Source organism: Microvirga sp. jy35, from assembly GCF_056148915.1.
This window is the reverse complement of sequence record NZ_JBWBEW010000034.1, coordinates 1-53,072: the sequence shown is the minus strand read 5'-3', so window position 1 is coordinate 53,072 and position 53,072 is coordinate 1. Positions and strand designations below refer to the sequence as shown.

General features: G+C 62.6%; 60 protein-coding genes, 1 tRNA gene and 1 pseudogene (1 of these 62 running past the window's edge). 27 read left to right on the top strand and 35 right to left on the bottom strand.

Annotated elements, in window-relative coordinates:
• From AC0QTX_RS20655 to AC0QTX_RS20630, 6 genes are all read left to right on the top strand, one after another.
• Positions 1-1,612, top strand: partial view of a penicillin-binding protein 1A gene (locus tag AC0QTX_RS20655; protein ID WP_474605698.1) — the 3' portion only. Its footprint begins 1,286 nt before the window's first position; only the last 1,612 of its 2,898 coding nucleotides appear in the window; its start codon lies beyond the left edge, outside the window; its stop codon occupies positions 1,610-1,612.
• Complete coding sequence (locus tag AC0QTX_RS20650) at positions 1,612-2,652, top strand: hypothetical protein (protein WP_474605697.1); 1,041 nt, start codon at positions 1,612-1,614, stop codon at positions 2,650-2,652. The genes AC0QTX_RS20655 and AC0QTX_RS20650 overlap by 1 nt, the downstream gene beginning before the upstream one ends.
• 483 nt (positions 2,653-3,135) lie before the next feature.
• Positions 3,136-3,531, top strand: a complete 396-nt coding sequence (locus tag AC0QTX_RS20645) for a VOC family protein (protein ID WP_474605696.1) — start codon at positions 3,136-3,138, stop codon at positions 3,529-3,531.
• A gap of 42 nt (positions 3,532-3,573) precedes the next feature.
• The gene (locus AC0QTX_RS20640) at positions 3,574-4,077 is read left to right on the top strand and encodes a peptide deformylase (RefSeq protein ID WP_474605695.1); all 504 of its coding nucleotides are present in this window, start codon (positions 3,574-3,576) and stop codon (positions 4,075-4,077) included.
• Between the two features lie 35 nt (positions 4,078-4,112).
• On the top strand, positions 4,113-4,337 hold the full coding sequence (locus tag AC0QTX_RS20635; protein WP_210277771.1) for a hypothetical protein: 225 nt from the start codon (positions 4,113-4,115) through the stop codon (positions 4,335-4,337).
• A 146-nt stretch (positions 4,338-4,483) separates the two neighbouring features.
• A tRNA-Asp gene (locus AC0QTX_RS20630) sits at positions 4,484-4,560 on the top strand.
• A 142-nt stretch (positions 4,561-4,702) separates the two neighbouring features.
• Here AC0QTX_RS20630 and AC0QTX_RS20625 read toward each other — a convergent pair.
• Positions 4,703-6,673, bottom strand: a complete 1,971-nt coding sequence (locus AC0QTX_RS20625; protein ID WP_474605694.1) for a PhoX family protein — start codon at positions 6,671-6,673, stop codon at positions 4,703-4,705.
• A gap of 125 nt (positions 6,674-6,798) precedes the next feature.
• On the opposite strand from AC0QTX_RS20625, the gene AC0QTX_RS20620 reads away from it, so the two are divergent.
• Both AC0QTX_RS20620 and AC0QTX_RS20615 read left to right on the top strand, forming a co-directional pair.
• A complete protein-coding gene (locus AC0QTX_RS20620; RefSeq protein WP_474605693.1) occupies positions 6,799-7,056 on the top strand; it encodes a hypothetical protein in 258 nt (85 codons plus the stop codon).
• 160 nt (positions 7,057-7,216) lie between these two features.
• Positions 7,217-7,645 carry an RNA polymerase sigma factor region1.1 domain-containing protein gene (locus AC0QTX_RS20615; protein WP_474605692.1) on the top strand — a complete coding sequence of 143 codons (429 nt, stop codon included), beginning with the start codon at positions 7,217-7,219 and terminating at the stop codon, positions 7,643-7,645.
• A gap of 21 nt (positions 7,646-7,666) precedes the next feature.
• Here AC0QTX_RS20615 and AC0QTX_RS20610 read toward each other — a convergent pair whose 3' ends face one another.
• Together AC0QTX_RS20610 and AC0QTX_RS20605 are read right to left on the bottom strand one after the other, a co-directional pair.
• Positions 7,667-8,884 carry a peptidoglycan L,D-endopeptidase MepK gene (locus tag AC0QTX_RS20610; protein WP_474605691.1) on the bottom strand — a complete coding sequence of 406 codons (1,218 nt, stop codon included), beginning with the start codon at positions 8,882-8,884 and terminating at the stop codon, positions 7,667-7,669.
• Positions 8,885-8,969: 85 nt separating this feature from the next.
• Complete coding sequence (locus AC0QTX_RS20605) at positions 8,970-9,677, bottom strand: L,D-transpeptidase (RefSeq protein ID WP_474605690.1); 708 nt, start codon at positions 9,675-9,677, stop codon at positions 8,970-8,972.
• Positions 9,678-9,821: 144 nt separating this feature from the next.
• Between AC0QTX_RS20605 and AC0QTX_RS20600 the strand changes: the two genes are divergently transcribed.
• Positions 9,822-10,286, top strand: a complete 465-nt coding sequence (locus AC0QTX_RS20600; RefSeq protein ID WP_474605689.1) for a DUF2726 domain-containing protein — start codon at positions 9,822-9,824, stop codon at positions 10,284-10,286.
• Positions 10,287-10,288: 2 nt separating this feature from the next.
• Here AC0QTX_RS20600 and AC0QTX_RS20595 read toward each other — a convergent pair whose 3' ends face one another.
• The 6 genes from AC0QTX_RS20595 to AC0QTX_RS20570 form a co-directional block, all read right to left on the bottom strand.
• Positions 10,289-11,299: a ribonuclease Z gene (locus AC0QTX_RS20595; RefSeq protein WP_474605688.1), complete on the bottom strand. Its 1,011-nt coding sequence runs from the start codon at positions 11,297-11,299 to the stop codon at positions 10,289-10,291.
• Positions 11,300-11,339: 40 nt separating this feature from the next.
• Positions 11,340-11,828 carry a DUF411 domain-containing protein gene (locus tag AC0QTX_RS20590; protein WP_474605687.1) on the bottom strand — a complete coding sequence of 163 codons (489 nt, stop codon included), beginning with the start codon at positions 11,826-11,828 and terminating at the stop codon, positions 11,340-11,342.
• 91 nt (positions 11,829-11,919) lie between these two features.
• Positions 11,920-12,219, bottom strand: a complete 300-nt coding sequence (locus AC0QTX_RS20585; protein WP_203274518.1) for a hypothetical protein — start codon at positions 12,217-12,219, stop codon at positions 11,920-11,922.
• 133 nt (positions 12,220-12,352) lie between these two features.
• Complete coding sequence (copM, locus tag AC0QTX_RS20580) at positions 12,353-12,736, bottom strand: CopM family metallochaperone (RefSeq protein ID WP_474605686.1); 384 nt, start codon at positions 12,734-12,736, stop codon at positions 12,353-12,355.
• Between the two features lie 36 nt (positions 12,737-12,772).
• Positions 12,773-13,270, bottom strand: a complete 498-nt coding sequence (locus tag AC0QTX_RS20575; protein ID WP_474605685.1) for a DUF4396 domain-containing protein — start codon at positions 13,268-13,270, stop codon at positions 12,773-12,775.
• 10 nt (positions 13,271-13,280) lie between these two features.
• A complete protein-coding gene (locus AC0QTX_RS20570) occupies positions 13,281-13,499 on the bottom strand; it encodes a heavy-metal-associated domain-containing protein (protein WP_474605684.1) in 219 nt (72 codons plus the stop codon).
• A 207-nt stretch (positions 13,500-13,706) separates the two neighbouring features.
• Between AC0QTX_RS20570 and AC0QTX_RS20565 the strand changes: the two genes are divergently transcribed.
• Together AC0QTX_RS20565 and AC0QTX_RS20560 are read left to right on the top strand one after the other, a co-directional pair.
• Positions 13,707-14,597, top strand: a complete 891-nt coding sequence (locus tag AC0QTX_RS20565; RefSeq protein WP_474605683.1) for an MYG1 family protein — start codon at positions 13,707-13,709, stop codon at positions 14,595-14,597.
• Positions 14,598-14,625: 28 nt separating this feature from the next.
• Positions 14,626-15,540, top strand: coding sequence for a histone deacetylase family protein (locus tag AC0QTX_RS20560; RefSeq protein WP_474605682.1), 915 nt, complete (start codon positions 14,626-14,628; stop codon positions 15,538-15,540).
• A gap of 3 nt (positions 15,541-15,543) precedes the next feature.
• Here AC0QTX_RS20560 and AC0QTX_RS20555 read toward each other — a convergent pair whose 3' ends face one another.
• Complete coding sequence (locus AC0QTX_RS20555; RefSeq protein WP_474605681.1) at positions 15,544-16,476, bottom strand: pseudouridine-5'-phosphate glycosidase; 933 nt, start codon at positions 16,474-16,476, stop codon at positions 15,544-15,546.
• Complete coding sequence (locus AC0QTX_RS20550) at positions 16,473-17,423, bottom strand: carbohydrate kinase family protein (RefSeq protein WP_474605680.1); 951 nt, start codon at positions 17,421-17,423, stop codon at positions 16,473-16,475. The genes AC0QTX_RS20555 and AC0QTX_RS20550 overlap by 4 nt, the downstream gene beginning before the upstream one ends.
• Positions 17,424-17,584: 161 nt before the next feature.
• Here AC0QTX_RS20550 and AC0QTX_RS20545 point away from each other — a divergent pair, with 161 nt between their 5' ends.
• Positions 17,585-17,962, top strand: coding sequence for a DUF6455 family protein (locus AC0QTX_RS20545; protein ID WP_474605679.1), 378 nt, complete (start codon positions 17,585-17,587; stop codon positions 17,960-17,962).
• Positions 17,963-17,975: 13 nt separating this feature from the next.
• On the opposite strand, the gene AC0QTX_RS20540 is transcribed toward AC0QTX_RS20545, so the two are convergent.
• Both AC0QTX_RS20540 and AC0QTX_RS20535 read right to left on the bottom strand, forming a co-directional pair.
• Positions 17,976-19,007: an alginate lyase family protein gene (locus AC0QTX_RS20540; RefSeq protein ID WP_474605678.1), complete on the bottom strand. Its 1,032-nt coding sequence runs from the start codon at positions 19,005-19,007 to the stop codon at positions 17,976-17,978.
• A 162-nt stretch (positions 19,008-19,169) separates the two neighbouring features.
• Positions 19,170-20,285, bottom strand: coding sequence for a DUF2778 domain-containing protein (locus tag AC0QTX_RS20535; protein ID WP_474605677.1), 1,116 nt, complete (start codon positions 20,283-20,285; stop codon positions 19,170-19,172).
• A gap of 354 nt (positions 20,286-20,639) precedes the next feature.
• Here AC0QTX_RS20535 and AC0QTX_RS20530 point away from each other — a divergent pair, with 354 nt between their 5' ends.
• On the top strand, positions 20,640-21,551 hold the full coding sequence (locus tag AC0QTX_RS20530) for an MBL fold metallo-hydrolase (protein ID WP_474605676.1): 912 nt from the start codon (positions 20,640-20,642) through the stop codon (positions 21,549-21,551).
• A gap of 328 nt (positions 21,552-21,879) precedes the next feature.
• Here AC0QTX_RS20530 and AC0QTX_RS20525 read toward each other — a convergent pair whose 3' ends face one another.
• Both AC0QTX_RS20525 and AC0QTX_RS20520 read right to left on the bottom strand, forming a co-directional pair.
• Positions 21,880-22,356 (bottom strand): cupin domain-containing protein, encoded by a 477-nt coding sequence (locus tag AC0QTX_RS20525; RefSeq protein ID WP_474605675.1) that lies wholly within the window; start codon positions 22,354-22,356, stop codon positions 21,880-21,882.
• A gap of 118 nt (positions 22,357-22,474) precedes the next feature.
• Positions 22,475-23,359 carry a LysR substrate-binding domain-containing protein gene (locus tag AC0QTX_RS20520; RefSeq protein WP_474605674.1) on the bottom strand — a complete coding sequence of 295 codons (885 nt, stop codon included), beginning with the start codon at positions 23,357-23,359 and terminating at the stop codon, positions 22,475-22,477.
• A gap of 296 nt (positions 23,360-23,655) precedes the next feature.
• Here AC0QTX_RS20520 and AC0QTX_RS20515 point away from each other — a divergent pair, with 296 nt between their 5' ends.
• Positions 23,656-24,402, top strand: coding sequence for a hypothetical protein (locus AC0QTX_RS20515; RefSeq protein ID WP_474605673.1), 747 nt, complete (start codon positions 23,656-23,658; stop codon positions 24,400-24,402).
• A 910-nt stretch (positions 24,403-25,312) separates the two neighbouring features.
• Positions 25,313-25,555 carry a helix-turn-helix transcriptional regulator gene (locus AC0QTX_RS20510; RefSeq protein ID WP_474605672.1) on the top strand — a complete coding sequence of 81 codons (243 nt, stop codon included), beginning with the start codon at positions 25,313-25,315 and terminating at the stop codon, positions 25,553-25,555.
• A 72-nt stretch (positions 25,556-25,627) separates the two neighbouring features.
• Here the strand turns inward: AC0QTX_RS20510 and mnhG are convergent, their stop codons facing one another.
• Genes mnhG through AC0QTX_RS20480 form a run of 6 tightly spaced genes read right to left on the bottom strand, consistent with a single transcriptional unit; the run spans position 25,628 to position 31,664 of the window.
• Positions 25,628-26,005, bottom strand: a complete 378-nt coding sequence (gene mnhG, locus AC0QTX_RS20505; protein WP_474605671.1) for a monovalent cation/H(+) antiporter subunit G — start codon at positions 26,003-26,005, stop codon at positions 25,628-25,630.
• Entirely contained in the window at positions 26,002-26,283 is a 282-nt protein-coding gene (locus AC0QTX_RS20500) for a K+/H+ antiporter subunit F (RefSeq protein ID WP_474605670.1), read from the bottom strand. Before AC0QTX_RS20500 ends, mnhG begins: the two co-directional genes overlap by 4 nt.
• Positions 26,280-26,768, bottom strand: a complete 489-nt coding sequence (locus tag AC0QTX_RS20495; RefSeq protein WP_474605669.1) for a Na+/H+ antiporter subunit E — start codon at positions 26,766-26,768, stop codon at positions 26,280-26,282. Before AC0QTX_RS20495 ends, AC0QTX_RS20500 begins: the two co-directional genes overlap by 4 nt.
• Positions 26,765-28,387: a monovalent cation/H+ antiporter subunit D gene (locus AC0QTX_RS20490; RefSeq protein ID WP_474605668.1), complete on the bottom strand. Its 1,623-nt coding sequence runs from the start codon at positions 28,385-28,387 to the stop codon at positions 26,765-26,767. The genes AC0QTX_RS20495 and AC0QTX_RS20490 overlap by 4 nt, the downstream gene beginning before the upstream one ends.
• Positions 28,384-28,728: a Na+/H+ antiporter subunit C gene (locus tag AC0QTX_RS20485; protein WP_474605702.1), complete on the bottom strand. Its 345-nt coding sequence runs from the start codon at positions 28,726-28,728 to the stop codon at positions 28,384-28,386. Before AC0QTX_RS20485 ends, AC0QTX_RS20490 begins: the two co-directional genes overlap by 4 nt.
• On the bottom strand, positions 28,728-31,664 hold the full coding sequence (locus tag AC0QTX_RS20480) for a monovalent cation/H+ antiporter subunit A (protein ID WP_474605667.1): 2,937 nt from the start codon (positions 31,662-31,664) through the stop codon (positions 28,728-28,730). Before AC0QTX_RS20480 ends, AC0QTX_RS20485 begins: the two co-directional genes overlap by 1 nt.
• A 246-nt stretch (positions 31,665-31,910) precedes the next feature.
• Here AC0QTX_RS20480 and AC0QTX_RS20475 point away from each other — a divergent pair, with 246 nt between their 5' ends.
• A complete protein-coding gene (locus tag AC0QTX_RS20475) occupies positions 31,911-32,054 on the top strand; it encodes a hypothetical protein (RefSeq protein ID WP_474605666.1) in 144 nt (47 codons plus the stop codon).
• A 93-nt stretch (positions 32,055-32,147) separates the two neighbouring features.
• Here AC0QTX_RS20475 and AC0QTX_RS20470 read toward each other — a convergent pair whose 3' ends face one another.
• Positions 32,148-33,275, bottom strand: a complete 1,128-nt coding sequence (locus tag AC0QTX_RS20470; RefSeq protein ID WP_474605665.1) for an AI-2E family transporter — start codon at positions 33,273-33,275, stop codon at positions 32,148-32,150.
• 379 nt (positions 33,276-33,654) lie between these two features.
• Here AC0QTX_RS20470 and cls point away from each other — a divergent pair, with 379 nt between their 5' ends.
• Positions 33,655-35,136, top strand: coding sequence for a cardiolipin synthase (cls, locus tag AC0QTX_RS20465; RefSeq protein WP_474605664.1), 1,482 nt, complete (start codon positions 33,655-33,657; stop codon positions 35,134-35,136).
• Positions 35,137-35,360: 224 nt separating this feature from the next.
• Here the strand turns inward: cls and AC0QTX_RS20460 are convergent, their stop codons facing one another.
• A complete protein-coding gene (locus tag AC0QTX_RS20460; RefSeq protein ID WP_474605663.1) occupies positions 35,361-36,008 on the bottom strand; it encodes a trimeric intracellular cation channel family protein in 648 nt (215 codons plus the stop codon).
• Between the two features lie 562 nt (positions 36,009-36,570).
• On the opposite strand from AC0QTX_RS20460, the gene AC0QTX_RS20455 reads away from it, so the two are divergent.
• On the top strand, positions 36,571-37,449 hold the full coding sequence (locus tag AC0QTX_RS20455; protein ID WP_474605662.1) for a hypothetical protein: 879 nt from the start codon (positions 36,571-36,573) through the stop codon (positions 37,447-37,449).
• 134 nt (positions 37,450-37,583) lie between these two features.
• Here the strand turns inward: AC0QTX_RS20455 and AC0QTX_RS20450 are convergent, their stop codons facing one another.
• Complete coding sequence (locus AC0QTX_RS20450; protein WP_474605661.1) at positions 37,584-38,966, bottom strand: HTH domain-containing protein; 1,383 nt, start codon at positions 38,964-38,966, stop codon at positions 37,584-37,586.
• Positions 38,967-39,128: 162 nt separating this feature from the next.
• Here AC0QTX_RS20450 and AC0QTX_RS20445 point away from each other — a divergent pair.
• A pseudogene (locus AC0QTX_RS20445) lies at positions 39,129-39,257 on the top strand (fasciclin domain-containing protein); the annotation flags it as partial.
• Between the two features lie 122 nt (positions 39,258-39,379).
• Positions 39,380-39,808: a response regulator gene (locus AC0QTX_RS20440; RefSeq protein WP_474605660.1), complete on the top strand. Its 429-nt coding sequence runs from the start codon at positions 39,380-39,382 to the stop codon at positions 39,806-39,808.
• A 280-nt stretch (positions 39,809-40,088) separates the two neighbouring features.
• Here AC0QTX_RS20440 and AC0QTX_RS20435 read toward each other — a convergent pair whose 3' ends face one another.
• The gene (locus AC0QTX_RS20435; RefSeq protein WP_474605659.1) at positions 40,089-40,274 is read right to left on the bottom strand and encodes a hypothetical protein; all 186 of its coding nucleotides are present in this window, start codon (positions 40,272-40,274) and stop codon (positions 40,089-40,091) included.
• Positions 40,275-40,484: 210 nt separating this feature from the next.
• On the opposite strand from AC0QTX_RS20435, the gene AC0QTX_RS20430 reads away from it, so the two are divergent.
• Positions 40,485-40,730 carry a CsbD family protein gene (locus tag AC0QTX_RS20430; protein ID WP_474605658.1) on the top strand — a complete coding sequence of 82 codons (246 nt, stop codon included), beginning with the start codon at positions 40,485-40,487 and terminating at the stop codon, positions 40,728-40,730.
• A 159-nt stretch (positions 40,731-40,889) separates the two neighbouring features.
• On the opposite strand, the gene AC0QTX_RS20425 is transcribed toward AC0QTX_RS20430, so the two are convergent.
• The 4 genes from AC0QTX_RS20425 to AC0QTX_RS20410 form a co-directional block, all read right to left on the bottom strand.
• A complete protein-coding gene (locus AC0QTX_RS20425; protein ID WP_474605657.1) occupies positions 40,890-41,132 on the bottom strand; it encodes a DUF6894 family protein in 243 nt (80 codons plus the stop codon).
• Between the two features lie 39 nt (positions 41,133-41,171).
• Complete coding sequence (locus tag AC0QTX_RS20420; RefSeq protein ID WP_474605656.1) at positions 41,172-41,498, bottom strand: response regulator; 327 nt, start codon at positions 41,496-41,498, stop codon at positions 41,172-41,174.
• A gap of 40 nt (positions 41,499-41,538) precedes the next feature.
• Positions 41,539-43,128: a sensor histidine kinase gene (locus tag AC0QTX_RS20415; protein ID WP_474605655.1), complete on the bottom strand. Its 1,590-nt coding sequence runs from the start codon at positions 43,126-43,128 to the stop codon at positions 41,539-41,541.
• A 192-nt stretch (positions 43,129-43,320) separates the two neighbouring features.
• Positions 43,321-43,707 (bottom strand): response regulator, encoded by a 387-nt coding sequence (locus AC0QTX_RS20410; protein ID WP_474605654.1) that lies wholly within the window; start codon positions 43,705-43,707, stop codon positions 43,321-43,323.
• A 199-nt stretch (positions 43,708-43,906) separates the two neighbouring features.
• On the opposite strand from AC0QTX_RS20410, the gene AC0QTX_RS20405 reads away from it, so the two are divergent.
• On the top strand, positions 43,907-44,122 hold the full coding sequence (locus tag AC0QTX_RS20405; protein ID WP_474605653.1) for a hypothetical protein: 216 nt from the start codon (positions 43,907-43,909) through the stop codon (positions 44,120-44,122).
• A gap of 185 nt (positions 44,123-44,307) precedes the next feature.
• Positions 44,308-44,646, top strand: coding sequence for a hypothetical protein (locus AC0QTX_RS20400; protein ID WP_474605652.1), 339 nt, complete (start codon positions 44,308-44,310; stop codon positions 44,644-44,646).
• 115 nt (positions 44,647-44,761) lie between these two features.
• On the opposite strand, the gene AC0QTX_RS20395 is transcribed toward AC0QTX_RS20400, so the two are convergent.
• From AC0QTX_RS20395 to AC0QTX_RS20380, 4 genes are all read right to left on the bottom strand, one after another.
• Positions 44,762-45,004 (bottom strand): hypothetical protein, encoded by a 243-nt coding sequence (locus AC0QTX_RS20395; RefSeq protein WP_474605701.1) that lies wholly within the window; start codon positions 45,002-45,004, stop codon positions 44,762-44,764.
• 523 nt (positions 45,005-45,527) lie between these two features.
• Entirely contained in the window at positions 45,528-47,210 is a 1,683-nt protein-coding gene (locus AC0QTX_RS20390; protein ID WP_474605651.1) for a sensor histidine kinase, read from the bottom strand.
• Between the two features lie 274 nt (positions 47,211-47,484).
• Positions 47,485-47,721: a hypothetical protein gene (locus AC0QTX_RS20385; protein ID WP_474605650.1), complete on the bottom strand. Its 237-nt coding sequence runs from the start codon at positions 47,719-47,721 to the stop codon at positions 47,485-47,487.
• Positions 47,722-47,824: 103 nt separating this feature from the next.
• Positions 47,825-48,175: a response regulator gene (locus AC0QTX_RS20380; RefSeq protein ID WP_474605700.1), complete on the bottom strand. Its 351-nt coding sequence runs from the start codon at positions 48,173-48,175 to the stop codon at positions 47,825-47,827.
• Positions 48,176-48,280: 105 nt separating this feature from the next.
• Here AC0QTX_RS20380 and AC0QTX_RS20375 point away from each other — a divergent pair, with 105 nt between their 5' ends.
• The 4 genes from AC0QTX_RS20375 (at position 48,281) to AC0QTX_RS20360 (ending at position 50,515) form a co-directional block, all read left to right on the top strand.
• Positions 48,281-48,586, top strand: coding sequence for a hypothetical protein (locus tag AC0QTX_RS20375; protein ID WP_474605704.1), 306 nt, complete (start codon positions 48,281-48,283; stop codon positions 48,584-48,586).
• 317 nt (positions 48,587-48,903) lie between these two features.
• Positions 48,904-49,104: a NepR family anti-sigma factor gene (locus AC0QTX_RS20370; RefSeq protein WP_474605649.1), complete on the top strand. Its 201-nt coding sequence runs from the start codon at positions 48,904-48,906 to the stop codon at positions 49,102-49,104.
• 186 nt (positions 49,105-49,290) lie between these two features.
• On the top strand, positions 49,291-49,605 hold the full coding sequence (locus AC0QTX_RS20365; RefSeq protein WP_474605648.1) for a hypothetical protein: 315 nt from the start codon (positions 49,291-49,293) through the stop codon (positions 49,603-49,605).
• 502 nt (positions 49,606-50,107) lie between these two features.
• Positions 50,108-50,515 carry a DUF1236 domain-containing protein gene (locus tag AC0QTX_RS20360; protein WP_474605647.1) on the top strand — a complete coding sequence of 136 codons (408 nt, stop codon included), beginning with the start codon at positions 50,108-50,110 and terminating at the stop codon, positions 50,513-50,515.
• Positions 50,516-50,824: 309 nt separating this feature from the next.
• Here the strand turns inward: AC0QTX_RS20360 and AC0QTX_RS20355 are convergent, their stop codons facing one another.
• Complete coding sequence (locus AC0QTX_RS20355; protein WP_474605646.1) at positions 50,825-51,901, bottom strand: hypothetical protein; 1,077 nt, start codon at positions 51,899-51,901, stop codon at positions 50,825-50,827.
• 529 nt (positions 51,902-52,430) lie between these two features.
• On the bottom strand, positions 52,431-53,072 hold a 642-nt coding region (locus AC0QTX_RS20350), incomplete at its 5' end, for an alpha/beta hydrolase family protein (protein WP_474605645.1).

Sequence of the window (53,072 nt, the reverse complement as noted above, 5' to 3'; positions counted from 1 at the left end):
GAAGGATCCGGCAGCCGCGGCTCCGGCGTGGAGACGCGCCCTGGAGGCGGTGCGACTGCCGCTCTACGACCTACGCTGGCCCGCAGCCGTGGTGATCGAAAAAGGGCGGGATCGGAAAACGGGCGCAAGCGTCCTGAAGGTGGGGCTCGCGGATGGAAGCGTTCTGCACCTAAACGCCTGGGAGGCGGCTCGCCGGGAGCTCAAGCTCTATGATGTCGTGCGGGTGCGCGTGATCGAGCAGAAGAGCAAGGGTGCGGCTCGCGCTGATCTGAGGACGCCGCCGTCCGTGCAGGGCAGTGCGGTCGTTCTCGAGAACAGGACCGGCCGCATCCTCGCCATGACGGGCGGCTTCTCGTATCCCTTGAGCCAGCTAAATCGGGCGACGCAGGCTCACCGCCAGCCGGGCTCCGCCTTCAAGCCTCTCACCTATCTCGCAGCCCTGTCGAAGGGGCTTCAGCCCAACACGCTGATCTGGGATGCGCCCTTGACGCTGCCCCCTGTGGGTGCCGCCGGTGCCCGATCCGGAGATCACTGGAGCCCGAAGAACTTCGACGGCGGGCGCTCAGGAATCATGACCCTCCGCAGGGCGCTGGAGAGCTCGAAGAATCTGGTTACGGCGCGCCTCCTCGATGGCGCCATCGAAACCCGGCCCGAGGAGAGCCTCAGGCGAGTCTGCGAACTCGCTGTCGAGGCGCAGCTCTATCTGGAATGCACGCCGCACTATCCGTTCGTGCTCGGTGCGCAGCCCGTGCGGATGCTCGACCTGGCGGCCTTCTTTGCGGCGATTGCCAACGAGGGCGCCATGCCGGTGCCCCATGCCATCGAGGCGGTGGAGGAGGGCGGACGGGCGGTCTACAGCCGCAAAGCGCGCCAACTGACGCGTCTGGGCTCTGCCGATGCCGCCGCCTTCTATCAGCTGAAATCCATGCTGCAGGGCGTTCTCGAACGCGGCACGGCCCGTTCCCTCAAGGCGCTTGCGCCATACGCCGCCGGCAAGACGGGCACCTCCGACAACGAGAACGATGCGTGGTTCGTGGGCTTCACCAACGACGTCACGGTTGCCGTGTGGGTCGGACACGACAACGCCGACGGAAAGCGCCGCACGCTCGGGCGTGGACAGACGGGCGGCAAGGTGGCAGCTCCCATCTTCCAGTCCATCGTCCAGGCGGCCTGGGAGCACCATGCGCCGAAGGCTCCGCTCAGCCCACCCTCGCCGCAGGCAGCCAAGCAGCTCATCGCGATGCCGATCGATCTGAACACCGGCGACCGGCTGACGGATGGAAGGAAAGGTTTCATGGAGCACTTCCGCCTGAACTGGTTCGGGCGGCTCGCCGAGACGCAGTTCCGGCTCGTGCCGCAGTCGGAAGTCTATGCCTTCCGCAACCCGGATCCCTGGAGCGACGGGGAGGAGCGGGGAGGGCCGGATTATTATGAGGATGGCCCATACGCCCAGGGCCCCGGCTGGCTCGACAGCCTGCGCCAGAACGCTCCTCCCTCACGCCGCCAGGTCGAGCCGGACCGTGGCTTCCGCTGGTGGTGGGAGGACGAGGCGCCCCGCAGGCCCAGGCGCGTCGATCCGGATTATCTCTGGCGCAACGGACAGGTTTACTGATGGCATTGCAGGTTTTCGTCAGGCGCTCGCTGATCGCCGCTGCGGCTCTTTTCGCCTCGGTCGCAGGATCGGCCGCGGAGGAGTTCCGGATCGAGGAGGTGCCGTCCGTCACGGCCGTAGTCCCGGCAAAGCTCAAGCCCAGAACCATCGTGTTCAGCGATCATCGGAACGACAAGCTGACCGATGCTGGAACTGGCCTGATCCGCTTCGAGGACTGGGGGCGCGAGCGGCCCGTGCAGAAGCAGTTCCTGAGCCTTTTTCCGACCTATGCCGAGCCGACCATCAAGGTCTCGGTCCATGGCATTCCGAAATCCTACACCGAGAAGCTCCACATGTACGTGGTGGAGGCGCGGTTCCTGATCGGCAAGGCGCCGGGTTCCGTCGATCTCGCCCGTTTCGCGCGCCTCGAAACGCTGGAAAAGATCGACCCGTCGATCAAGCATCGCCGCATCTCGGCCGAGCAGGCGGCGCCGCAGATCGATCCGCAGAGCGCCCATAACCGCCACCCGAACCGCCGCTGGTGCGAGGCTGAACGCAGCCTCTGCATCGAGTCCCGTTATCCGCTCGAGGGCAAGCTGCCGGTCGGCATTCGGCTGGCCAACAAGCTGGAGGAGGGCGGCAAGAAAATATCGGAGTTCATGGAATTCCAGACCGAGATCCGCGTGCTGGCGCCGGAGGAGATCGACCGTGCCGGTCTCACCAAGCTGACGGCTCTGGAAGCTCCCGTGGCCGGGGTGCTCGAGCAGGCTATTTACAGCGTGAACCAGGTGATGCAGTTCGGAAAGCTGCTCGCGGTGCTTCAGGAGCATCCTGCCGATCCGAACAGAAGTGTCGCGACGGTCTTCATGGCATTGGCAGTCGAGACCGATGTGCTGGAGCGCAAGAAGGAGTTCGAGAATGTTCCCGTTCTGCGCAATCTCATTCCGGCGCAGGTACTGATGGGCAAAAGCTCTTTCAATTCCGGCGACTCCATCAGTGCCGGCCTTCCTGATTACGTCCGCAACCGCATTCGCTCCATCGCGGACCTGATCGAGCGGTAAACCGGAGAATCAGGCCCCGAACAGAAAAAGCCCCGTTCGAACCAGGCTGAACGGGGCTGCAAGTCTGCGGAGGCGACAAGGGGTTGCGGGGAATGGTGCCTCCGTACCAAGCCAAGCGTTCATCTTGTTCATTGTTCCTTGCCGTTCCCCATTTTCGAACCTTGGCGGGCATCAATTTTCCTTGATTGCGCCACGATTGAGGCTCTGACTGGGTTTGCTGGTCCCCAGGGGCAGGTGTGGTGGAACGCCGCACAGGCGTAACAACCCCGCTTCGTGGATGTTTGAGCCCGGCAGTCTGCGTTTCTTCCTCCCGAACTTGCCTTTCTCGGTCCGAACCGGGGAAGGCTTTTTGCTGGCACGTGGACGGGATCGCCCCGCTGTTCTTTCGTTTCAGCCTACCCGCTGCTATCTCACCTCCTACCAGTCAGATCAGGATCGTCTCTGCCGAGGCCGGCAGAGCGACCGGAAGAGAAAAGGTGTCCCGTGGGGAAGGCCATACACTCCATGCTCCGCGTGCTCGACGAGCGGTGCTCCCTCGCTTTCTACGAGAAGGCCTTTGGCCTCACGGTGGCGGAGCGCCTTGGGTTCGAAGGCTTTACGCTGATCTACCTCAGCAATCCTGAAAGCGAGCTCGAACTCGAATTGACGATCAACCACGGCCGCACGGAACCTTATGTTCTGGGCGACGGCTACGGGCATCTCGCATTCTCCGTAGACGATCTCGAGGCCGAGCATGCCCGGTTCGATTCGCTTGGCCTCGGCCCGACATCGATGAAGGAGCTGAAGATCGACGGCAGGCCTCCAGCGCGGTTCTTCTTCGTGCAGGATCCGGACGGCTACAAGATCGAGGTGCTTCAGCGCGGCGGTCGTTACAAGTAGCTCAGCATTGATCTTCACCTGTCGCACTGCAAGAGATACTGCTTGGCCACCCGTCCGATCATCCGCTTCCCCGATCCCCGCCTGCGCCAGAAGGCCGAACCCATCGTCGATGTCGACGAAGAGGTCAGGGCACTGGCAAAGGATCTGACAGACACGATGCATGCCGCGCCCGGCATCGGCATCACGGCTCCGCATGTAGGCGTGCCGCAGCGGCTCGTCGTGATCCAGCTGCAGGGCCATGCCGAGCCTCACATTTCCGTCAATCCGGAGATCGTCTGGTGCTCCCCGGAGATGATCCGGCACATGGAGGGGAGCGTCTCCATGCCTGGCGTCAACGACGAGGTTGAGCGTCATGCCCGCGTGCGGGTGAGATTCAGAGGACTGGACGACATGGAGTACGAAGAGGAGGCAGAAGGACTGATGGCAGTCTGCTTCCAGCACGAGATCGATCAACTCGACGGCATCTTCTGGATCGACCGCCTCTCGAGGTTGAAACGCGACCGCCTGATCAAGCGGTTCGACAAGCTGCAGCGCAACAGGCCTTGATGGTGGAGGCACGCTGACAATGGAGTTGTGGGAACGTGGTTGAAGTGTATCGCATCGAATCCGTGGCCTCCGAAGAGGCGGGCGGCGGAATCATCCGCCGGATCCTGGTTCGCACCGACTCCGTCGAAAAGGCAAAGGAGCGGGCGTTGAAGGTTTTCTCCCTCGCGCGGCGGCCTCAATCCCGTGACCCCGAGATCGAATCCGTCCGTGTGCTCAATGGGGCCGGCTACGAGGTCTTCTCGATCAGCACCAGGGACTGACGGTCAACGCGGAGGAACAGGTTCTGAGGGCGGCGCGCCTCCTGGGGATAAACCAAACACTATTTGACAGCGTACTCAATCACCGGTACGAGCGCGCCTCCATCGCGAGAAACGCCCGTCTCGGGCACGTGATGCGAGAGAGATGCGCGGGCGTAGCTCAGTCGGTTAGAGTGCCGGCCTGTCACGCCGGAGGTCGCGGGTTCGAGCCCCGTCGCCCGCGCCACTCTCCCTCGGGCTGCCGCGTGGGCAGCACTCTTCGAACACCCGGCAACACCCCTTCAGCTTCCATCCGGCATTCATCTGCCTGAACGAGCAAAGGAGCCGCTGGGGCTCCCTTGCCGATGCATCGAGGATGCCGAGCGCGATCAGGCGATCTTGCCGCCGCCCTGCTTGGTGATGACCAGCACGGAGGGACGGGTGGGCATGCCATCCTTGAAATCCGGCCAGCGGGTGATCGGATTCTCGAAGGTGGACGTGGTCCCTTCTTCTGCTTCTCCAGGATGCTGCACGGCCAGGAACAGCGACTCGTCGTTAGGCGTGAAGAACGGCCCGCACAGTTCTCCCCCGACCGGCACCCGGAAGAAGTGCTTGGACGTGCCACGCCTTTCGCCCTCCGTTTCGAGTGCCCAGAGGCCGTCTGCCCGGCCCGTCGCCTTGGCGTTGTTGCCGTCGGTGGAGATCCAGAGGCGGCCCTGGCTGTCGATGGCGCAGTTGTCCGGCATGCCGAACCAGCCGTTCCTGGTGGTCTCCGACGAGAAGGTTGCGCCGACCGAGGCGACCGAGGGATCGCCGCACTTCACCAGAACCTCCCAGGTGAAGGCCGTCGCGGCATGGTTGCCACCGTCCGGCATCATCTCGACGATGTGGCCGAACGCATTGTTGGCCCGCGGGTTGGCAGCATCCACCTGATCTTCCTTGCGCCGCGTGTTGTTCGTCAGCATGACGTACACGCGGTTGGTCTGCGGATTCGCCTCGATGTCCTCGGGGCGGTCCATCTTGGTGGCGCCGAGAAGGTCCGCCGCCCGGCGGGTCTCGATCAGCACGTCGGCCTGGGTCCTGAAGCCATTGGCTTCGGTGAGCGGGCCCTGGCCGTGCACCATCGGCAGCCAGGTGCCGGTGCCGTCGGGGTTGTACTTCGCCACGTAGAGAATGCCCTCGTCGAGCAGTCCGAAATTGGCGGCGCGGTTCTGCGGATCGACCTTTCCGGCGGTGACGAATTTGTAGACGTAGTCGAAACGCTCGTCGTCGCCGAGATAGACCACATAGCGGCCGTCGCTGTTGGTGATGCCTGCGGCTCCCTCGTGCTTGGTGCGGCCCAGCGCCGTTCGCTTCTTAGGAGTGAAGTTCGGGTCGAAGGGATCGATCTCGACCACCCAGCCGAAGCGGTTCGCCTCGTTGGGCTCCTTGGCGAGGTCGAAGCGGTCGTGGAACTTGCCCCAGGCATAGGCCGGCGTGCCGATGCCGTAGCGCTTGTAGTTCCTGGCCTCGGGATGGTCCTCGGCGAGCTTGCCCCAGAAGTAGCCGTTGAAGTTCTCCTCGCAGGTCAGCCACGTGCCCCAGGGCGTCACGCCGCCGGCGCAGTTGTTGATCATGCCTCGCACGCTGCGGCCGCTGGAATCGGCGGACGTCTTCATCCGGTCGTGGCCGGCTGCCGGGCCGGTGATCTCCATGGGCGTATCCGCGGTGATGCGGCGGTTGTACTTGGAATCCTTCACCACCTGCCACTGGCCGTCGACGCGACGGATCTCCACGACTGCCCCGCCATGGGCCGCGATCTCGATCGCCACGAGTTCCTGGGTCATCTTGGAGAAATTGGCGTCCTTGGAGTCCTGGACGCCAACGCCCGGGAACATCAGCTCCTCATTCGTATATTCATGGTTCGCGACCAGCAGGCCGTGATCGCTCGACCCATTGAGCGGAATGAAGCCGATGAAGTCGGTGTTGTAGCCGAACTGGCGCGCCTGGGCTTCAGCCGTCTGCTTCATGGGATCGAACTCGGGAGCATCCGGGAACAGCGGGTCGCCCCAGCGCAGGAGCACCTGGGCGTCATAGCCCTCGGCCACGTGATGCGTGTGGTCGACACCCGCCTCGATTTCCTTGAAGTCGAACGAGATCGGGTTCGAGGCCCTCTTGGCCGGCTGCTCGTTGGCCGCCAGGGCCCGGTGACCGACAGTCGCGGATATGGCTGCTACGGCGAGGGAGCCCCGCAGAAGATCGCGCCGATTGAACCGGCTCGCAATGATCTCGCCCATGGTGGGGTTGTGCGTCGGGTTCACCCCCACATCGCCCGAATCCTCCAGTTCGCTGGAGCGTAGGCGGCCCGTGTGCTCGTCCATCTCGGCTTCTCCGTCGTTAGGTGACGGTCACGCATTAGAACCGTTCCATGTAAGCTGAGTGACAGTTCCACATCGTCAGAGGTGCAGTACGCGACAACCGGGGCATGATCCTGTATGGTCCCGGCATGAGCAATGATATTTCCGAGATCCGCGAGCAGCTGTCCGATCAATGGCAGAAGGTCGCCATCGACTTGATCCGCAAGGGACTCCCTGCCGATACGGTCTTCGAGACCCTCCTGACCGTGGGCCTGGCCGGCCAGGTCGAGCTGAATGGCAAGCATTTCATGGCCGGAAAGCTTGTGGCCATTGCCGAGCAGCTGTCCGAACAGGTCAGGCGTGAGAAGGAGGCCCTCGAAGAGGCCTCCACGGCCACGAAGAACTAGCCTTCCTGGCCCTTTGCGGCTTTCGGGCAAAGCTTCTTCGAAATCGCACGGGAGACGTTTTTCCATTGCAACGTCTGTGGCAACTGCCGCGTTAGCTCGGGGAACCTTCGAAGCGGCCCGGCTGCTTCTCCGCCCAACAACCACAATGGGGTGGTGCCTCATGCAGCAGGCGCTCGACAGCAATACCCTGGACCGCTTGATCGCCCTGGGACGCCAGCAGGGGCAACTGACGACTCTGGACCTCGAGGCCAACCTGCCGATCCATTCCATGAGCGCGGAAGACATCGCGCTGATCGTGGTTCACCTCGAAGAAGCCGGTATCCCGGTTGAGCTGGATGACAGCCTGATGGCTCCTCATCCGAAACCCGCCACGGCTCCCCAGAAGGGCGCCGAGATCATCCCGTTCCCGGATCGCGCCGCTGCGACCCGGATGAAGAAGCGGACGGCTCCCCTTGAAATGGCAACTGCCGTCCAGGCGGAGCCCGCCTTCGTCCAGCAGGAGAAGCGCGCGGCCCATTGGGCGGTGGCCATAGGGGGGCTTCTCGTTCTGGCTCTGATGGTCGGGGCTCTCATCCTCTTCGGCATCTGACGGGCTGGAGGAGTTCGGCTCCTAGAGCTCGGCGGCTTCCGTCTGTCCGACGACGGGCAGCGGCTTGACCGCCGGCCCGGTGAACTGCGTCACGCTCAACTCATGCTGGCTGCGGGAGGCGAAGCCCAGATCCAGGAAGGCCGTGCGCGGATCGAACAGGGCCTTCGCGGCCGCCTTCTCATCGAAACCCAGGATCGGTTCGGGCCCTGCGACGGGGGCCGGCGCCGGGAGCGCCGCTGAGGCCATATCCGACGACAGGTCGGGCAGGGCGGCAACGGCGAGCCTGATCTCCTTCGGGCGCTCCGGCGGAAGAGGCGCCGCCGCAACGGGAGCCTGGATGTTCTCAGGATCCGCGGAGGCCACCACCGTCACGCTCTCCCCTGCGGCAACCTGCTGCGGCGCCGGCTGGGTGTTCCCGCGCCCGAACAGATTGGCGAAGAGATTGCCGATGGAGGGTCCGCCTCCAGCCGAGGCTTGCGTCGCCAGGGCGGCATTCCGGGCCGGGATCTCGGCCTTCGCCACCTCATAGCCGGCGAGCGGCTTGCCGTTGGATGGCAAGTGCAGGGTCTTCCCGTCCGGGAACAGCTGCACCAGCTGCTGCTGCGTCATGCGCGGCCAGGCGCGCACATTGCCCGTATCCACATGGACAAAGGCGGACGAGGGGTAATAGCCAACGCCGCCGTACTGCTTCTTCATGGCAATCGCCCGCAGACGCCCGGTCTCCACATCCGGCAAACGGATGTCCATGGCCTTGCCGCGCATGTGCTGGCTGTGCTCCGCGACGCCGCTGGAGCGGCGGCGAAGGGCGCCGTTGGTTTCCGGCGAACGGTACGCGGAAATGATCTGGATAGGCTGGGAGGAGCCGGATTCCCGGTAGACTTCCCAGAGAATGTCAAACAGGCGCGGGTCCATCTGCGCCGGCTTCTCGACGCGCCAGTCGCGCAGGAACCAGTTGAGCTGGCTCAGAGCGCCCTCGTCGAAACTGCCGTTCCGGCGGAAGGTAACGGTGAGGCTTTCCTTCGTGTGGGTATGGAAGAAGCTGAGCGTGCGGGTTTCGCCAAGCGCCGCAGCGTTCTGAAGAGGAGCCGAGGCAAATGTCAGGAGGGCAGAGGCGGCGGCCGCAACTCCAATAATCGAACGAAAGGCATGCCCTCCGTCCGACGAGCGGCCGCATATCGGCACAGTGACCGACTTCCATCCGCCAGCCGACCGCTTGGATCGGGCGAAGATTCCCGCCATGGTTCGTAAGTTCCCGCGTCCCCGAGCGACGTGTGATCGTTAACCATGGCAAAAATAGGCACAATGGGTGCCTATTTGCTTAATGTCAGGAGCGGGCGGCGGTCTGATCGCGCTTCCCTCGCCCGGACGGGGCGTTGAGAACGACGACCTTCGTACCGGTCGGAGTATGGTTGTAGAGGTCGATCACGTCCTGGTTGATCATGCGGATGCAGCCGGACGAGACGTTGGTGCCGATCGTCCACGGCTCGAAGGTGCCATGGATCCGGTAGAGCGTATCCTTGTTCCCCTGCCAGAGGTACAGGGCACGGGCGCCAAGCGGGTTCCCCGGACCGCCGGGCATGCCGGAGCCTCCGGGCAGCTCGCCCATCTGCTCCATCAGTTCAGGTTCACGCGCGAACATCTCCTTCGGCGGGTACCAGTCGGGCCATTCCTGCTTGTCCTTGATGGTGGCAGCGCCCGACCAGCCGAAGCCCGAACGACCGACTCCGACTCCGTAGCGCACGGCCATGCCGTCACGCATGACGAGATAGAGATACCGGCTCTGGGGATCGACCACGATGGTTCCAGGGGCTTCCGTGGTGTTGTATTGGACCACGCGCCGGAGATAGGCCGGATTGATCCGCGACAGCTCGATTCCGGGAACAGGGTAGAGATCGTCGTCCACGGGTCCATACATGCGCTGGTAGGCCGCCATGTCGCGCAGTGACTGAGCGAAGGCGCGGCTGGACGGCAGAGTGGCTCCCGCGGCAGCGGCTGACGCTCCGAGCAGGAAGGTTCGGCGGCTGAGGTCCATTGTGCTCTCCCCGATGTTCTGTAACTGGACAATAAGAAGACGCGGGACCATGCATGCGGGTTTCATGTTAGCTGCTATGCTTTACCGGCAGAACGAAGCCTGGCCGTTCACGTTCGAGCGAGCGCAAGGCAGGGGCGGAGCGTTATGAGGATTGAAGATATCTCGTGGTCATGGCTGGCCGGCGTTGCTGTGCTCGGCATCGTGCTGGTCCTCGTTCTTTTCCTGGCCCGGAAGCCGCGCTATCGCCGCTCTGCGATCATGACCGAGAATGAGCGGGAGTTTTACGGGCGCCTCCTGGCTGCCTGCCCGGACTGCCAGATCTGGCCGCAGGTTCCCATCCTGGCGCTGGTTCGCCCCGATGCCAAGGAAGGCAGCCGTGCCTTCTGGATGGCGTTCAAGAGGATTTCGAACACCCGCGTTGACTGGGTGGTGGTGCAGGATCTGGAAGTGCTTGCGATCGTCGAACTCGACGACCGCTCGCACGATGCCCGGAAGGACGCGCAGCGCGACAGGGTCCTGAAATCCTGCGGCTACCGCGTCGTCCGGTTCAGCTCCAGCCGCAGGCCGGATCCGCGACAGATCCATGAGGCGATCTTCGCCGCCGGTTAAGTTCAGGCCGGAACAGCCCTGCTGTCAGCCGCGCCGAAGCTCTCGAACAATTCGTCGCGCAATGCCTCAGGTTCGGACAGGTAGCGCGCCGAATGGTGGAAGGGAGTGACATGCCGGACGCCTGCCTCGCGGGCGAGAAGCCCGGCCTCCCGGGCGGTCAGGTGGCGGGACGCCACGGCCAGGGAGCGGTCGCACTCCAGGAACACTGCTTCGATGAAGAGCCGGTCGGCTTTGTCCGCCAAGCGGAGGATCCTGGTCCGGTTGTCCGCATGGGGAGCGGCGTCGGTCACATAGGCCACCACCTGTCCGGGAGCGACGCGCAGAGCCCGGTGCTTGAGGTCTCCGAGGCGGATGGACCCGCCTTCAGGTGGATCGATCGCATGGTCGTCCGGCAACCCCAGGCGGACCGCCCGTTTCGCTTCGTTCAGCCATGCGCCGGGAGCAAGGTCCATCTCAGCCAGTACCCCCCGCCAGACATTCACCTGCATCACCTCCCGCAAGGCAAAGGCCAAGCATGGAATGCCGTGGTCGAGGGCAACGGATTCAATTCTGAACTCATCCTCCATCCAGGCGATGCCGTCCGGAAAGACAGGCGGCTCCACCTCACGGCGAGCGAAGGCTTCGCGGGCATGGAACTCGGCGGCCCGTGTCAGGCGTGAGCCGTCGTAATCCATGACGCGGAGGCAGAAATCGACCGATTTCTCGTCGAGGAGGTTCCATGTGAAGCTTCGGATCCGATGTTCGACCTGCTCCGCAAAGCCTGGCGGGCCGATGAGGGTCAGCGGGGAGGGGCGGTGAAGGCAGAGGCGGAACAGACGGTCGAATCCCGCGATGTGATCCACATGGGTATGCGACACGAAGACGTGGCTCACTCGTAGCAACTCGCGGGAGGAGAGCGGGCTGACATCGCCCAGATCGAAGAGGATGGCGCGGCGGCCATAGCGGAAATCGAGATAAAGGCCCGGATCGCTGAAGGGATCGTTCACGAGGCGGGGTTGAACTAGCCAACTCATGCCGGGCCAACGACCCGAAATCCGGAGTGTTCCCGCTGCCTCACGCTTCGCGGTCGCCGGTGTACCGTGCGTAGGTCCGCTGCCCGGAGGGACCGAACAGGACCACATCGTAGGTGTCGGGCTCCATCCCCTCGACTTCCATGCCGGGTGATCCGACGGGCATCCCGGGAACGGCCAAACCCTTGCCGTCGGGCTTCTCGGCCAGCAGACGTCTGATCACGGCCGGGGGGACATGGCCCTCGATCACATAGCCGCCGATCTCTGCCGTATGGCAGGAGGCCAGGGCCTCCGGCACGCCGAGACGGGTTTTCAGACGGTTGATCTCTGAGGATTCGACCACCTCGACCTCGAAACCCGCCGCTCGGACATGCCTGACCCATCCGGTGCAGCAGCCGCAGTTCGGGTCCTTGGTCACCACCATCCTCGGCAGGGTTTCGGCCGCCAGAGAGGCTCGCGAGGTCATGATCAAGGCAGACGCGGCAAAGCCTCCAAGCAGCGCCCGTCGGATGATCGGCAGGTTCGAACTCATGGAAGCCTCCTCCTGTGCGTCGGCCCGGAACATCCGGACCGACGATGCTTGGACCCTGCCGGTTCAGCAGGGCCATCGAGCCTTCAGGGGGTTAGCCCTCATCGTCCTCGTCGGGATCGGTCACATCGACCAGGAACATGATGTAGGGACCTTCCTCCTCATCATCATCCTCCTCGTCCTCGTCGAAATCGGCTCCCTCGAACTCGGCTTTTTCCTCCTCCGTCGCCGGCCTGACGTTCAGGCTGGCAAAGCCGTCCCACAGGGGAGCGCCTTCGCTCTCGAGGACCTTGAGGTCATCCTTGAACTCCTCGCTCATGAGGAGTTCGCGGGCCTCTTCCTCATTTGCATTGGTGATGGCAACAGGCTTGTCGCTGATCGTAAGCGTGAACATCGTTCTTCCTTTCCATTCGCCCGCAGGGGATATCCACTAACGCTTCACCCGCCTGTTCGTGGCAGCCCCCTGATACAGGGGCTGGGGAGAAAAGCCATCGCCGCCATGTGGATCAGGGTGGATCAGGTCACAACTACTGGACGCCCCTGCTCTTGAGCCAGGCCTGCATCTCGGCGATCTCGCGCTCCTGCTCGCGGATGACGTCCTCGGCCCATTGGCGGACCTGCTGGTCCTTCCCGTGCTGGAGAGCGACCTTCGCCATGTCGATGGCTCCCTGGTGGTGAGGGATCATGCCGCGAACGAAGTCGATGTCGGCATTGCCGCTGAAGGCGACGTCCATGTTCTTGTGCATCGTCGCGTTCGCCTGCCTGTAACCCTGAGTAGCGGGCGTATCGGGCGTCCTTGCCGTCTGTGCCGGTGTGGAGTGGCCGGAATGGCTGCCGTGGGCCCCCTGGGCTGAAGCGAGGGTCGGGGCTGCCGCGATGAGTGCAGCCAATATCAGAATGCGAGACTTCATGTTGGTTCTCCTGAAGGTTCAATCCACGATGTAGGATCAGTGGCTATGAAAGGAATGCACGACTGCATGGCCCCGTCCGCGAGCAATCAGCCAGCGATTGAGCGGGAAGGCGAAAGCGCCGGCGATGAGCAGGGCCAGAGCGAGACTTCCCCAGAAAAGAGGGCTGGTGAGGCCGGCATCCATTGCGCCCGGGATGACAAGCATGATCAGGTTGTCCACGATTTCCATGATGGTGATGGAGGCCGTGTCAGCCGCAAGGGCCATGCCTAGGGCCGTGCCGAAGGGCAGCCCGCTGCGGAGCAGGGGCAGCACGGTCAGGCCGTAGCCGAACAGGAAGGCGAGGGCGACCGCCAGAAGGATGGTCTGTGCCGTTCCCCAGCCAAGGGAGGTCCCGATCGCGAGTCCCAGAACTTCGCCGATGGCGCAGCCTGTCAGGCAGTGAATCGTGGCGCTCAGAGCGGTACGGTTCAACGTGCTGTGGCTTGATTCGGCATTGCTATGATCGTGATGGTGGTGGTGACCTTCGGTGGTCATCGTGCCCTCCTCACAGGTTGGAATGGGCGAGAGGCTGAGCCGGGTAGCCAGCATCCCTCAGAGCGTCCAAAAGCGATGTCTCGCTTCTCGTGGACGTCACCCTCAGGGTGCGGACTTCCAGGTCGGCCTGGACTTGTGCCAGCGGATCAAGGGCCTGGATGGATCGGGTGATGGCGCGAAGGCAGCCGCCGCAATTCATGCCGGGAACGTGGAAAACATGCATGATCATGATCGGGATCCTTTCATTTCAAGGTCCCGAGATCTGTAGGCGTTCCCACGATGGTAAGGTCAAGTGGGTCGATAAGGCTCATTCGAGATTTATCCTGAATCCACACGAAGGATGGTCCTGAAGCGGCTTATCTTGAGCGAACAGCTCTGCTATCGCGGTTGTAGCTTTGACCGATACGGAGTAGCCGACGCTGGTCGGAGGAGAACGATGCGGATTGTAACCCATAGCGGCACGTTCCATGCCGACGACGTCTTCGCCTATTCCATCCTGCGCGATGCCATGAATGCGTTCGAGTTCGTCCGGACCCGGGACATGGCGCTGATCGACTCAGCCGACATCGTCTTCGACGTGGGCGGGATCTACGAGCCTGCCCAGGGCCGGTACGACCACCACATGCGTGATCTCCCGCGACGGGAGGACGGGACGCCCTACAGCTCGGTCGGCCTGATCTGGCGCGACTATGGGCGCAAGGCCCTGCCTCGGCTCGTGCCGGGGATCGGCGAGGACATGCTGGATTCCGTCTGGCAGGACATCGACGCAACCTTCATTCTCACCATAGACCAGGCCGACAACGGGGTCGCCACCGCAAGCCAGAGCCATCTCGCGCTCCTGGTCGAGGCCTTCAATCCGACCTGGGACAGCGGCCAGTCCTATGATGACGCTTTCCTCGAAGCGGCCGACTTCGCCAGGGGAATCCTGGTCCGGGCCTGCCGGCAGGCCCATGCCGAGGCTCAGGCTCTCTCGCTTGTGATGGCAGCTGCCAGGAAGGCACGGGATGCCCGCGTGATCGTTCTCGATCGCAAGCTTCCCTGGGAGAAGGCGGTTTTCGAGGGTGGTCTGAGCGATCTTCTCTTCGTGATCTACCCGAACGAGGATCTGACCGCCTGGTACTGCCGCACCATCCCGCCCGAGCCGAGCTCCTTCGGCCAGCGACTGTCCTTGCCTGAGGCGTGGCGCGGCCTGCAGGAGACGGAGTTCTCGAAAGCCGCCGGAATCGAGGACGGCGTGTTCTGCCACCCTGGCGGTTTCATCTGCGGGGCACGCTCGCAGGAATCGGCAGTGCGGCTTGCGGAGAAAGCCATCATCGAAGGTCGTTAGCTCGGACAACATCAGCAGAGGCCGACCCATGAAGCAGGTCCCGATCGTCTCGCACACGGCATACGTGGCCTCGCTTCCCGACGACCACCGGTTCCCGATGCTGAAGTATGGCCGCCTGGCGGAAGTGGTGGCGGAGAAGGGGCTTGCTCCCAACGGCCTCATCGTGCCGGGGGAGGCCTCAGCGGATCTGATCGCCCTGGCCCATGACCGTGCTTACGTGGATAAGGTTTTCGCCTGCTCGGTGCCTCGGGAGATCGAGCAGCGCATCGGTCTTCCGGTCAGCGAAAGCGTCGTCCGTCGCGCCCGGGCATCCGCCGCCGGGACGCTGCTTGCGGCGCGGCTTGCACTCCAGCATGGGCTTGCCGGCAGCACGGCAGGGGGCTCCCATCATGGACAGAGGGAAACAGGAGCGGGCTTCTGCGTCTTCAACGATGTCGCCATCGCGGCCAAGGCGCTGCGGACGGATCGTGCGATCCAGCGCGCGCTCGTGGTGGACCTCGACGTCCACCAGGGTGACGGGACCGCAGATTGCCTGCGCGACGAGGCGGATCTCTTCACCTTCTCCATGCATGCGGAGAAGAACTATCCCGTGCGCAAGATCCCGAGCGATCTGGACATCGGCCTGCCGGATCACATGGAGGACGGTGCCTATCTGGACGTCCTGCAATCCCATCTGCCGCGCCTCCTCGACGCTCTCGAGCCGGAGCTCGTCTTTTTCAATGCCGGCGTCGACCCGCACCGCGACGACAAGCTGGGGCGGCTCAACCTCACCGACGATGGTCTCCGCCGCCGGGATTCCTATGTGATCGAGCAGGCGCGCAGCCGTGGCATTCCCCTGATCGCGGTCATCGGTGGCGGTTACTCCACGGACATCGATTCCCTGGCCCGGCGCCACGCCATCGTGTTCGAGGCGATGGCTGCCTGGAGCGAGGCGAACGGGTGAGCCTCACCCCCTCGGACCGGCGAGGGACGCAGCCAGTCGCGCGGCGAGCGCGGCGTTGTTCTTCACGAGCGCGATGTTGGTGGCGAGACTTCGCCCGCCGGTCTGCTCGAACAGATATGACAGGAGGAAAGGCGTGACCGCCTTTCCCGAAACCCCACGAGCCTTCGCCTCCCCGATGGCCGCGTCGATGAAGGCGCTCATTTCATCGGCGGGGATCTCATCGGCACCCTGAACGGGATTGGCCACGAGAACGCCGCCGTGGAGTCCCAGCGTCTCCTTGGTGCGGATCAGGTCGGCGATGGCTTCGGGACTGTCGAGGCGCAGGGGAACGGGCAGATCGCTCGTGCGGCTCCAGAAGGCCGGGAAGCGGTCCGTCCCATAGCCGACGACCGGCACGCCGCGCGTCTCCAGGTATTCCAGCGTCCGCGGCAGGTCGAGGATGGCTTTCGCACCGGCGCAGACCACCGCCACGGGCGTGCGGGCGAGTTCGTCGAGATCGGCCGAGATGTCCATGGTCGTCTCGACTCCCTGATGGACGCCGCCGATGCCGCCCGTGGCGAAGACCTGGATGCCGGCGAGGTGGGCGCAGATCATGGTAGCGGCAACCGTCGTCGCGCCGTGGCGCCTGGAGGCTACCGCATAGGGCAGGTCGGCCCGGCTCAGCTTCAACACGTCCCTGGCGGTGCCGAGCCAGTCGAGTTCCGCATCCGACAGCCCGATCTTGATGCGCCCTTCGATGATCGCAATCGTTGCCGGCACGGCGCCGTTTCCGCGCACCAGCGCTTCCACCTCGCGTGCCGTGGCGACGTTCTGGGGATGGGGCATGCCATGGGTGATGATCGTGGATTCGAGCGCGACGACGGCCTCGCCTGCTGCGAGAGCCGATTGCACGCTGGGAGCGATGTCGAGAAAACGGCCGGCGGTATCATGCTTCATGAGGGCTCCCGTTCGAAGGTGGGATCGGCTCTAAGGGACAAAGTGGCGTCCAGCAAGGCGAAGGACAGGTCCGGCCGGACGCTTGCCGTGCTCTCCACGGTCAGCGCCGCGGCCACGGTGCCGAGGCGAGCAGCTTCACCGAGGGGGCATCCTTTCAGCAGCGCCGCGAGGGTGGTGCCGATCAGGGCGTCCCCAGCACCCGTCGCATCGACGATCTTTGCACCGACGGCGTCGATCCGATGGATACCTGAGGGCTCAGCCGCAACCAGACCGACTTCGCCGAGGGTCAGGACGATGCGCTCAGCGCCGCAGGTGCGAAGGCGCGTGGCCGCCTCCTTCGGAGACGCCTCGGGCTCGCTGAGATAATCGCGCGCCTCGTCAAGATTGAGGAACAGCAATCCGATGCCGGTGAGATCCTTTGGCAGACGCGCGACCTTCGGGGTCGAGACGGCATCGGCGGCCAGCATGAGCGACTGCCGGCGAGCGGTTTCGACGAGCGCGCCCAAGGTTTCGGCGGGCAGGTTGCAATCGGCGAAGAGCCAGCCTGTCTGATGACCGAGGTCCATCTTGTGCAGCAGGGCAGGGGTCAGCCTGTCGAAAATCGCCATGTTGGCCAAGCCGAAGGCCAGTTCCCCATCGGGCTGCAGGACGGCCACGTATTCCGCCGTGGGATGCTCATCCGAGACCGCCATGAACTGCGTGCCGATGCCGAGGCGTTCGAGATCCTCAAAAAGCGATCGTCCGTTCTCGTCCTTCCCGACAATGGATGCCAGGGAGACGCTCAGGCCGAGCCGGGCGATGTTTTCCGCAACATTGCGGGCCACCCCGCCAAAGGAGCGCTCGGAGACGACGGGATTCGAGGTTCCCGGGCGGATTGCGTTCAAGGCTCGGTATTTGCGGTCAACGGCCGTTCCGCCGATGCATGTGATGCTGATCTCCGGCTTCATGCGTCAGACCTGCTCTCCAAAATCTTGCACAGAGGGTATGCCGAAACCACGGATAACCTGCAACGATAGGAGGTTTGTTTCGAGAGTAACAATTTGCGGTGGATCAAAGCGCGGATGGCTCCCCAACCTCAATCTCTTCCCATTGCATGGAGGAGGCGACCATGGGCTTGGGTGGAACGATCAGGCGATGGCAGGCGAACTGGGCGCAGGCCCACGAACTCGACGCTCTGGATAAGGATCAGCGGGATGCCCTGGCCCGTGACATCGGAGTCCCGGCTGACCTGCTGCCCACCCTCGTGGCGCGAGGCCCCGATGCCGCAGCCGAGCTGCCGCGCCTCATGGAGGCACTGTCCCTCGATCCCGAGCGGATCCGGAGGATCCATGCCGCTCTCATGCGCGACATGAGCCTCACCTGCTCGGGCTGCACGACGGCTGTCCGGTGCAGAGACGACCTCGCAAAGGGGCGGGCGCCTGCGCAGTTTGCGGCATACTGTCCGAATGCCGAATCCCTGCGGGAGCTGGAGACGAGCATGTCGTGACGGCCTTTGGCGCCTACTCCGCCCCATGAAACAGCAGCGTCGTGTTGCCGCCGATCTCGCTTGAACCTGTGGGACGCTTCGCGCTCAGCACGGCCTCGACCACGGGCGAGGGTCGGCGGCTTTGATGGATTTCAAGCCAGGCAATGCGGGATGACGGTACGGTGCCGTCGCCCGGATAGGCTTCCTGCTTGGTGCCGGTCGCCTTCTCGAAGAAAGAAGGGTCATCGAGGGAGCCGAGCACCCTGTCCACAAGCCGCTGCAGGGCTCCATCATGTTCGGCATAGAGGTCGATCCCCTGGCTGCGCGCCAGTTCGGCAGTGGCCACAAGGGGCTCGGCGGCAAAGATGTGGTAGTCCCGGGCGCGCTTGCCGCGCTTCATCTCGAGCGGGAGGGTGCCGTCCGGCGTGATCTGCGCAAGGCCGACGCGCACGCTGTCGATACCCCAGCGGGTGAGCGCCTTGTCGTTGGAGGCGAGGCCGGCGCCAGTGGCGCTCAGGCCCGCCCAGTAGCGGTGATTGTTCCGGCCGGAGGTCGCCTTGTTCCTGTCCATGAACCCGACGAGCTGCTGGCCTAGAGACCGCAGCCAAGCTTCGACGCGCTTCTTCTGGTCGTCAGGGAGATTTGGGGCGTTGCGGATTTGCAGATAGGCCAGTGCGAAGCCCCCGAGAGCTTGGCCCAGATTGAAGTGCGCCTGCTTCGAGCGCATGTCGGTCATGGCATTCGCTGATGCCCAAGCATCAAGCCAGGTGAGCGTGCAGGCCGAGGCGGCGGTGTTCTTCGGGTTCGACTTTACATACGCGTTCGCGATCTTGACCAGATTGCGTCCGTAGGCGCGCAGGGGCTCGACGGCTTCCGAGTAGCTTTCCTCCGCTTCCTCATCGATTGTCGCACGTCGGGTGTCGTCCTGATTGTACTTGCTCTGCGTGTCGAGGGTGATCACGGGGGCGTCCGGCGCGTCGCACTCGTATTTGGGCTTGGATTGAACGTTGTCCTTGCCAGGTGCCGGCACCAGGTAGCCTGTGCCTTCAGCTTGAGCTGTGCCCATGGATGCGGCTAGCAGGATCGTGGCAACGAAGGGTGGCCATTTAGCGCATCGCGCAGCAACTCGCCTCGTCGCTGATTTCACATCCCGCATCAACCCGCTCCTCATGCGCTGCCGTCCGTGCAGGAACTAGGCGCCCAGAGCAGCAAGGCCAGGGGCGGAGGCTCAGATCGCCCGGGCGTAGCGGCGGGACTGGCCAGTGCGGTTGCTGGCCACCGGTGGCAGGAGATCCTGACCCCGGCCGGCGGTCACGATCAGGCGCTTCACCTCGCCCCTGAGGTAAGCCTGGAGGAATTTGTCGTAATCCTTGAAGGAGACGCAGCCATTCGAATCTCCGCGCGGCCCCAGCAGGTAGGAATGGGCCAGGATTCCGTCGCGGCCATAGATGGCGGCGCTGCCGCCCACCGGGTTGAGGCGGATGGCGCGCACGCCATGGAAGAGCGCCTCGCGCTCGGTGAGGACATAGGTACCTGGCGGCGTCGAGCCTTTCATGCGGACGTTCACGTAGCGGGGATTGTCCATCATGTTGCCGAGGCCGGAATGCGCCTCAAGCCTTTCGCCATTCGGCAGGTGAACCACCTGAGCGCTGATGTCATAGACGGCTGTGCCCGCGCTGACGAGATCCGGCGTGGAGCCGAAGCGTGCAGTCGGGGCGATGCTGCCCGTACCCCGATCCAGAGCCGCATAGCTGAGGGCGGCGTCCGGCGGGCTGGTCGGGCGGACTCCGAAGAGCTTTTCCAGGAAATTGCGGTTATCGGCCGGTGGAACGGCCGGCGCTGCCAGAGCACGAGGGGCCAGGGCAGGAGGCGCGCTCGCAACCTGAGACGGTGCGGCGATCTTCGGAGCTCTCAGGTCCGCAGGCCGGGGCGCCGGAAGAGGCACGATCATGGGCACCGGCGCGGCTCCCTGAGCGATCTCCGCAGGCGGAGCCGGTTCAGGCATCAGCGCTTGAGGAGGAATGCCGGCCTCGCGCTGCGGGGGCGAGCGGAAGCCGGGTTCGAACGGGGTGTTCCGCCGGAAGGTGAAGGAGTCCTGGCCCAGGGTGGGCTTCGGATCGATCAGACCAGGGTCCAGGGACAAAGCGGTCTTCACGGACCCGGGCGCCTGGCTTGCCGCGATACTTGCTGCCGGCGCCTCTGGCGCTGTGCCGCCGGATTGTTCGAAGTCGACGAATAGGGCTACGGGGCTGAGCGAGATTGCCACGAGGAGAGCCGTCGGCAGCAGGCTGCGGTTCCGGCGGAGCGGGGCGCGACGAAGGGACTGATGAGGCTTGTGCGCCATGGCAAACTCTACGCATCAACTCGCGCTTCGCACGAGACGGTAGAGCCTGGGTTCAAGCTCGGAGGCGCCGCGGGAAAGCGATACTTTCACTGATGCTGATTGAACGACAGGTTGGTTAAGATCAGGATAATTGGAAGTGGCATCGGCTGGAACATTGTGGGCCCATGTCCGGTTCAGGCGGGCCTTTGGCCCCGTCGCGACCTTCGCCTTCCTTGCCGGGTGACCCCGGAATGGCACTCTTGCGGATCTTGCCGGTGCAACCGGCACAGGTCACCCTCCGGATGGCCGCCCCCGATTCTGACGGCTGAGATCCTGGTTGCAACAGCTGCAACGTGTCGAAGAGGAGTTCCCGCCATGCCGGCCGAGACCGCCCCCTCCCTGCACGGGCGCCCCGATGTCAAAGGCTTCTACGAAAAGCGCACCGGCAGCATCCAGTACGTCGTCTCGGATCCGGAGACGAAGCGATGCGCCGTCATCGATCCGGTTCTCGACTTCGAGCCGAAGTCCGGTGCGACCGCAACGGACTCCGCCGACGAGATCCTCGCCTATATCGAGCAACAGGGCTACAGGCTGGAATGGATTCTCGACACGCATCCGCACGCCGATCATTTCTCGGCCGCAGGTTACCTGAAGAGCCGGTCCGGCGCGCCCACCGCCATCGGCGAGCAGGTGGTGGAGGTCCAGAAGCTCTGGAAGGCCTTCTACAACTGGCCTGACAGTTTTCCGACCGACGGTTCGCAATGGGATCGCCTGTTTGCGGACGGTGAGCGGTTCAAGATCGGCAACCTGGACGTGGAGGTGATGTTTTGTCCCGGCCACACGCTGTGCTCGATCACCTATCTCGTGGGCGATGCCGCGTTCATTCACGACACGCTCTTCATGCCCGACGGCGGGACGGCCCGGGCCGATTTTCCCGGCGGCTCGGCCAAGGCCCTGTGGCACAGCATCCAGCGCATCATGGCGCTTCCCGACGACACGCGCCTCTTCACGGGCCACGACTACATGCCGGGCGGACGCGCTCCGCAATGGGAGAGCACGGTGGCCGAGCAGCGCCGGGACAACCGGCACCTCGTGAGCGCGAGAAGCGAGGACGAGTTCGTAGCCATGCGCGAAGGACGCGACCGCGACCTGCCGATGCCGAAGCTCATCCTGAATGCCCTGCAGGTGAACATCCGCGGCGGCCGCCTGCCAGAGCCGGAGGGCAACGGCAGGCGCTATCTCAAGATCCCGCTCGACGCTTTTCCGAATGCGCCCTGGGGCGACTGAGGCTCCAGACGCCACAGGGCGAAAGAGGGCGGGTAGCCTTGCTGCTACCCCTTGCGGACGGGATTCCAATCCCCATATCAAGCTGACCCAGCGGACATAGTTGTGGACTTCGAAACGCGGCGGGCGTCACCGCCTGCTTTCGATGAGGCCGTGTCAGGACGGATGTAATCCGGCATGGCCCTTTCCTGCGCTCGCCTGACGATGCGAGTGCCCGTCTGGACGCGATCAGCCCAGGCCCGTAGCAGGCGAGGCGAGAGATGCGAAGGCATCCCGCCCGTTCGCCCCGGAGCCTGGGCTTTTACGTGTCTCCCGTTGGACACCGCCGCCTCTATTGCGACTTGCGCGGATCGTCCGCCGGGTTGACGTAGGCGATGCCCCAGGGGCCGCGCGTGCTCAGCTGCACTACGGTTTCCTGATTGGTCTGAACGTAATGCTGCGTCCCCGGCGCCATGGCGATCACGCCGCCGGCATTGATGGCTTTCATCTGCGCAGGGTCGACACTCGTTCCCATGCCGATCTTGAACTCGCCGCTGAGGACGGTGACCACTTCATCGACCGGATGGGTATGGGCCGGGATCTTGTAGTTCGCCGGGAATTTCAGCCGCATCACGAATATGCCGTCCTTCGCGGGATCTCCGTAGAGAACCGACATCTGCGCCCCTTTGGGAAGGGACGGCGGCCCATCCTTCCAGGTGACGTCGCCGGGATTGGCCATGACATGCTGGTGCTGCTGTGCAGAGGCGGGCGTGAGCATGAAGAGAAGAGCCGAAGCGCAAGTGGCTGCTTTGAGCGTGAAGAGCTGCATCGCGACCTCCCAATTTGGGTGATATGGCGGACGCACACAAGGCGGTCAGGAACGGACATCTGCCGCTGGGGAAAAGCTCTGCCTCTTGAGGTCCGCTGTCAAGACGATGCGCGCTGTCTCAGGCTCCTGCACCGAGCTCGGAAGTCAGCCAGTCGCGGAACGCGCCGACGGCTCGTGTCGGGGGAGCAGACCGCGCTGTCAAGAACCAGTATGAAATGCCCGTATCGTATCGATCCGGGAAAGGCGCTGCGAGACGCCCCATGGCAATAGCATCGCAGGCGAGCGTCTCCCAGCCAAGGAACACCCCTTGGCCTGCTACAGCGGCATCCAGGCACAGGGACGCGTCCGAGAAGACGGGACCGTCGCCGAGGATGGACTCGTCGAGCCCGTTCGGGCCGAGCCAAGCGTTCCAGCCGAACATGGGGGTCGGCTCGCGGATGATCGGTACGGAGGCGAGGTCACGCGGGTGGCGCAGGCTCTCGCCCATGGCTGGACTGCACACCGGGAAGACGAACTGGTTGAGCAGCTTCTCGGCCTTGACGTTCGGCCAGCCGCCGCGGCCGACCCGGATGCACACATCCACATCGGAGGAGCCCGGATCCACGAGGGATACGTCCGCGTCGATGCGGATCCGGATCTCGGGGTGCTGCTCACGAAAGCGCTGCAGCCGCCAGACCAGCCATTTGCTGGCGAAGACCGGGGCGACCGAGACTGTCAGCACTCCCTCGCGCCGCCGCTCAGCAAGCGAAAGCCCGGTCGAGATCTCCGCGAAGCCGGCGCTCAGGTAGCGCAGCACGTCCTGCCCGAAGGCGGTGGCTCTCAGACCCTTCGGATGCCGCTCGAACAACGGGCGGCCGAACTGCTCCTCGGCCTTCAGGATCTGCTGGCTCACGGCCCCGATGGTGACGCCGAGCTCCTCGGCAGCAGCGCGCAGATTGCCCAATCGCCCGGCCGCCTCGAGGGCGCGCAGGCCGTTCAGGTGAAAGCGGTTCAGGTTGCGCATATAGCTTTCCTACAGTGTCGCGCAGAAAAACGCCATTTCTTTCAGCAGGCGCCGCGCGCAGCATGCAGCCATGCTGAACATGATCTCCATCCTCAGACAGATGCTCCACCGTCCGGCGCAGGAGGCTCGGGGAAGCCTTGGCTTTGCGTGGGAGGACGATCCGCTGGCCCATCCGGCCCTGCGGCGGATGAGCCTCGAGGAGCTTGCCGACCTGCCATTCGACAGAGGCACGGTTCACCTCGATAAGCCTTGCGGCTACAGACGTGAAAGCGATTCACACGAGGCGGCGATCCGGAATGTCCACCTGGCGAGACGAGAAGAACCAGAAGGCTCGAGCCCGGCTTGAGAAACGCCTCTCGGCGCTCTTCCCGCCTTGCGTGCTCGCCCATGCGCTCCGGCAGCCGCTGACACCGCCAACCCAGCGCCGCGCGGTGGAATCCTATTGGCGTCATCGGCCTCTCCTGGCCGACCGGCTGGCGCGGGCGCTGGCGGCAAGGAGCGGCGAGCCCGCGGGTTGGCAATGGCGCCTCGGGTCCGCCAAAGAGACCGGTCTGCCGCTTACGTTCCGCATGCCGCCCGCACCCTATCGCGAGGCGGCCTTCGGGCGCGGACCGGGTCATTGCTGCGTGTGCGGCCAGCCGATCTACCGGCTCGGCTGGCATCGCGACCTCTGGGGCGACGGCAAGCCGAACCGGAACGCCACCTGGCATTCCGCCTGCGTGGTGGCCTGGCAGCTCTGGACAGCCCCACCGGACCACCTCAGGATCCTCAAGATGCGCCAGGGCCGGAAATGCGCCACCACCGGTCGCCGCCTGTTGAAGACCGCCGAGGTGGACCATCGCGTTCCGCTTTTCGCCGTCTGGTCCGAGCACCGCTCGAAGCCCTGGCCGGAACTGCTTGCTTTCTGGGGGGCTCCAAATCTTCAGGTGATCAACAAGGCGGCGCATCTGGAGAAATGCGCCGATGAAGCGGCCGAGCGGGCGACCCGCCGATCCGCGCTTGCGCCCAACCCGGGCAGGGCAGCCGAGGAGACCGGGCCCTAGGAAGCCGTTCGAAGCCCTTGCCAAGCGGGGTGCGCACAGCAGATCAAGATCTGCCAGCTGAGCAAGAACCTGAAGATGACGGCCGCCGGATTCTGCGTCATCTGATCGGCCGGCCTTGCGCCGGCCATCCACGTCTTTGGAGCACAGGCAACCCAATCCACCTTCGTGACCCGGTGCCTCAATGACTCCTGATCATCAGAACATAGACCGCCAGAACCACGGCGATCAGCAGGACGGCGTAGAGGGACTGGGAGAGCATCAGAGGAACCCCAGGATCCCGCCTGTGCAGAACAGAAATGCTAGACTGGCCACCGCAAGCGCTTCGTTCTCATAAGAGATGTAGGACTTGATCCTCGCCATCATGGCACCCTCCTGGGTTGCCATCACTATGCGCGCATGGGAACTGGAAAGATATGATTATCCTTGAAGTCCAGTCATTGTTCATCCTTGCGCCCATATGGCCAAATCCGACTAGAACATCCTGGACAATTGTTCCTGTTGGATTGATCCTTTCAAAGAAAATGCGTTCTATCCATCACGTTCTAAATTATGAACATTATGAGGGTGCAGGTCCCTCCGGCAGCAAAAGCCATTTAGATCTTATCCTCTACAGGCAGGCTGTCGATTTTTCACAGGCCAGTGACAACTCCATAGATTGAACCGGCGCTCTGGCTCTTCTTTAAACCAACTCGTCCGCTTCAATGTCATCGTTCGTGGCGATGAACGAAGGGGGCTTATGGGCATCCGTGTGCTCGTCCCAAGGATGCAGGCGGTGGCTTGAACCAGTCAGTGGCGGGTTCCCGGTAATGGATTGGCAGCATCTTGCGGATCACCTTGCACGGGGTGGAGGAAGGCCCTAGATCCCAACCATAAAGGGCGATTTCGTGCCCGTGGCACAAGAGCACCCCGAATGCCTCTCCTCACACCCGAGCAGTGCCGGGCCGCCCGTGGCCTCCTGGACTGGACCCAGGAGGAACTCGCAGAAAAGGCGGACGTCTCGCGCAGCACCATCCGCGACTTCGAGAATGGCCGCCATCACCTCCACTCCGCGACGGCATCCCAGGTCGTCGGGGCTCTGGAGCAGGGTGGGGTGCTGCTGATCCCCGCGGACGAGGCAGGTCCCGGGGTGCGGCTTTGCAAGCCCAAGGGCTAGCGGCCAGCCGGTCAGGCGACAAGGGCGAAAGCCAGGAGGATGCAGGCCCCGATCGCCGCCGGATGGCCTTGCTCACTTCTTTCGGGGAGGGACCAAGTCCTCTACTACTCCGGCCGCCGGGACGTCCTTGCTGCCTTCGATGCGATCGCGATACAGAGCGGCCCTGCCGAGAAGCATCAGGGTCACCGGCGTGGTCAGCGTGACGAACCCGGCGATCAGGATCTCGTGAACCACTGGGCGTGACTCGAGGACGCTGAAGCACAGAGCCGATCCGACCAGGATGCTGCCCATGCCGAAGGTTGCTCCGAGGGTGGGCGCATGGACGCGGGCATAAAAGTTGCCGAGCCGCAGAAGCCCGAACGATCCGATCAGGGTCACGACCGCCCCGGCCAGCACGCAGAGGGCGGCCAGCAGCGCGGCCCACGCCGGCAGATCTCCAGCCGCATTCATTCGATCACCTCTCCGCGCATGAGGAACTTGGCCAATGCCACGGTCGCGACGAAGCCGAGGAGACCGATGACGAGCGCCGCCTCGAAGTACAGCGTGCTGCCGCTGCGGATCCCGAACGTGATCAGCATCAGCATCGCGTTCACGTAAAGGGTATCGAGCCCGAGGATCCGGTCCTGCGCCCGCGGTCCTGCGACGAGACGGACGGTGGCGCAGCACATCGCCAGGCCGAGCAGGACCTGGGCAGCGACGATGGACCATGTCAGGATGGACGCGCTCATTCGAAGATCTCCATCAGCAGCCGCTCGTAGCGGCCCTTGATGAGCCTGATCCACACCGTCTCGTCGACCAGGTCGAGAACGTGCAGCAGCAGGGTGCCCTTGGCGGCGTCGTAGTGCAGCCAGATAGTCCCTGGAGTCGACGTGATGATGATGGAGAGGACCGCCAGGCCCTGCCGGCTGCGCAGGTCGAGCGGGATGGTCATGAAGCCCGCATTCACCCCCGCCTCGCGGGGGCTGACGATGATGCGGCCGACAGCGAGGTTGGAGCGGACAATGTCGTACACGACCATGCCCAGAAGCCTCAGGGCTGCTCCTGGTCGGCGGATGCGGGGCTTCTCGGGCCGCAGGGACGCCATCGCCCATGAGGCAAGGATGGCGATCACGCTTCCCAGGATGACATGACCGGCCGACACCGATTGATTGAGCAGCAGCCACAGCACGAGCAGGGCGGTCGAGAGCAGCGGGTAGGGCAGGATCCCGCTCATGGCCGCGCCTCCCCGACAGAAGTCCCGACCCTCGGCACACCCAGCACGCCCGTCACGTAGTCCTGCGGGGTCTGAAGAGCCTTCGTCGTTGCCTCCATGTAGCGCATGGCATGACCGCCGCCGACGGTGAGGCCGAGGCAGAGCAGCAGGAGGCACAAGATTGGGGCCATCTCGATGATCCGCACCCGGGGAACGCTGTCGTCCAGGCGGGCCCAGAAGGAGCTGATCCCGGTCCGCGTCATGGCGATCAGGGTTGCCAGGCCCGACAAGGTCAGGAGGCCGATCAGCATCCAGGCAGAGGCCTGGACCCCAGCGCCGTCGGTCTTCAGCATCGCGGCCATCATGCCGAACTTGCCGATGAACCCGGCAAGGGGCGGGAGGCCTGCGAGGAGCAGGGCGCAGGCGATGAAGCTGCCGCCGAGGATCGCGATCGAGGCCGGGATGGCAACGCCGACTTCCTCCCCGGGATCGTCGTCATTGCTCTCACTGTAGACCTCCATCGTGACAGCCAGCACGTCGGCCCCGGGATCGCGCATGCGCTCGACCAGTTCGATGAGCAGGAAGAGGGCGGCGATGCCCAAGGTGGAGCTGACGAGATAGAACAGGGCGGAGCCGATCATCGCGCCCCCTCCGGTGCCGATGGCCGCGATCAGCGTTCCGGACGAGACGAGCACGCTGCACCCGGCGAGCCGCGGCAGGGACTGGGAGGCCAGGAGGCCGATCGTGCCGAACACGATCGTCAGCATGCCGATGACGAGCAGACCATCCCCACCGAATCCGGCCAGCGGCCCCGCGTCAGCACCGAAGACCAGTGTCCACAGGCGCAGGATGACGTAAACGCCGAGCTTGCTCATGATCGCGAACATGGCGGCGGCCGGCGCAGAGGCGGCCGCATAGGTCGTGGGGAGCCAGAAATTGAGCGGCCACGCCCCAGCCTTCATCAGAAAGGCCGTGCCGAGGATCGCGGCAGAGGCCGCCACGAGGGCCGAGTCTCCCGGATCAAGAGCCGGGAGGCGGTGAGCAAGATCGGCCATGTTGAGGGTGCCGGTGGCGCCGTAGGCCAGACTGGCACCGATCAGGAAGAGAAAGGAGCCCGTGAGATTGATGGCGATGTAGGCGAGGCCGGCCCTGACCCGGGCGGTTCCGTCCCCGTGCAGGACGAGGCCATAGGAGGCCGCCAGCAGCACTTCGAAGAATACGAAGAGGTTGAAGAGGTCCCCTGTCAGGAAGGCGCCGTTGAGCCCCATGAGCTGAAGCTGGAAGAGCGTGTGGAACCGCGGACCCGCCCGATGCCAGCGCGCGAGCGAGTACAGCAGCGTCGCGATGCCGAGCAGGCTGGTCAGCACCAGCATCAGGGCGGAAAGACGATCCAGCACCAGCACGATGCCGAACGGCGCCGGCCAGTTGCCGAGCTGGTACGTCCTCACGCCGGCTCCCAGAGGCATCATGTCGGCCTGGCGCAGCAGGACGACGGAGACGATCAGCAGGGCGATCACGGTGGCTATCCCGATCTCGCCCTTCAGGCCCCGGCGGCGCTCGTCGAGAAGAAGCATTACGGCCGCGGACACGAGCGGCAACAGGATCGGCACGATGATCAGGTGGTCGGCCCAGCCCCTCATTGCGGATCCTCCCGGCCGTCTACGTGATCGGTTCCCGTGAGGCCGCGGGATGCCAGCAGGACGACGAGGAAAAGGGCCGTCATGGCAAAGCTGATGACGATGGCGGTGAGCACCAGGGCCTGCGGCAGGGGATCGGCGAAGAGCACCGGGTCGGCGGCTTCGGTGCTTTCCAGGACAGGCGGTGCGCCGACCCGCAGCCGACCCATGCCGAAGATGAACAGGTTCACCGCATAGGAGAGCAAGGACAGCCCGATGATGACCTGGAAGGTGCGTGGGCGCAGCAGAAGCCACACTCCAGACGCGGTCAAGACACCGACGGCAAGCGCGAAGACGAGCTCCATCATGCATCCTCCTTCGTGAGTGCGGGTGCTACGGTGGGAAGTGGTGGGCGGGCCGTCCTCGGGCTGCGCACCGACTGATGCGCCAGGGCGATCAGGATGAGCACCGTGGCGCCGACGACGACTGCAAAGACGCCGAGGTCGAACAGGAGCGCCGTGGCGGCGGGCACCTTGCCGATGGCGGGAAGGTCCAGGTACTGGAAGTAGGAGGTCAGGAACGGGTGGCCGAAGAACCAGGCGCCCATGCCCGTTAAGGCCGCGCAGAGCAGGCCGATGCCGATCCAGCTGACCGGGCGGATGCGCAGGCGCGCCTCGACCCAGCGCGTTCCGCCCGCCATGTATTGCAGGATCAGCCCGATCGACAACGTGACGCCGGCCGCGAAACCTCCACCCGGCAGGTCATGTCCACGCAGGAACAGGTAGATTGAGACCGTGATGATCACCGGGAAGAGCCACTGCATGATCGTCGCCGGGATCGTCAGGTAATCGGCGAGGGTGTCGCCCACGGCGCGGTCCGGCCTGGCCCTGTCGTAGGCGTCCTGCGCCTGCTGCTGCTCCGGAGCATCGACGCTCTCGGGTGCGGGGCGGAAGCGGCGCAGCAGGGAGAAGACCGTGATCGCCACCACGGCGAGCACCACAATCTCGCCGAAGGTGTCGAAGCCGCGGAAATCGACTAGGATGACGTTGACGATGTTGCGTCCGCCGCCTTCGGAGTAGGCGTTCTCGACGAAGTAGCGCGAGACGGTGTCAGGAAGGGGCCGGGTGAGCATCGCATAAACGATGAGGGTCATGCCCGTGCCGGCCGCGAGGGCCAGCATCAGGTCCCGCGCCCGCCGCACCCTGGCGCGAACGCCTATGGAGAGGCCTTCGCCCGCGATTTCGAACCGCTTCGGCAGCCAGCGCAGGCCAAGCAGGATCAGCACCGTCGTGACGATCTCGACCAGAAGCTGCGTGATGGCGAGGTCGGGGGCGGAGAACCAGACGAAGGTAATGCACGTGACCAGCCCGGCTCCGCCCAGCAGGACCATGGCGGCAAGACGGTGGTACTTGGCCTGGTATGCCGCGCCGATGGCGCAAAGGCCGCCGACGGTCCAAAGCAGGAGAAAGGCCGGGTCGAACGCCGTGCCCGGGCGTGAGCCTGACACAAGTCCTTGATGGTAGAGCGGCCACAGAGCCGCGAGCACCGCGAAAGCCACCAGCAGCCGCAGTTGCGGCTGAAGCCGCTGGGTGCCGAACAAGCGTTCCAGGGAACGTGCCCACTTCCATGACAGGGTGACGAGCACCCGCTCGAAGATGCGCTGGCCCTTGAGATGGCGCACCAAGGGAGGACCATCGATGCCCTTTGCGAGGTGCCGCTGCAGCAGCCAGTACAGGAGGATGCCGCCAGCGAGGGCGATCAGGCTCATCAGCAGGGGCTCGTTGAAGCCGTGCCACACCGCAAGACTGTAGTACGGCGTATCCGGTCCCAGAACCGCCCGAACCGCCGTGGCGAGGAATGGCCCGATGGTTATTGCCGGAAGGATACCGACGAGCAGGCATACCAGGACGAGGAGTTCGATCGGAAAGCGCATCCAATGCGGAGGCTCGTGCGGCGTGCGCGGCAGGTCGGTCGCAGGCGGGCCGAAGAACACGCCGTGGATGAAGCGCAGCGAGTAGGCGACGCTGAAGGCGCTGAACAGCATGGCGAACCACGGCAGGGAATGGTCGAGAAGCGAGTCGACGTGGAAGGCCGCCGCCTCGGCAAAGAACATCTCCTTGGACAGGAATCCGTTGAGCAGGGGAACGCCCGCCATGGCGGCGGCCGCGACCATCGCCAGAGTGGCAGTGATAGGCATGAACCGGAACAGCCCGCTCAGGCGCCGGAGGTCGCGGGTGCCGGACTCGTGGTCGATGATGCCCGCCGCCATGAACAGCGACGCCTTGAAGGTCGCGTGGTTCATCGTGTGGAAAATCGCCGCGACCGCGGCAAGGGGGCTGCTGAGGCCGAGCAGGAGCGTGATCAGGCCGAGATGGCTGATGGTGGAATAGGCGAGAAGGCCTTTCAGGTCCTGCTGGAAGATGGCCGCGTAGGCTCCCAGGACCAGGGTGCAGAGCCCGGCCGTCACCACGATGTAGAACCAGGCTTCCGTGCCGGACAGCACGGGCCAGAGCAGTGTGAGCAGGAACACGCCGGCCTTCACCATGGTGGCCGAATGGAGATAGGCCGAGACCGGGGTGGGAGCGGCCATGGCGTGCGGGAGCCAGAAGTGGAACGGGAACTGGGCGCTCTTGGTCAGAGCGCCGAGCAGGACAAGGATCAAGGTGGGCAGGTACAGGCTGCTGTTGCGGATCCGATTGCCCGAGACCAGCACCTGGTCGAGGTCGTAGCTGCCGACGACGTGTCCGATCAGCAGGACGCCGACAAGCAGGCACAGCCCGCCTGTGGCCGTGACTGTCAGTGCCATCCTGGCTCCGTCGCGGGCGCCGGCATTATGATGCCAGTAGCCGATGAGCAGGAACGAGAACAGGCTGGTGAGTTCCCAGAAGAAGACCAGCTGAATGAGATTGCCGGACAGTACGATGCCCAGCATGGCGCCCATGAAGGCGAGCAGGAACGCGAAGAACCGCGGTACCGGATCGGAGGGCGACATGTAGTAGCGGGCGTAGAGCGCCACCAGGAAGCCGATGCCCGTGACCAGCATGGTGAACAGCCAGGTGAAGCCGTCCATGCGCAGGGTGAAATCGAGGCCGAGCGTCGGTATCCACTCGATGCCCGCGCGCAGGATGACGCCGCGATGAACGGCAGGGTACTGGACGGCCGTCAGAGCCGAGCAGCACAGGGCTATGGTGCCGGCGAGGATTGCGGCGCCGTTCCTGGCGTCCTGCCGCAGGAAGGCGGCAATGAGGCTCCCGATGAAAGGAAGGGCGACGATGGCCAGGAGGGGCAAGCTACTGGACATGGATGGGGCGGTCTCCTTCCGGGTGGGGAGCGGGTGTGAAACTCCAAGCGCTGGGGCGATATCGCCCAATATGGTTGACATCGGGGCTAAACCGCAAGGGTACAGCCCGATAAAAAACACATCTGGGCCATTCATGGCCGATGTCGACCGGCGTTCGATCCACCGGTCCCCACTAATCCGCCAGCAGAGGGGGACCTTTGCGCCGGAGTGCAGTTGAACCGAAAACGGCAATCAACGGAGAACGGGATGCGCACCCCTCGAACACTCCCTCGCATGCTGGGAATCTTCAGGCATAGTTGGATCTATTTCCTGGGCGCGTCGATCCTGGGCATCGTGTTGCTGACCTGGTACCACCTCGATCCCTCGACCGCTCCGATCGCCCTCTGGTAGGCCGAGCGAAATCCGCACGGTCTGGAGCGCCGGGTGGCCATCACGCATCCGAGCTGGCAGGGCGATCCGCAGGGGTAGCAGCGCCCTGGCGGTTCATTCGGTCCGGAGCCGGACGCGGAAGAAGTCGAAGATGACCCGGATCGTCGCGAGGGTTGGGACGGCAAGGAGTACGCCGGTGATCCCGGCCAGCGATCCGCCCGCAAGAACACCGAGGAAGACGAGAACCGAGGGAACCTTGATGGTCTGGGCCTGGATGCGGGGCGTCAGAACATTGCCCTCCAATTGCTGGATGGCCAGGAACAGAATTCCCGTCAGCACGGCAGCTGTCGGTGAGATGGAGAAAGCCACCAGCAGGGCCGGGATGGCACCGATCCAGGCGCCGAGGTAGGGAACGACCGCCGTGATCGAAACCCAGGCGCCGAGCGCCAGTGGATAAGGCACTCCGATCAGGAACAGCGCCACCGCGGAGAGCCCTCCTTGGATGGCCAGCACCAATGCAAGCCCGCCTAGGTAGCGCGAGAGGGCATGACAGAGTGCATTCCAGAACTCCAGGGCATCGTGGCGGTAGTGTCCCGGGACGCTGGTCAGGTAGGATGCCTTGAACGACCTCACGTTGGCCAGCAGCGATGCGGCGATGAAGATCACCGCGAACAGGGTCAGCGCCCAGCTGAAGGTCCCGAAAATGATCCCTACTGTTCGGCCGAGCACGTTGTTGGCGATCACCCCGAGGCTGTCCCGAATGTCCGTGATCAGGCGGCCTGCGACGGCCTCCGGTGTGTCGGGCAGCAGGTCGCGGGCATCCAGCGCCTGGAGTGCCCGCACCAGGTACTGCTCCAGGTTCTGTACCAGGCCGGGCAAGGCGGCCACGAGGGCACCGGCCTGAGACACGATCAGGGGCAGGAGGATGTACGCCAGCAGAAGCAACACGGCGAGCAGGATCAGGAACGAGAACAGAATGGCCAAGCTGCGCGGAACATACTGCGCGAAGAAGTGAACCGGGAACGACAGCACGAGCGCCACTGCGAAGCCGGCGAGGGCCACGGCAGGCACGATGGGCACCGACCATAGGATCAGAACCAGCAGGGCGGCCAGTCCGACAAGGATCAGACGCCACGTGATGGGGGAGATCCGGATCGGGGTGGGCTTGCGTACTGCACGTCTCCCTGGAGACCGGTGCGACGGCAGGCGGATGGGTTCGGGAGGTGGGTTTCTTAATTCCATCGCGCGCTCGACATAGATGCTGAACGGTGTATTCGGCCCATCACGAGCCCTTCCCGAAATGCGCCTTCAGCCTGCTAACGCGTGAGTTCGGCTGCGTGGCGCAACAGACGGTGTCTTCCGGCCGGGCGCCGGACATCATTTCGTACACGTCGAAGTCGGGTGCTCCAGGCAGGTGCTCAGGCAGCCATGCTGTTCGCCGAGGAGGGCGGCGCGGAAAAACAGCGCTAAGTAATGTTCGTATACACCTCGCGCTTCTCATCGATGATCGACAGGGTCTGCAAGAAACCTGGCATCAGAGGTCTGAAGTGCATGCCGTTTCCCGCTCACGGGATGCAAGACGATCTCAGGGCAAAACCTTTGTGTAAAGGAAACTGTAGGCATGACCTGGACCTCGGCCCTCGGCTGGTTCTTTGCGGCCTATGCGCTGCTCACCGGCATCTTCATCCTGCTGGAGAACCGCCGCCCTCAGGCGATCCTTGCCTGGATGCTGCTGTTCCTGACGCTGCCCGGCATCGGGCTTGTCATCTACGCCCTGTTCGGACGCGACCGGAAGGCCTTCAGCCGGCAGCGCAATCTCGCGCGTCAGAACCTGGAAGGAACGGCCGCGCCGCTGTTGAAGCAGCTTCTGGCCCGCCAGGACGAGGAGATCGGCAGGCTGGAGACGCAAAGCCCGGTTCACCGGCGGCTCATGTCGATGGTGCGGCGCAACTCCCATTCCGCCCTGACCACGCGCAACCGGGTCGCGATCCAGCAGAACGCATCCACGTTCTACCCCAATCTGATGGAGGACATGAGAAAGGCGCAGCGCACGATCTATCTTCAGTTCTACACCTGGGCCGACGACGCCTTCACCCGCGAGCTGAAAGCCATTCTGATCGAGCGGGCCGCTCATGGTGTCGAGGTGCGCCTGCTCTATGACCCGTTCGGCTCGTTGTTCCGCCTCACCCGGCGCTACAAGCGCGAGCTCAGCCAGGGCGGCGTGAAGGCAGCGCCGGTGTCGGCTCTGTACTGGCTGCACACGATCTCGTACCGCAACCACCGCAAGATCGCCGTCATCGACGGGGAGGTCGGCTACACGGGCGGCATGAACATCGGCCAGGAGCACCTCGACGGCGGCCCCGGCTTCGACCGCTGGCGGGACACGCAGGTGCGCCTCGAAGGGGAGGCGGCGGCTGTATTGCAGGTGGTGTTCCTCGTGGACTGGTACAACGCCACGGGCGAGGACCTCTTCGCGGCGGATCGCTTCCCGTCGCTTGCCAACGGGGCGCTTCCCCCAAGCTCCGAGGACGCAGGCGCGTCCGACCCGTATGTGCCGGTGCAGATCCTGACCTCGGGCCCGGACTCGGAGTGGCGTGCTATCCGCCAGCTCTACTTCGCCATGATCATGTCGGCCCAGCATCATGTGCGCTTGCAGACGCCGTTCTTCATTCTCGATGCCACCATCGCCGAGGCGCTCAAGGCGGCAGCACTGGCAGGGCTCAGGGTCGAGGTGATGGTGAGCGACCGCGGCGAGGGGCTGAACCAGACGCCATACTGGGCCGCCAACACCTATCTGGCGGAGGTCGCGGCTGCCGGAGCGCGGGTGCACATGTACGGGGCAGGTTACCTGCATGCCAAGACCCTCAGCATTGACGGCGAGGTCTGCTCCATCGGCTCGGCCAACCTCGACATCCGCAGCTTCAGCATCAACTACGAACTCAACGCGGTGATCTACGATGCGCGGCTCGCGCAGGAGCTGGAGGCGGCGTTCGATCGGGACATCGAAGACTGCTACCCCTTCGATCCGGCCGAGTACCGCCGCCGCCCGGTCCTCAATCGGCTGCGGGATTCCACAGCGCGGCTGCTCTCGCCCCTGCTGTAGAATCGAGGGCGCCGCCACGCCGCGGCTGCCGCCCAGGTGTCAAAACCAGTCAAGCGGATGGTTCCGGATCTGCATCGGCCGTGCGGGTGTTCGAAAGGACGACCACTGGGGTTCCGACCGGGAGGAATTGTGAAGCCTCGAGACGGCGCGTGCTTCACATCCCGGATCGGTGCGGAAAGCCGCTGCCATGTTGCCGGTATGGCACAGGGTGCGGGCTGCGCCCATCAGAGGCGATCGATCTCATCCCGCGACCGTCCGGGCCTCTGCCGGTAGCGCGGCAGGGACCAGTCCCACCGCAGCGCCGCCGCCCGGATGGCAAGCCCGGCCAGGAAGCCGCCGGCAAGCGCGTATTCTCGCGGGAGCCCGACCGCTGCCATGGCAACGAAGATCGCCGCCCCGCCGAGCGCAGCCGACACATAGATCTCGCGGCTGAGGATGACCGGGCTCTCGCCGCCCAGCACGTCCCTGACGATGCCCCCGAAGGTTGCGGTGATCACCCCCATGGCGACGGCCACGATGGGCCCTGCCTCCGCCAGCAACGCCTTCTCGGCTCCCGTCACTGCGAACAGGGCCATGCCGATCGCATCGCACCACAGGAGGAGCTTGAGCCGGGACTGCGGGATGTGCGCGAGGAAGAAGGCCGCGCAGGACACCAGTACGCAGGTGACCAGATAGGCCGGCTCGCGCACCCAGAACACCGGCAGGGCATTGATGAAGGTATCGCGGATCGTTCCGCCGCCGATGCCGGTGGCGGTGCCCAGCAGCACGAAGCCGACCAGATCCATCTGCTTGCGCGAGGCGACCAGCGCCCCGGTGGTGGCAAAGACCACGATCCCGAACCAGTCGAGCAGGGCGGCGAAGGTGTCGAACATCGATCTGGATTCCATCAGGACGAGGAGGCGTCGGGCGGCGAGCGCCCAGGAGCCTCGGCTACGGCAGGGTGTCGCCCCTTAACCTGCCATATCACCAGCATGGTGTTCCAGCGGCGCTCGCCGCCGGCCGCGAGGCGCCCAGGGCCCGCAGGCCGGGCAAGCTGAGCGGAGGACACGGCTCCTGACGGTGAAGCGGGAAAAGGGGGGGCATGCCCGCATCCTTGTCGCGGCAATCTCGCCTGAGGTCCGATGGCCGCGCCGGTCGAAGCAGTCGTCCTGTCAGCGAGCCCGCGACTCAGAACGGGCCGTTCTCAGGCTGCATATTCCTATCTGTGCTGCAGCATAGGAAGTAATTTCAAGCTGTGCTTTAAATAGAACTGTAGCTTTGCTTTAGATGATAGCGGGCATTTGGGGTATAGATGAGAAAGCATTCCAGTTGAAAGCGTGACGCCTGATGAATTATTCTTTGTGAAAGGCAACTTCATCTGGATCTAAGATGTTTTACCTCAAGTTCGCCGGACCATGCCAAGCGGTCATGTGGCGGAAGACACCGAGGTTAAAAATGTCACGCTTTCACAATTTCGCGTTGACGGGCTTGGGTCTGTTCCTTGCCGGTTCGACCTCAGCCTATGCGCAGGCTCCCATGACGGGTGCGCAATGCGTGCCCATGGTGGCCAACCCATCCATGTATGGCGATTGCAGCCTCCGCATCGTGCGCGGGCAGGAGGTCTGTACCTGCAGGATCCTCCCGCAGGCCCTGCGCGCCACGGGCCTGCAAAATCAAACCGACCAGAGCAGTGACAAGACGGACACGACGGGCAGCGTCGCCGGAGGCACTGGAGGCACAGGTGGCTCGGGTGCAGGCGGCTCCGGCGGTACGGGCGCGGGCGGCACCGGAGGCACGGGTGCAGGCGGCTCCGGCGGTACGGGCGCGGGCGGCACCGGAGGCACGGGTGCAGGCGGAACTGACGGTTCAGGCACCGGCGGCACCGGTGGTAACGGCACCGGGGGAACCGGTGGTTCGGGCGGCAGTGGCGGCACAGGTGGTGGCACCGGCACCGGCGGGACCGGTGGCACAGGCGGTAGCGGCGGCACTGGTGGAACAGGCGGGACCGGTGGATCCGGCGGCACGGGCTCCGGTGGCGGCACGGCGACCGGCGGTGATGCGACCAGCGGCGGTGCCGTCGGTGGCAATGCCTCGGCCGGCAGCGGCGGCACGGCGACAGGCGGCAACGCCACCAGCGGCGATGCTACGGGCGGCAACGCCTCGGTGGGTGGTTCCGGCGGCGGCTCGGCAACAGGCGGCAACGCGACGAGCGGCAATGCCACGGGCGGGAACGCCAGCGTGGGTGGCGGTTCGGGTGGCGGCTCGGCGACGGGCGGCAATGCGACGAGCGGCGACGCCACCGGAGGCAACGCGTCGGTCGGCGGATCGCAGTAACCGCGCCGCGCCGGTCAGCCGGCGCAGCCTCGGCACCTTGAACGATGGGCGGCCTGGATCATCCAGGCCGCACCCGCACGCCGGCGCGGCTTTCGTAGGGTCCGGAGGTATCCTCCAGGCTCTTCAGAGCGTTGTCACGCTGCCTTCCAGGACTGCTGCGCCGTCAGCTTCTCGATCTGCTCGTCTGCCCGTTTCGCCGCGGGGCGATGAACGTGCGGCTCGATATAAGCCTCGAAGGTGCGGCGTTTCTCGATCATGCCCGTCGCCATGCCCCATTGCAGGTGGCTGGCGAGCAGGACGTCGGCGGCGGTGAAGCGATTGCCTGCCACATAGGTTCGATCCTCCAGCCAGGCGGAGAGCGTATCGAGCACGCGCGGATAGGAGCCGTAGCCGAAGCGCATTTCCATATCGGACGAGGGATCCCAGCCGAGGGCGTGGTTGGAGGCGGCAGGCTCCAGGCAGCCGACGGTGAAGAACAGCCAGCGGTAATAGTCCCCCCGATCCTGGGGCTCGGGCGCAAGACCTGCCTCGGGGAAGGCATCGGCCAGATAGGCGCAGATGGCGGCAGCCTCCGTCACAACGATTTCGCCGTGCTGGATCGCCGGCACCTTGCCCATGGGATTGACGGCGAGGTATTCCGGTGCCTTCATCGTGGTCCCGTAATCCAGCACCTTGAGGGTATAGGGACGGCCGATCTCCTCCAGCATCCAATGCACGATACCGCCGCGCGATTGCGGATTGGTGTAGAAGACAAGGTCTGCGCTCTTGGTTTGCGTGCTCATGGGAATCTCCCGGGTGTTGTGTGAACGGGAGACTGAATAGCGCATGCCACGGTCAGATTCTGGCAGCAGCGTTTGCCGCCATTCCTTCATGAGCTGCCGTCGCGGCCGGGGCAGGCGCTCGGGCAGGATCTCCGCCGCCTCGATCCGGTCGGTGCGGAAATGCCGGAAGCTGTCCCGCAGCTCGCACCAGGCGACCAGCACGCGGGTCGATTCGAAGAAGCCGATCGACACGGGCCAGATGATCCGCTCGGAGCGCGCGCCCTTCTCGTCGGTGTAGCTGATGGACAGCTTGCGCCCTTCGTTCAGGGCGCGCCTCAGATGCGCGAGATCGACCGGCTGCGGCCGGTCCCAGCCGTGACCGACCACCAGGGCGTCGTCCTCCATGCGCTCGCGCAGATCGGCGGGAAGGACGGCGGCGACTTTGGCTATGACGTTGCGGGCCGCCTGTCCCATCCCCTCGTCGGTGCGCCGCCCGACCCATTGCAGGCCGAGCGCCAGCGCCTCGATCTCCTCGGGCGAGAACATCAGGGGAGGGAGCAGGAAACCGGGCTTCAGCACATAGCCGAGCCCCGGCTCGCCCTCGATCTGGGCGCCCATGCCCTGGAGCGAGACGATGTCGCGATAGAGCGTGCGCAGCGAAATCCCCGCCTCGCGCGCCAGCACCGCCCCGCTCACCGGGCGGCGGTGCCGGCGGAGGATCTGCAGGAGGTCGAAAAGGCGTTCGGCGCGGGACATGAGCCAAAGCTTAGCACAGGATGCTGTCAGGTTGTGACAGCAGGCTCGGGGTGTGGCGCGCGGCGGTGAGCGTGTCACCCCTCAGGCGGGCGCTTCTACCCGCCCTGCGCCAGGAGAGCAGCTACCTTCTCCGGCAGCATGTCGGCCTGCAAAGGCGCTTGCAACGGTAAGATGCTGACGGTCAGTGCCAAGGGCAGCGGTGTCATGATTAATGATGCCAAAGTCACTGCCGCTGACATAACCGCATCGAACGGCGTAATCCACGTCATTGACAGTGTGATCCTCCCGTAGACCAACTGACAAAACAGGCTGGAGCGTCTGAATGGCGCTTCAGCCATGGAATCGCAGTACGACCGCACTCCGGCCCTAGGAGCCGTCAGAACGGCCATTGCTCTAGTGGAACCCATGTTGCCATGATTGCACACACATCAGTTCAGCCCTACTGCGTCATCATCGAGGATCAGGCTCTCATTGCCATGTCCTTAGAGGCTTATTTTGAGGATGTCGGCTTTGCGGTGTATACCTTGACCTCAAATGCGCAAGCGCAAGCATGGCTGAAGGACAACACACCCGAACTCGCCATCTTGGATTTCATGCTCAGGGATGGCCCAGCAACACAGCTTGCGGGCGAGCTTCATAGTCGCGGCGTACCGTTCATCGTCTACTCGGGATACGCCCGGCATCTTGGGGTGCCGTCCCAACTGCAAGAGGTGCCGTGGCTTGAAAAGCCCACCCACCGTGAAGACTTGTTGAACGCGCTTGTTGCGTTACCGTCGAAGAGCACATCTATCGCTGCTCTAAGTCCTCCGCCATCGGCGCAGAACTGGCCGAATTGGTATTGAGCCTTGGTTTGCCGCAGAGGCTCAAGCTGTGAAAATTTACGAGAAACGTTCTGCTTCTGATCGGGGTCGTTCTCCGCAGCAGGATCATCCCGCGCAAGAAATGGAGAGCCATCCCAGCGATCTGGAATGTGATCCGGTTGGCATGGTGCCCACGACGTGAGCCCAGTTTCGTCAATGCAGTCTGGATTATCCCCTCTCGGGCGAAGGAACGCGAGTTGAGGGATGTCTGCTATAGGTAAGGGGCAGTATCAGACCTCCCTTGCCACGACATTAACCTACTTCAGGCTGTGAACACCCAGACCAGCATCTGAATCGCGCCAACGACGATTAAGGTGAAACCAGCCACACGGGTGGTCGTGGCCGTCTTACGGCGCGCGTCAGGGGTATTCTCCCCCATGAGTAGGATGTAGGAGCGAGCAATGGCAGCAAGGCCGATGACCGTCCACAGGACGGATAGATAGAGCATTGGATACCCCTGTTACCGTTGTTTCCCTCTCTATCACGAACATGGGGACCTTGTTCGCCTTCGTCTGAGTGTCCTTCAGAACGGTCATGGGGGCCATAAGCCAGCGCATCATAGTTCCTATATTGGCTCCTATGTGATGAACTCCCCACACTCCGTGACCGTGTTGAAAATTCTTTCCAGCATCGGGCCATATACACCCGTCAGCGTTTTATGCTGCAGGAACGGCTCAACTCACTGCACGTTGAACCAGCAACTGAGGAGATAGTTATGGTTGATAAAAATCGGGTTGACGGTTCCGCCAAGAACATCGGTGGCAAGGTCAAAGAAGGCATCGGCAATGTAACCGGTGACTCCAAGATGAAGACTGAAGGCAAGACGGATCAGGCCGAAGGAAAGATTCAGAACACCATCGGCGGCATCAAGGATTCCATCAAAGACGCCTTCAAGAAGGACTGAGGGAGGGGTAACCCCCTTTCTCCGTTTATTGAAGTCATTGCCCATACGGCCTGGATTATCGCAGCGCGCTCACAGCAGCGGGCGCGGGCTTGTCGAAGCGATACTACAGAGCTTCTGATGGGCTGCGAAACGGGCTTGTGCAAGCCGTCGCGCGGCGTGTCAATCCACCTGTCCAGTGGCCACCGGGAAAGAAACGATCAGCACGGTCTGACCGGTTTCATCAGTAACCTCGACAGCCATCTTGTTGAGTGCTCCGGGCGGAAGGTCATCCCACAAGTGGCAAAGCTCGCAGGCCACAGACACAGCCTCGGTTCGGGCATCATGGATGCTGGCCAACTCCGTCCCTATATGGTCTCGGTCGAGACCGTCGCCGTCGTGGACGTGAAAATAGTACCGGGGCATGCCGAATCCAAACCAAAAGTCCTGACAAAAGCTAAGGCGTCAATGCGCGATCTTCGCGATGGCTTGGGCCAAGTCCTGACCCAAGAACGGCTTCTGGATGCGAACGGCGTCGCGATAGCCATCGATGAACCCTTTTGAGCCGTAGCCACTGGCGAACAGGAACGGGATGCCGCGCTGCCGCAACACGTCAGCAACAGGAAAGCTTAGCCGCCCATCGAGATTGACATCAAGAACGGCGAAGTCGAAGTCACCGACCTGTGCAAGCGGCAGTGCCTGATCCAAGCTTGTTGCCATCCCTGCAACATCGAAGCCAAGTTCAATCAACAGGTCTTCGACGTACATCGCGACCATGACTTCATCTTCCACGATTAGCACCCGTCGTGGCTTTGTACTCTGGCCCATCGTCTCAAAACTCTCGGGAAGCGATTGTCGGTAAAGGGGTATCAATGATGCAAGTCACCCCACTCACTGGATAGGAAAGCTGGACCGACCCGCCGTGTTCTGCTGCCAGTCCACGCTCAATAAGGCGCGTACCAAAGCCCTTACGCCTTGGTGGCGTGACTTCTGGCCCGCCCTGCTCAGACCAGACCATATGAAGTCTTTGCTGCCCGTCTGCTTGTTCGACCTGCCAATGAAGGCTCACTTTTCCGCACTCGTTCGACAGGGCACCGTACTTGATTGCATTGGTAGCGAGTTCATGAAGTGCCATTGCTATGGCTAAAGCAGTCTTAGAGGACAGGTGGACCTCTGGTCCGCTGACCTCAAACCGCTCCTCGCGATCACTCCGATGCGCTCGCAGCGCCATCTCCACCACCCTGTCGAGTGTAGTCCCCTCCCAATTGTGCTCTGTCAGGAGGTTGTGAGCGTCTGAGAGCGCGATGAGGCGCGCATCAATCCGTTCGCGGACTTCAGTTTCAACGGCGCTCGTCCGGAGGGTCTGTGCTGCAACGGATTGAACCGTCGCCAGAGTGTTCTTGACCCGGTGATTTAACTCGTTGATCAGAAGCTCTCGGTGCTTTTCCGCCTCCCGCCTCTCGGCAATCTCTCTCTGGGCCGCATCATAGAGGCGGGCGTTGTCAATGCCGATAGCTGCTTGCCCCGCAATGCCGACCAACAACTCCTCATGTCGTGTAGTGAACCGCGCAGGCTCAGGATGGCCAAAGAATAAGCCTCCCAACACCTCGCCTGATCGCGACTTCACGGGGACGGCTAAGTAACTTCTCACCGGGAGGTGGCCCTCAGGCATTCCGTGGTAAGGGGCATTTTGCCCATATCGTGGATCGGTGAGGATATCATCGGATCGGATAAGGCCGTCGCCATTGAAGGTAGGTGCGAACACATGGGTCGCGCGCGGGTTCGGGAACTTGGAGAAGTTCTCCCGTGGCACGCCAGAGATCGTATAGAGCGTCAGGGCATCTCCGCGCGCATCTGTGATATTGTAGAAGAACGCACCGAAGCGTGCTCCTGTAAGGCTTACTCCCGCGTCCGTGACGATCTGAACAAGTCTTTCAAGGTTAAGCTCGGCAGAGACTTCTGCCATGGTTCGGTTCAGGGTCTCAAGATGTCGCTTCTCTTCCAAAAGGATGTTGGCAATCCTTTGCTGCTCAGAGATGTCGGTATTTGTTCCGAACCAGCGAGTGATCCGCCCTTGGCCGTCTCTGAATGGTTGAACGCGAGTCAGAAAAGGTCGGAAGAGGCCATCTGCGCCTTTCAGTGGAATAGTCATCTCCCAAGGCTCACCTGCCTCAGTGGCAGCCTGCCAACGCTGAAGGATCTCGGGCAAAGCAGCCGGATCATGAATGGATTGCCAACCTTGGCCGAGCATTACGTCAGGAGTTGTTCCGGTGTAGCGATACCATTTTTGGTTATACCAGAACGGGCGACCGTCACCGGCTGCGATCCAAGCAAGGTGTGGAAGGTTTTCGGCAAGAGCAGCTAGGTCGGCTGCCTCAGGGGCCATGACAGGCGGCGCGGCTGCCAAGGTCGCGTCAGTCATAGACGCCAACCAGGCGTTGAAGCGTCAATGCGGAGCATGCGCAAGGCTAGTATCCCCCCTACAGCGGCGTTGGTTATTGTGCGGCGGGAGAATGAATCAACCGATGCACTGAGATCTTGCGGGAGATTTTTGAGCCTTGGTCGGATGCCTGTGCATCCGTCAGCCGCTTGGCGGGCGACGTGAGCGTCGAACTCAGGCTGCCTCGGTATGGCATGGCTGGTTGGCAAGGGCATCGCGCAATACCTCTGCCAGAGACTGGTAGCTGAAGGGCTTAGGCAGAGTTAGATTGCTTCGGAAGCGAGGGGGAAGTCCCGTCGATCCGTATCCAGTCGCAAAGATGAAGGGAATGCCGCGCTCGGTCAGGATGTCTGCCACCGGGAAGATCACCGATCCATTGACGTTTACATCAAGAATGGCCGCGTCAAGTACAGCAGACCGCGCTAGATTGATTGCATCGTCCATTTTAGCCGCAGGTCCAACGACCTCACTGCCGAAGTCGAGCACCATATCCTCGACAAGCATGGCAATCATAGCTTCGTCCTCGACAATCAGGACGCGACAACGTGGTTTCTCACCCATGCAGGGCTCCCTTGCTGGGACAATGGCAAAGCCATGATTAACGGTTACGCTTCAGGTGGGTTCCACTTCAGCTTCAAACCTGCTTTGTGTTGCTCTCGTAGGCAATTGGCTGCGGCTGTAGCGACGATGTGGGACGTAAGGGAACCTTCCTGGCAGCCAAGTATTGCGCCAGTGTCTTCGTCAGCAGAGGAGGCTTACCATGGCCGACACCACCGGCACCAAAGACGCCACCTACAATCTCGTTAGCGTTCTCTACCATGCTCTCCAAGGGGCAGACCTGTACGAGCAGTATGCCAGCGATGCTGGAGGCGATCAGGATCTCGCCGCCTTCTTTCGCGAAGCTCAACAGCAAGAAAAGCAGCGCGCCGACCGGGCTAAGCAACTCTTGGCCGAGCGTCTTCAGCAGAGCGGCTAAACTCTGCCGGGCTGCGCCTGCCCGATCTGCCAAGGTCTTGGTCCTGACCCCTTTCAACTTCAAGCTCCTCAGCTATCAGAGCGAGTAGCACGCTTGTGAAAGATCGTCAGCCTCCGAGAGCCGGCAATGGTCCTGCGATTGAGGGCTCAAAGTCCGTTTATTTTGCTGGTTCGGAGGAAAATCCCATGAAGAGCATTCCCGCTTTGGCCTTCCTGTTTGTGTCTTCAACCGCTTACGCGCAGACCACCGGGACGCCAGCGCCCGCAACGCCACCTCCAGCCACTGATGATGGCGGTGGACTAGGGTGGCTGTGGCTTCTGGTTCTGCTGGCGATCATCGCTGCTGCGGTCTGGTATTTTATGAAGAAGAAACGAGCTGCGACAACAGCCTCTGACGTGGTCGGAGTGAACCGCACAGAGGGAACGACCACAGGACCGACAACGACGGGAACAACCGGCTCATCGAACCCGCCCGCAGGTCCCAATGTCTACCCTGCCAAAGACCCCAAAGATCTCAAGCACTAAGCGCCACGAGCCCGCATACGCCTCGTGATGTGTTCGATGTTAGCTCAATCCATGAGGGCCGAACTACCACATGGTCGGTCGGCATCTCACATGGACCACCCATATTCTGCGGACGCTATTGAGCCAGCCCTGCTACTGCTAGGAAGAACGGGGTCAGCCCTCGGAGCGGAGTATCAACAGCCCACCCGAAGAGGTTTAGGTCGGTTCCGATTTGTCTGCCAAGCATCGGCAGAAGGAAGATGATCCCAAGCAGAATAAGGAAACCGAACCGTTCCAGCTTTGCGAATGGCTTTGCCAGTAAGTTGGGCAGAATGCTCAAGACGACTCGGCCTCCGTCCAGAGGTGGTAGGGGAAGCATATTGAAGATCGCCAGTATCAGGTTTAGCAGGATCGACTGATAAAGCGTCTTCACGAGCCAGGGTGCTATTGCCTCCGGCAGCAGCGGGACAGTTCGAAGAAGAGCAGCCGAAGAAAGGCCAGCGCCACATTCGTCAGAGGACCCGCCATGGCGACAAGCGCCATGTCGCGGCGTGGATGGCCCAAACGCCCGAAGGCAACTGGAACGGGCTTTGCCCACCCAAACAAGAAGGGTGCCTTGGTCAGGAAGAGAAGGGCGGGAATTAGGATCGTTCCGAAAGGATCCACATGCTTCAGCGGGTTGAATGTGACACGGCCCAGACCGTGCGCTGTATCGTCCCCTAGTTTCCAGGCGGCATAAGCATGTGCCGCTTCATGGAAGGTTATGGCAATAAGGATCGGCACAATCCAAGTCGATGCCGAATAGATGGTGCTAGGGAAGTCGAAGCAATAATCCTCTTTGTTGCGCCGTGTTGATGATCATGAGGCGCGACCAAGTTCGATATGCGTTGGGTATCGCAAGCTCAGGCTGGCTCCATATCGACACCTGCCTCGGCCTGATCCTTGATACTGTCATCAACGCTCAAATGGATCGTGAACGTAGCTTGCAGGCCATCGTAGTTGTAGATCGTGTCAACGGTGCCCTGAAGTTCACGGACGATCGTTTGCTGGATTAGGCGGGATCCGAAGCCCTGACGTGACGGTGAAACGATTGGATGGGCGCACCTCTCTTGCCATTTGAGCGTAAGGTACCGGTCCGACACCGCCCAACTGATCCTGACGCTTCCTCCGCTTGCCTGGAAGGCTCCGTGCTTGGTCGCATTGGTCGCCATTTCGTGAATGGCCATCCCGAGCGCGATAGCCACTTTACTCGTCAGATTGACGGCAGGACCGTTCAGCAACAAGTGTGACCCGCCCCGAAAGGGCTCCAATTCTTTCGTCAGCAGTTCGCGCAATTCCACCCCGGACCATGCCGCTTCAGTCAGCAGGTTGTGTGTGCTTGAGAGGGCCAATAAGCGTGCAGAGAAGGCTTGCTCAAAGGCAGCCATGTCATGCGAGTTCCTGATCGTCATCCGGCTGATTCCCTGAATCGTGGTGAGCGTATTCTTCACCCGATGATTCAATTCCTGAATCAGAATGGTCTGTTGGTCCTGACGCTTGCGAAGCATTTGCGCTGTGTTCCGCATGATCGCGGCAACTGTGTTCACTTCGTCCAAAGACGTGCTGGGAACGTCGATCACCTTCATGTCGCGCATAGCCGCCGCTTTAACCTGCAAGACATTGATGGCTTTGGTGATCCGTTGCCCCATGAGAGACGCGAGGGCCAGAGCCAGCAGCAGAGCCATCGAAAGAAGGGTCAGGCCGATGCCGATGATGTTGCGGCGTGGTGCTTCATAGACCTCGGGCAGGGCTGAGACACCGATCAGCCAGCCGGTGCTCTCCATGCGATAGTATGCGCCAACGACCTTTGTTCCCTCCAAGGTGTATACGTCCTGCCAGAGACCGCCCTGGCCGGGAGGCACATCCTTCGTGATCTCCCATCCACTCCGCGCCATCGGTTTACCGACGGATTGATCATGAGCCTTGGACCGGGCCAGGATTTTACCCTCGCGATCATTGATCGCGGCGATCCATCCTTGCGGCACATCATCCAGAAGCTTCCTGAAGTAGGCGGCTGGGACACCCGTTGTGAGCGCAAACCTGATCTTGCCCGTGACGGCAGGCACCCGAACCGGAACAGAGAGTGTAACCGCCCACTGGCTGGTAACCGGTGCCCAGATCAGATCTGATGTATAGGGACGCCCCTCGGTGAAGATCACGGGGTCACCACGCCCTAGAAAGGCGGGCAGGCGTGCTCCACGGGGCGTCCTCGTGTTGAGTAGTTGTTGGCCATTCTCGTCCCGAACTGTGAACCACACGTCTGGTGGATGGTCTGTCTGCTCAAGCCGAGAGCGAAAGTCGTCCATGTCGCCTTCGAGCAGCGTGGGGCTGGCCGACAGCACGTTGAGGCTGGCCTGGAATGCTGCAAGGCGGTTGTCGATCTGTAAGGCGACGGCTTGAACCTGCCGCTCAGCCAAGCTGTTGATGCGCTGACCCTCTTGGCGCAGGTAAGCCCATCCGATGAAACTGCTCGCGAGCAGGATCGGAAAGGTGAGCGCCAGGGCATAGAGGCGAAGGTGCCCGGTGATCGAACGAGGTCGCAGCATGAAAGACCGGCTCATCGAGAGATTAGGCCGCGTTCTTCAGGGGGAAGGTCGGACCTCAATGAGCGGACGAGTACCACGAACCGATCTACGGAGGATACAGCCCCCGCGCCGCAGAAGGGGCTCATAGAAAAGATGGCGTAGGGTCTCTTCGAAGCTCTTACGCTCAACCACGCGCTCCTGGCACAACGTGCACCGTGCGTTTTCTGGCTCCCCAGCCAAATCTGGCATAGGCCGTCTTCACATGACCTGACTCGGCTGGCCCGATTGGCTCTATTCAGTTGTCTTCCCTGATTTCCGCGCCTCCGAGCCACGCGAGAACAGCATCGAGCGTGGGGAACTTGTGTTCAGTTTTAGTGAAGGGAGCTGGCATTGTCTCGGGCGGAACATCGTTCAGCAGTTCCGCTGTCCACGTCGCCGCTCTCGGCCCGTTCTTCACGACGTCACCAATGAGGGCACCGTCGAGTTTAAGGTCGTAGCTCCCCGGAGCGAGCTTATGAAGGGCATAGGGCATCAAGCCTGTCCTCGTTCAAGCATGAGGCTGACCACAACGTCGTACACGAGCGATGGGGCTTAGGTCACCACTGATCTGGTCATCAGGGCCGCGATCTGCTCAGTTAGGGTATCAGGGTAGACCGGCTTGGGAATGAACACTGCCGATGGCGGAAGATCACCTTCATCGGGGAATGCCTTGCCCGAAATGACAAGCACCCCGACCTCCGGCCAACCTTGTGCGACCAGCCGCGAGAACTCGAAGCCGTCGAGCGAACCGGCATGTTAACATCCGTCAGTACGACGCTGACACCCACCCGTCGTTTTAGGGTCTCGAAGGCTTCGTCGGCATCCTGGGCTTCTAGCACCCAAAATCCGGCCTCCCGCAGGATGTCAACTTGAGTGGCTCGCACGAGTGGCTCATCCTCAACGAGAAGGATGGTGGGCTGGTTCAGAAGGGGTCCACGCGGCTTCATGGATGCGGAAACGGGAGGCCGCAGGACTTGGTTCCTTATGTTGCCTTGGAACTGATCTTTAACCTTGGCCGTTAGCCAAGCATGTAACGATCTGATTTGGTGCCTGTGACTGACATCGTCGAAATTCACTGGAATGCCCGTCCACATCTGGCTGGTCTGCGCATCAAGGTTGGCGGCGGCGCACTCGATCCTCGCGCCGAACTCCTGTTCAAGCAGGTGCGTGAAGGCGCGGCGGCCTTGTTTTCCGGCTGCGTGACCCTCGTTCGCATTGCGACCCGCGACAAAGATCCAAGCCCGCGATTGCGGATCACCCGCAATGGAGTGGTCCAGCATGATGTTGGAGCAATGGAAGCATTAATCGAGCATGTCGCTCAGCAAGTTGCCCACTATGAAAGCGAGAAGTGCGATTAGCAAAGCTCATCTGCCTTCCGGTTCGGGTGGGAGCTCAAGGCAGTTCGCAGATAGTGCGCAGCACCTCAGAGCGTCTGACTCGTTGGATAAAATAGGCGCTTGTCTTTAAGTACATATTCTTAGCTTCCGGGGTATATTTTTCTATCAGCTTCATTTTGCAAAGCTAACTCACCCAGCCTGCACATTCTAAGTTCCATTTAACTACTGCTTAGCTGAAACTCACGACTTCGTTACAGGTTGTTAACCTACGTTAATATTGACCTGACTGATTTCTGGGGCGGCGTCGGTGGATCAGAGACATTACCTGAGGCTGTATCATGCAGTTTATTACCCGAGAGCTTTCAAGCAGAGACGAGAACAATGCCTTGAACCCGCAGTTCTGGGATGACCGGCTACGGGCTGGCATCGCGCGTGATCTGCGCTCTCACTATCAGGATACAGTCGATCAGGCGTTGCCCCAACGCCTTTCTGCTCTGCTTCAGCAACTTGAAAGGCGGCTGCACTCGCAGGAGTCTTAGAATGCGGTGGCAGTCTATGGAGACAGCACCCCAGGATGGCACTCCTGTGCTGATCTTCACGCAATGGCACGACCGCGTAATTGGGCGCTGGTCGCCGTATCGACGGATCTGGGTTGACACCAGTCATGGGGTTGTTGTCGCGACCCGATGGATGCCCTTGCCGGAACCGCCAGCCGAGGTGTAATCATGACACCCCGAGCCCTCGCGCGTCGCGCCACCGAGTTTGCCATGCTGGCTTTGGTTACGCATGACAGCTTACGCACCGAAACGCAGCAAACCCTTGCAGCCTTGGCGGATATTGAGCGGCGCTTTGAAGCCGACCGCGAGCGGCTGCGGCGTTGGACAGAAGCGAGTGTCGAAACGCAGGACCTATGGGCCGAGTGTGAGAGGAACTATCAGCAGGAGCGGGAGCCGCACATCCGCAAACTTCAGCGGCTAGAGCGTCGAATGAAAGCGCACCTGATGTGTGATCCGCAACGTGCGGAACGGCTGAGATCCTAGAACGTGTGGTGCGAGCCAGTACCCTGTACCATGTACATCTGACACGCCATCGTCACCATGCCCGAAATGAATGGCGTGCTTTCTATCTTACACACACATTGCTGCCACTTAGGGCGGCCTTAAGTTGAAGATGATCGCCGAGATCTTGGTTAGCTGTCGCTCTGCCGGGCACTGTTATTAGCTGGCCGGATTTGACAGCTAAGCCGCCACTGGTGCATCGGCGACCAATATCTCACAGATAGCTCCGGTCGATTTTGCCAAAGTACGTCATGGCATTTCCCCATGGCGCTTCGCAAGTTCGAGAATATCGATGACACGCTTCCTCGGAGCTGCCGCGCTTAATCTTGTAATCCGATAGCTGCATCATTCATGCAGCGTTCATTTCGATGAATACTTATTAATACCTTATTATTAATTTGCGTAGGCTTGAAACTACATTGAAACGGCCGCGTTAAATTCACAACGGGCAACAAGCCCGCAGCTATACTTCAGGAGTTTATCCATGTCGAAGAAGATCCTTCTCGCTGGTGCTGTCCTTGCGTCCCTTGCCCCCGCAGCCGCCTTTGCTCAATCCGGCGGCGCAGCGGCAGGTGCTGCTACCGGCGCGGTTGGCGGTGCGGTTGTCGGCGGTCCCGTCGGCGCTGCGGTGGGTGGCGTCGCAGGCGCTATCGTGGGCGGCATCGCAGATCAGCAGCAGCCGGAGTTCCGTACATATGTGACGACCCAGAAGGCTCCGTCTTACACCTACAAGGAAGAGGTTCGTGTGGGTGCCGTTCTGCCTGAGTCCGGCGTGACCTATTACGAGGTGCCTGCCGAGTACAAGGTGAAGGGCTACCGCTATACGGTGGTGAACAACACCCCCGTGCTGGTCGAGCCGAGCAGCCGTAAGATCGTGCAGGTCATCCGCTAACGATCACGTATTTCCGGGAGAACATGGGCGGTCCAATAGGGCCGCCCATTTCATGTACGCAGGAGCGCGGGGCGCTTCTTCCTTGAACATCCGAAGCCGACAGCCGCACGCCGCATGCAAGCACAAGAGTCCGATGGCCCGTGTTGTGATCTAGCGGGCCTAGATTTGAGATCTTTCACACGACTTGTCCCAGATCATGCCTATCGCCGTTTAGAGAGTATGCAATCGACGGGAGGATCTTGCATCCGGTAATTATACCTATCTGAGAACCAAGCTCGTTACCCGCATAGCCGTGTGTAGCCCCAAACGCTAGCCAGTTTGCATCAATGCTCTCACGATCGCAGTAAGCTCGAGAGCGGCCCGATGAGACGGGCTCGTATTGTAATAATCATCGCCCGTCCTGAAGGTCTGATGCTGAAGCACTCCCTGGATCATACGTGGGTTAGCGGTGCCAAAGAATGTCACAGTGGCCTTAGCCGCCCGGCGGAAAGCATGAGGACCGAGACGTTGGCCAAGGACGGCTCCGGTGGTCTCAGTGATCGCTGCGCCGACTCCAGGGTAGGTAAGGGGATCGCCCGCCCGCGAGATCCACAGCGGCCCTGCCGGCTGAACCTCAGAGGCTATAGCAGCTTCCTCGACCTTTCCCGTCTCGCGCGCTTTTTGCGCAATGAGGATCGGGCGGAAGATTGCCAGGTACCGGTCCACCAAGGGCGTGTGATACTCAGGCACCTGTCGCTCATCGGCCCGCCGGCCTTTTGTCTCAACCGCTTCGAGAATGATCCACCACCGCTCGTCAATCTTACGGAGGCTCTTACTCAGGGTCAGTTGAGCGAGGTTCTTATGCCGGATCGGATGGACGGCCAGGAGTGCAATCATAAGGCCATTTCGGGCCAGAACGGCTCTCTCCTTAGGGGTGAGGTGGCTCGCATTCTCCGCCTCACGGAAGAGGGTCTCGCCGACCTCCAGCAACTGGTCGGACGTGAAGTTCTCGTTGCGTATTCTGGCTTCCACATTTGCGCGTAGGTCAAACTCAATGTCTTCCAGCCAATCAAGCGCGTGGTGGGGATCCAAGATCTCGGCCATCCTCCGCAATTTATATATCGTCATATCAACAGTGTAGCTTTTCCACTGGGTCGATACTGTGCTTAAGAACCTCTCGATTGCGTCCGGTCGCACGTGGGAGCCGGCCACCGCTGAGCAGTTAAGAAAGCCAGCTTCTTTCTCTGCCTGCAGGAAGTAACCATATCGCCGCTGCAGATCATCGCGTGTGTCCTGGCTCAAATGTGCTGCGCGTCCACCGAGCCGCACTCGTACGGTCGACTGAGATGCTTGGGCCCAGGCTTTCTGATCGCTTTCGGGCCAGGAGGAGAGGGGAAGAGATCTCATTTTCGTCTCCTCACAGCCCGGACGCTGCTGCGCTACAGGGTGCGAAGTGCCTACGCTGCCACAGGCCACGGCAACGGATCCGGTCTCGATCGCGCCTGCCGCCGAGTGAACCCACGGGCCGGATCGGACGGCCGCGCCTGCCATCACCAACTCAAGTATTGAGGGAAGAGGACCACGATCATAGGTTCATCGGCGGTGGATGCGGCCGAACTGGTGCTTTCCGGCAAAGTGGCAGGCCGGCAGGACGTTGCATGAGTTGCTGCCCAGACTTCGATCCCGCCATCATCGGGAGCGATGCGCTGTGGAGGCTAATGTCTCTTGATGGCACTGGGCCGACCTTAGCCGTACTTCCGCAATGGAACTGCGAGGGGACCTTCACGCGATCTCACTTGAGGGCTCAGGTTGACCTCAAGCTGACATTCAGCAAGGACTGCTGTGCTTTGAGATCACCGGTGCGATCTGCTCGTGGCGCGCCTCGTCACTCGCCCCGAAGTGCATACCCATCTGTAGGTCTGCTCCCAGAGGGTGGTTATCTCAGTGCCGCGTCAAGCCAGTTGAACACGCGCAGGTCCCTGAGCCCGTAGCCCTTCGGCTCGCAGTGCAGGTCTGCCCCGTCGGCCACTGAGAAGGACACCAGGGTCTTGGGACAGGTTAACAGGTCATAGAGCCGGCGCGACTGCCCGGGCCAGAAGGCCTCGTTGACCGGTTGGGTGATGAGCATGGGGCACTCAATCTGCCCGATGACATCGAAGAGGCTGTAGTCCATGCTCGCCCTGAAGGCATCGTAGTACGAGGTTACGCCGTAGGGCCTCATGCGAAAGACAAGGGCGGCTTTGGTGGTGGGATCAAGTGACCGGGCCAGGTACCCGTCAAACTCGTCCTTGCGGCCAGCCCTCAGGAGTTCCAGCATCGGCGGCGGCAATGTCGCGGTCCAGGAGGCGGAAACATCGACCACACCCGGATCGGCAACGGCCGCAGCGATCCTCTTCTCGAAAGCCACGGCGCGGGGAACCCAGTAGCCGCCCTGGCTGATGCCCTGGATCGCGATCCTCTTTGGATCGACACCCTCGCGGCTCAGGGCAAAGTCGACCACTGGCGTGATGACATGCTCCCAATCAGGCCGGAAGGTGAGGCCCTGCTTCCACAGCGCATATCCCTGCCCGGGACCATC

What these genes read in the sequence shown, in the direction of transcription:
- AC0QTX_RS20650 (WP_474605697.1), top strand. Translation starts at nt 1,612, where the DNA reads ATGGCATTGCAGGTTTTCGTCAGGCGCTCGCTGATCGCCGCTGCGGCT.
- AC0QTX_RS20625 (WP_474605694.1), bottom strand. Translation starts at nt 6,673, where the DNA reads ATGGACGAGCACACGGGCCGCCTACGCTCCAGCGAACTGGAGGATTCG.
- AC0QTX_RS20620 (WP_474605693.1), top strand. Translation starts at nt 6,799, where the DNA reads ATGAGCAATGATATTTCCGAGATCCGCGAGCAGCTGTCCGATCAATGG.
- AC0QTX_RS20615 (WP_474605692.1), top strand. Translation starts at nt 7,217, where the DNA reads ATGCAGCAGGCGCTCGACAGCAATACCCTGGACCGCTTGATCGCCCTG.
- AC0QTX_RS20610 (WP_474605691.1), bottom strand. Translation starts at nt 8,884, where the DNA reads ATGGCGGGAATCTTCGCCCGATCCAAGCGGTCGGCTGGCGGATGGAAG.
- AC0QTX_RS20605 (WP_474605690.1), bottom strand. Translation starts at nt 9,677, where the DNA reads ATGGACCTCAGCCGCCGAACCTTCCTGCTCGGAGCGTCAGCCGCTGCC.
- AC0QTX_RS20600 (WP_474605689.1), top strand. Translation starts at nt 9,822, where the DNA reads ATGAGGATTGAAGATATCTCGTGGTCATGGCTGGCCGGCGTTGCTGTG.
- AC0QTX_RS20595 (WP_474605688.1), bottom strand. Translation starts at nt 11,299, where the DNA reads ATGAGTTGGCTAGTTCAACCCCGCCTCGTGAACGATCCCTTCAGCGAT.
- AC0QTX_RS20590 (WP_474605687.1), bottom strand. Translation starts at nt 11,828, where the DNA reads ATGAGTTCGAACCTGCCGATCATCCGACGGGCGCTGCTTGGAGGCTTT.
- AC0QTX_RS20585 (WP_203274518.1), bottom strand. Translation starts at nt 12,219, where the DNA reads ATGTTCACGCTTACGATCAGCGACAAGCCTGTTGCCATCACCAATGCA.
- copM (WP_474605686.1), bottom strand. Translation starts at nt 12,736, where the DNA reads ATGAAGTCTCGCATTCTGATATTGGCTGCACTCATCGCGGCAGCCCCG.
- AC0QTX_RS20575 (WP_474605685.1), bottom strand. Translation starts at nt 13,270, where the DNA reads ATGACCACCGAAGGTCACCACCACCATCACGATCATAGCAATGCCGAA.
- AC0QTX_RS20570 (WP_474605684.1), bottom strand. Translation starts at nt 13,499, where the DNA reads ATGATCATGCATGTTTTCCACGTTCCCGGCATGAATTGCGGCGGCTGC.
- AC0QTX_RS20565 (WP_474605683.1), top strand. Translation starts at nt 13,707, where the DNA reads ATGCGGATTGTAACCCATAGCGGCACGTTCCATGCCGACGACGTCTTC.
- AC0QTX_RS20560 (WP_474605682.1), top strand. Translation starts at nt 14,626, where the DNA reads ATGAAGCAGGTCCCGATCGTCTCGCACACGGCATACGTGGCCTCGCTT.
- AC0QTX_RS20555 (WP_474605681.1), bottom strand. Translation starts at nt 16,476, where the DNA reads ATGAAGCATGATACCGCCGGCCGTTTTCTCGACATCGCTCCCAGCGTG.
- AC0QTX_RS20550 (WP_474605680.1), bottom strand. Translation starts at nt 17,423, where the DNA reads ATGAAGCCGGAGATCAGCATCACATGCATCGGCGGAACGGCCGTTGAC.
- AC0QTX_RS20545 (WP_474605679.1), top strand. Translation starts at nt 17,585, where the DNA reads ATGGGCTTGGGTGGAACGATCAGGCGATGGCAGGCGAACTGGGCGCAG.
- AC0QTX_RS20540 (WP_474605678.1), bottom strand. Translation starts at nt 19,007, where the DNA reads ATGGGCACAGCTCAAGCTGAAGGCACAGGCTACCTGGTGCCGGCACCT.
- AC0QTX_RS20535 (WP_474605677.1), bottom strand. Translation starts at nt 20,285, where the DNA reads ATGGCGCACAAGCCTCATCAGTCCCTTCGTCGCGCCCCGCTCCGCCGG.
- AC0QTX_RS20530 (WP_474605676.1), top strand. Translation starts at nt 20,640, where the DNA reads ATGCCGGCCGAGACCGCCCCCTCCCTGCACGGGCGCCCCGATGTCAAA.
- AC0QTX_RS20525 (WP_474605675.1), bottom strand. Translation starts at nt 22,356, where the DNA reads ATGCAGCTCTTCACGCTCAAAGCAGCCACTTGCGCTTCGGCTCTTCTC.
- AC0QTX_RS20520 (WP_474605674.1), bottom strand. Translation starts at nt 23,359, where the DNA reads ATGCGCAACCTGAACCGCTTTCACCTGAACGGCCTGCGCGCCCTCGAG.
- AC0QTX_RS20515 (WP_474605673.1), top strand. Translation starts at nt 23,656, where the DNA reads ATGTCCACCTGGCGAGACGAGAAGAACCAGAAGGCTCGAGCCCGGCTT.
- AC0QTX_RS20510 (WP_474605672.1), top strand. Translation starts at nt 25,313, where the DNA reads ATGCCTCTCCTCACACCCGAGCAGTGCCGGGCCGCCCGTGGCCTCCTG.
- mnhG (WP_474605671.1), bottom strand. Translation starts at nt 26,005, where the DNA reads ATGAATGCGGCTGGAGATCTGCCGGCGTGGGCCGCGCTGCTGGCCGCC.
- AC0QTX_RS20500 (WP_474605670.1), bottom strand. Translation starts at nt 26,283, where the DNA reads ATGAGCGCGTCCATCCTGACATGGTCCATCGTCGCTGCCCAGGTCCTG.
- AC0QTX_RS20495 (WP_474605669.1), bottom strand. Translation starts at nt 26,768, where the DNA reads ATGAGCGGGATCCTGCCCTACCCGCTGCTCTCGACCGCCCTGCTCGTG.
- AC0QTX_RS20490 (WP_474605668.1), bottom strand. Translation starts at nt 28,387, where the DNA reads ATGAGGGGCTGGGCCGACCACCTGATCATCGTGCCGATCCTGTTGCCG.
- AC0QTX_RS20485 (WP_474605702.1), bottom strand. Translation starts at nt 28,728, where the DNA reads ATGGAGCTCGTCTTCGCGCTTGCCGTCGGTGTCTTGACCGCGTCTGGA.
- AC0QTX_RS20480 (WP_474605667.1), bottom strand. Translation starts at nt 31,664, where the DNA reads ATGTCCAGTAGCTTGCCCCTCCTGGCCATCGTCGCCCTTCCTTTCATC.
- AC0QTX_RS20475 (WP_474605666.1), top strand. Translation starts at nt 31,911, where the DNA reads ATGCGCACCCCTCGAACACTCCCTCGCATGCTGGGAATCTTCAGGCAT.
- AC0QTX_RS20470 (WP_474605665.1), bottom strand. Translation starts at nt 33,275, where the DNA reads ATGGAATTAAGAAACCCACCTCCCGAACCCATCCGCCTGCCGTCGCAC.
- cls (WP_474605664.1), top strand. Translation starts at nt 33,655, where the DNA reads ATGACCTGGACCTCGGCCCTCGGCTGGTTCTTTGCGGCCTATGCGCTG.
- AC0QTX_RS20460 (WP_474605663.1), bottom strand. Translation starts at nt 36,008, where the DNA reads ATGTTCGACACCTTCGCCGCCCTGCTCGACTGGTTCGGGATCGTGGTC.
- AC0QTX_RS20455 (WP_474605662.1), top strand. Translation starts at nt 36,571, where the DNA reads ATGTCACGCTTTCACAATTTCGCGTTGACGGGCTTGGGTCTGTTCCTT.
- AC0QTX_RS20450 (WP_474605661.1), bottom strand. Translation starts at nt 38,966, where the DNA reads ATGTCCCGCGCCGAACGCCTTTTCGACCTCCTGCAGATCCTCCGCCGG.
- AC0QTX_RS20440 (WP_474605660.1), top strand. Translation starts at nt 39,380, where the DNA reads ATGATTGCACACACATCAGTTCAGCCCTACTGCGTCATCATCGAGGAT.
- AC0QTX_RS20435 (WP_474605659.1), bottom strand. Translation starts at nt 40,274, where the DNA reads ATGCTCTATCTATCCGTCCTGTGGACGGTCATCGGCCTTGCTGCCATT.
- AC0QTX_RS20430 (WP_474605658.1), top strand. Translation starts at nt 40,485, where the DNA reads ATGCTGCAGGAACGGCTCAACTCACTGCACGTTGAACCAGCAACTGAG.
- AC0QTX_RS20425 (WP_474605657.1), bottom strand. Translation starts at nt 41,132, where the DNA reads ATGCCCCGGTACTATTTTCACGTCCACGACGGCGACGGTCTCGACCGA.
- AC0QTX_RS20415 (WP_474605655.1), bottom strand. Translation starts at nt 43,128, where the DNA reads ATGACTGACGCGACCTTGGCAGCCGCGCCGCCTGTCATGGCCCCTGAG.
- AC0QTX_RS20410 (WP_474605654.1), bottom strand. Translation starts at nt 43,707, where the DNA reads ATGGGTGAGAAACCACGTTGTCGCGTCCTGATTGTCGAGGACGAAGCT.
- AC0QTX_RS20405 (WP_474605653.1), top strand. Translation starts at nt 43,907, where the DNA reads ATGGCCGACACCACCGGCACCAAAGACGCCACCTACAATCTCGTTAGC.
- AC0QTX_RS20400 (WP_474605652.1), top strand. Translation starts at nt 44,308, where the DNA reads ATGAAGAGCATTCCCGCTTTGGCCTTCCTGTTTGTGTCTTCAACCGCT.
- AC0QTX_RS20395 (WP_474605701.1), bottom strand. Translation starts at nt 45,004, where the DNA reads ATGCTTCCCCTACCACCTCTGGACGGAGGCCGAGTCGTCTTGAGCATT.
- AC0QTX_RS20390 (WP_474605651.1), bottom strand. Translation starts at nt 47,210, where the DNA reads ATGCTGCGACCTCGTTCGATCACCGGGCACCTTCGCCTCTATGCCCTG.
- AC0QTX_RS20385 (WP_474605650.1), bottom strand. Translation starts at nt 47,721, where the DNA reads ATGCCCTATGCCCTTCATAAGCTCGCTCCGGGGAGCTACGACCTTAAA.
- AC0QTX_RS20380 (WP_474605700.1), bottom strand. Translation starts at nt 48,175, where the DNA reads ATGAAGCCGCGTGGACCCCTTCTGAACCAGCCCACCATCCTTCTCGTT.
- AC0QTX_RS20370 (WP_474605649.1), top strand. Translation starts at nt 48,904, where the DNA reads ATGCAGTTTATTACCCGAGAGCTTTCAAGCAGAGACGAGAACAATGCC.
- AC0QTX_RS20365 (WP_474605648.1), top strand. Translation starts at nt 49,291, where the DNA reads ATGACACCCCGAGCCCTCGCGCGTCGCGCCACCGAGTTTGCCATGCTG.
- AC0QTX_RS20360 (WP_474605647.1), top strand. Translation starts at nt 50,108, where the DNA reads ATGTCGAAGAAGATCCTTCTCGCTGGTGCTGTCCTTGCGTCCCTTGCC.
- AC0QTX_RS20355 (WP_474605646.1), bottom strand. Translation starts at nt 51,901, where the DNA reads ATGAGATCTCTTCCCCTCTCCTCCTGGCCCGAAAGCGATCAGAAAGCC.